This is a genomic window from Schlesneria sphaerica, assembly GCF_044336245.1.
GTDB lineage: Bacteria > Planctomycetota > Planctomycetia > Planctomycetales > Planctomycetaceae > Schlesneria > Schlesneria sphaerica.
The window spans coordinates 4,290,610-4,348,280 of the sequence record NZ_CP172346.1 but is presented as its reverse complement, the minus strand read 5'-3'; the positions used below and the strand labels follow the sequence as shown (position 1 = coordinate 4,348,280).

Annotated in this window: 42 protein-coding genes (2 of these 42 only partly in view); 23 read left to right on the top strand and 19 right to left on the bottom strand. The window is 57.6% G+C overall.

Annotation, left to right across the window (positions count from 1 at the left end; all coding sequences use genetic code 11):
• The 3 genes from ACGY09_RS15810 to ACGY09_RS15800 form a co-directional block, all read left to right on the top strand.
• A protein-coding gene (locus tag ACGY09_RS15810; protein WP_373649270.1) for a diadenylate cyclase crosses the window boundary here: on the top strand, positions 1-866 show its 3' portion. It extends 496 nt beyond the left edge of the window; the window shows 866 of its 1,362 coding nt (coding positions 497-1,362); its start codon lies beyond the left edge, outside the window; its stop codon occupies positions 864-866.
• A gap of 60 nt (positions 867-926) precedes the next feature.
• Positions 927-1,550 (top strand): Holliday junction branch migration protein RuvA, encoded by a 624-nt coding sequence (gene ruvA / locus ACGY09_RS15805; protein ID WP_373649271.1) that lies wholly within the window; start codon positions 927-929, stop codon positions 1,548-1,550.
• 820 nt (positions 1,551-2,370) lie between these two features.
• Positions 2,371-2,901: a DUF6789 family protein gene (locus tag ACGY09_RS15800; protein WP_397568488.1), complete on the top strand. Its 531-nt coding sequence runs from the start codon at positions 2,371-2,373 to the stop codon at positions 2,899-2,901.
• A gap of 23 nt (positions 2,902-2,924) precedes the next feature.
• Here the strand turns inward: ACGY09_RS15800 and ACGY09_RS15795 are convergent, their stop codons facing one another.
• From ACGY09_RS15795 to ACGY09_RS15765, 7 genes are all read right to left on the bottom strand, one after another.
• The gene (locus ACGY09_RS15795; RefSeq protein WP_397568487.1) at positions 2,925-3,767 is read right to left on the bottom strand and encodes a JmjC domain-containing protein; all 843 of its coding nucleotides are present in this window, start codon (positions 3,765-3,767) and stop codon (positions 2,925-2,927) included.
• Positions 3,768-3,945: 178 nt separating this feature from the next.
• On the bottom strand, positions 3,946-4,650 hold the full coding sequence (locus tag ACGY09_RS15790) for a zinc metallopeptidase (protein WP_397568486.1): 705 nt from the start codon (positions 4,648-4,650) through the stop codon (positions 3,946-3,948).
• 233 nt (positions 4,651-4,883) lie between these two features.
• Positions 4,884-6,602 carry a DNA polymerase/3'-5' exonuclease PolX gene (gene polX / locus ACGY09_RS15785; RefSeq protein WP_397568485.1) on the bottom strand — a complete coding sequence of 573 codons (1,719 nt, stop codon included), beginning with the start codon at positions 6,600-6,602 and terminating at the stop codon, positions 4,884-4,886.
• Between the two features lie 135 nt (positions 6,603-6,737).
• Positions 6,738-10,127: a YCF48-related protein gene (locus ACGY09_RS15780; protein WP_397568484.1), complete on the bottom strand. Its 3,390-nt coding sequence runs from the start codon at positions 10,125-10,127 to the stop codon at positions 6,738-6,740.
• Between the two features lie 216 nt (positions 10,128-10,343).
• Complete coding sequence (locus tag ACGY09_RS15775; protein WP_397568483.1) at positions 10,344-12,503, bottom strand: sulfatase-like hydrolase/transferase; 2,160 nt, start codon at positions 12,501-12,503, stop codon at positions 10,344-10,346.
• A 159-nt stretch (positions 12,504-12,662) separates the two neighbouring features.
• Complete coding sequence (locus ACGY09_RS15770) at positions 12,663-14,063, bottom strand: methyltransferase (RefSeq protein WP_397568482.1); 1,401 nt, start codon at positions 14,061-14,063, stop codon at positions 12,663-12,665.
• Between the two features lie 8 nt (positions 14,064-14,071).
• Positions 14,072-14,263, bottom strand: a complete 192-nt coding sequence (locus ACGY09_RS15765) for a hypothetical protein (RefSeq protein ID WP_373649279.1) — start codon at positions 14,261-14,263, stop codon at positions 14,072-14,074.
• 600 nt (positions 14,264-14,863) lie between these two features.
• Between ACGY09_RS15765 and ACGY09_RS15760 the strand changes: the two genes are divergently transcribed.
• The 4 genes from ACGY09_RS15760 (at position 14,864) to sthA (ending at position 20,038) form a co-directional block, all read left to right on the top strand.
• Entirely contained in the window at positions 14,864-16,132 is a 1,269-nt protein-coding gene (locus tag ACGY09_RS15760) for a hypothetical protein (RefSeq protein WP_397568481.1), read from the top strand.
• Positions 16,133-16,342: 210 nt separating this feature from the next.
• Positions 16,343-16,789, top strand: a complete 447-nt coding sequence (locus ACGY09_RS15755) for a DUF1294 domain-containing protein (RefSeq protein WP_397568480.1) — start codon at positions 16,343-16,345, stop codon at positions 16,787-16,789.
• 289 nt (positions 16,790-17,078) lie between these two features.
• Entirely contained in the window at positions 17,079-18,551 is a 1,473-nt protein-coding gene (locus ACGY09_RS15750) for a serine/threonine-protein kinase (protein WP_397568479.1), read from the top strand.
• 68 nt (positions 18,552-18,619) lie between these two features.
• Positions 18,620-20,038: a Si-specific NAD(P)(+) transhydrogenase gene (gene sthA / locus ACGY09_RS15745; protein ID WP_397568478.1), complete on the top strand. Its 1,419-nt coding sequence runs from the start codon at positions 18,620-18,622 to the stop codon at positions 20,036-20,038.
• Positions 20,039-20,167: 129 nt separating this feature from the next.
• On the opposite strand, the gene ACGY09_RS15740 is transcribed toward sthA, so the two are convergent.
• A complete protein-coding gene (locus ACGY09_RS15740) occupies positions 20,168-21,133 on the bottom strand; it encodes a DUF6384 family protein (RefSeq protein WP_397568477.1) in 966 nt (321 codons plus the stop codon).
• A 229-nt stretch (positions 21,134-21,362) separates the two neighbouring features.
• Between ACGY09_RS15740 and ACGY09_RS15735 the strand changes: the two genes are divergently transcribed.
• The gene (locus ACGY09_RS15735; protein ID WP_373649285.1) at positions 21,363-22,094 is read left to right on the top strand and encodes an SDR family oxidoreductase; all 732 of its coding nucleotides are present in this window, start codon (positions 21,363-21,365) and stop codon (positions 22,092-22,094) included.
• Positions 22,095-22,239: 145 nt separating this feature from the next.
• Here the strand turns inward: ACGY09_RS15735 and ACGY09_RS15730 are convergent, their stop codons facing one another.
• Positions 22,240-23,031: a hypothetical protein gene (locus ACGY09_RS15730; RefSeq protein WP_397568476.1), complete on the bottom strand. Its 792-nt coding sequence runs from the start codon at positions 23,029-23,031 to the stop codon at positions 22,240-22,242.
• On the bottom strand, positions 23,021-23,581 hold the full coding sequence (locus tag ACGY09_RS15725; protein WP_373649287.1) for a thioredoxin family protein: 561 nt from the start codon (positions 23,579-23,581) through the stop codon (positions 23,021-23,023). Before ACGY09_RS15725 ends, ACGY09_RS15730 begins: the two co-directional genes overlap by 11 nt.
• A 227-nt stretch (positions 23,582-23,808) precedes the next feature.
• Here ACGY09_RS15725 and ACGY09_RS15720 point away from each other — a divergent pair, with 227 nt between their 5' ends.
• Together ACGY09_RS15720 and eutB are read left to right on the top strand one after the other, a co-directional pair.
• Entirely contained in the window at positions 23,809-25,809 is a 2,001-nt protein-coding gene (locus ACGY09_RS15720) for an HlyD family efflux transporter periplasmic adaptor subunit (protein WP_397568475.1), read from the top strand.
• A gap of 108 nt (positions 25,810-25,917) precedes the next feature.
• Positions 25,918-28,200 (top strand): ethanolamine ammonia-lyase subunit EutB, encoded by a 2,283-nt coding sequence (gene eutB / locus ACGY09_RS15715; protein WP_397568474.1) that lies wholly within the window; start codon positions 25,918-25,920, stop codon positions 28,198-28,200.
• 45 nt (positions 28,201-28,245) lie between these two features.
• Here the strand turns inward: eutB and ACGY09_RS15710 are convergent, their stop codons facing one another.
• Together ACGY09_RS15710 and ACGY09_RS15705 are read right to left on the bottom strand one after the other, a co-directional pair.
• Positions 28,246-29,511 (bottom strand): YkgJ family cysteine cluster protein, encoded by a 1,266-nt coding sequence (locus tag ACGY09_RS15710; RefSeq protein ID WP_397568473.1) that lies wholly within the window; start codon positions 29,509-29,511, stop codon positions 28,246-28,248.
• Positions 29,512-29,529: 18 nt separating this feature from the next.
• Complete coding sequence (locus ACGY09_RS15705) at positions 29,530-30,627, bottom strand: glycosyltransferase family 9 protein (RefSeq protein ID WP_397568472.1); 1,098 nt, start codon at positions 30,625-30,627, stop codon at positions 29,530-29,532.
• 533 nt (positions 30,628-31,160) lie between these two features.
• On the opposite strand from ACGY09_RS15705, the gene ACGY09_RS15700 reads away from it, so the two are divergent.
• The gene (locus ACGY09_RS15700; protein ID WP_397568471.1) at positions 31,161-32,489 is read left to right on the top strand and encodes a LysR family transcriptional regulator; all 1,329 of its coding nucleotides are present in this window, start codon (positions 31,161-31,163) and stop codon (positions 32,487-32,489) included.
• 163 nt (positions 32,490-32,652) lie between these two features.
• A complete protein-coding gene (locus tag ACGY09_RS15695) occupies positions 32,653-34,482 on the top strand; it encodes a POT family MFS transporter (RefSeq protein WP_373649292.1) in 1,830 nt (609 codons plus the stop codon).
• Between the two features lie 88 nt (positions 34,483-34,570).
• Here the strand turns inward: ACGY09_RS15695 and ACGY09_RS15690 are convergent, their stop codons facing one another.
• On the bottom strand, positions 34,571-35,398 hold the full coding sequence (locus tag ACGY09_RS15690) for a 3'-5' exonuclease (protein WP_397568470.1): 828 nt from the start codon (positions 35,396-35,398) through the stop codon (positions 34,571-34,573).
• Positions 35,399-35,553: 155 nt separating this feature from the next.
• On the opposite strand from ACGY09_RS15690, the gene ACGY09_RS15685 reads away from it, so the two are divergent.
• From ACGY09_RS15685 to ACGY09_RS15675, 3 genes are all read left to right on the top strand, one after another.
• The gene (locus ACGY09_RS15685) at positions 35,554-35,754 is read left to right on the top strand and encodes an RNA-binding S4 domain-containing protein (protein WP_373649294.1); all 201 of its coding nucleotides are present in this window, start codon (positions 35,554-35,556) and stop codon (positions 35,752-35,754) included.
• 460 nt (positions 35,755-36,214) lie between these two features.
• Positions 36,215-36,688 carry a LuxR C-terminal-related transcriptional regulator gene (locus ACGY09_RS15680; protein WP_397568469.1) on the top strand — a complete coding sequence of 158 codons (474 nt, stop codon included), beginning with the start codon at positions 36,215-36,217 and terminating at the stop codon, positions 36,686-36,688.
• Between the two features lie 73 nt (positions 36,689-36,761).
• Positions 36,762-38,372: a hypothetical protein gene (locus tag ACGY09_RS15675; RefSeq protein WP_397568468.1), complete on the top strand. Its 1,611-nt coding sequence runs from the start codon at positions 36,762-36,764 to the stop codon at positions 38,370-38,372.
• A gap of 92 nt (positions 38,373-38,464) precedes the next feature.
• On the opposite strand, the gene ACGY09_RS15670 is transcribed toward ACGY09_RS15675, so the two are convergent.
• The 4 genes from ACGY09_RS15670 to ACGY09_RS15655 all read right to left on the bottom strand — a co-directional run bounded on the left by ACGY09_RS15670 (position 38,465) and on the right by ACGY09_RS15655 (position 42,965).
• The gene (locus ACGY09_RS15670; protein ID WP_373649297.1) at positions 38,465-39,250 is read right to left on the bottom strand and encodes a metal ABC transporter ATP-binding protein; all 786 of its coding nucleotides are present in this window, start codon (positions 39,248-39,250) and stop codon (positions 38,465-38,467) included.
• Positions 39,251-39,276: 26 nt separating this feature from the next.
• Positions 39,277-40,446, bottom strand: coding sequence for a metal ABC transporter solute-binding protein, Zn/Mn family (locus tag ACGY09_RS15665; RefSeq protein WP_397568467.1), 1,170 nt, complete (start codon positions 40,444-40,446; stop codon positions 39,277-39,279).
• Between the two features lie 364 nt (positions 40,447-40,810).
• Positions 40,811-41,881 carry an RluA family pseudouridine synthase gene (locus ACGY09_RS15660; protein WP_397568466.1) on the bottom strand — a complete coding sequence of 357 codons (1,071 nt, stop codon included), beginning with the start codon at positions 41,879-41,881 and terminating at the stop codon, positions 40,811-40,813.
• Between the two features lie 121 nt (positions 41,882-42,002).
• Positions 42,003-42,965: a tol-pal system YbgF family protein gene (locus tag ACGY09_RS15655; RefSeq protein ID WP_397568465.1), complete on the bottom strand. Its 963-nt coding sequence runs from the start codon at positions 42,963-42,965 to the stop codon at positions 42,003-42,005.
• Between the two features lie 506 nt (positions 42,966-43,471).
• Here ACGY09_RS15655 and ACGY09_RS15650 point away from each other — a divergent pair.
• Both ACGY09_RS15650 and ACGY09_RS15645 read left to right on the top strand, forming a co-directional pair.
• Complete coding sequence (locus tag ACGY09_RS15650) at positions 43,472-44,545, top strand: dipeptidase (RefSeq protein ID WP_397568464.1); 1,074 nt, start codon at positions 43,472-43,474, stop codon at positions 44,543-44,545.
• A gap of 394 nt (positions 44,546-44,939) precedes the next feature.
• Positions 44,940-46,277, top strand: a complete 1,338-nt coding sequence (locus tag ACGY09_RS15645; RefSeq protein WP_397568463.1) for an MFS transporter — start codon at positions 44,940-44,942, stop codon at positions 46,275-46,277.
• A 395-nt stretch (positions 46,278-46,672) separates the two neighbouring features.
• Here the strand turns inward: ACGY09_RS15645 and ACGY09_RS15640 are convergent, their stop codons facing one another.
• Positions 46,673-47,428, bottom strand: a complete 756-nt coding sequence (locus tag ACGY09_RS15640) for a Bax inhibitor-1/YccA family protein (protein WP_373649303.1) — start codon at positions 47,426-47,428, stop codon at positions 46,673-46,675.
• Positions 47,429-47,853: 425 nt separating this feature from the next.
• Here ACGY09_RS15640 and ACGY09_RS15635 point away from each other — a divergent pair, with 425 nt between their 5' ends.
• The 4 genes from ACGY09_RS15635 to ACGY09_RS15620 all read left to right on the top strand — a co-directional run bounded on the left by ACGY09_RS15635 (position 47,854) and on the right by ACGY09_RS15620 (position 51,930).
• Positions 47,854-49,047 carry a class I SAM-dependent RNA methyltransferase gene (locus ACGY09_RS15635; RefSeq protein ID WP_373649304.1) on the top strand — a complete coding sequence of 398 codons (1,194 nt, stop codon included), beginning with the start codon at positions 47,854-47,856 and terminating at the stop codon, positions 49,045-49,047.
• A 235-nt stretch (positions 49,048-49,282) separates the two neighbouring features.
• A complete protein-coding gene (locus ACGY09_RS15630; protein WP_397568462.1) occupies positions 49,283-49,591 on the top strand; it encodes a hypothetical protein in 309 nt (102 codons plus the stop codon).
• Positions 49,592-49,813: 222 nt separating this feature from the next.
• A complete protein-coding gene (locus ACGY09_RS15625; RefSeq protein WP_397568461.1) occupies positions 49,814-50,710 on the top strand; it encodes a carbonic anhydrase in 897 nt (298 codons plus the stop codon).
• A gap of 92 nt (positions 50,711-50,802) precedes the next feature.
• Entirely contained in the window at positions 50,803-51,930 is a 1,128-nt protein-coding gene (locus ACGY09_RS15620; RefSeq protein WP_397568460.1) for an alpha/beta hydrolase, read from the top strand.
• A gap of 75 nt (positions 51,931-52,005) precedes the next feature.
• On the opposite strand, the gene mutS is transcribed toward ACGY09_RS15620, so the two are convergent.
• Complete coding sequence (gene mutS / locus ACGY09_RS15615) at positions 52,006-54,723, bottom strand: DNA mismatch repair protein MutS (protein ID WP_397568459.1); 2,718 nt, start codon at positions 54,721-54,723, stop codon at positions 52,006-52,008.
• A gap of 249 nt (positions 54,724-54,972) precedes the next feature.
• Between mutS and ACGY09_RS15610 the strand changes: the two genes are divergently transcribed.
• Positions 54,973-55,863 (top strand): hypothetical protein, encoded by an 891-nt coding sequence (locus ACGY09_RS15610; RefSeq protein WP_397568458.1) that lies wholly within the window; start codon positions 54,973-54,975, stop codon positions 55,861-55,863.
• A gap of 222 nt (positions 55,864-56,085) precedes the next feature.
• Positions 56,086-57,671, top strand: partial view of a DUF1549 domain-containing protein gene (locus tag ACGY09_RS15605; RefSeq protein ID WP_397568457.1) — the 5' portion only. Its footprint extends 1,501 nt past the window's final position; 1,586 of the gene's 3,087 nt are visible here — the first part of the coding sequence; it begins with the start codon at positions 56,086-56,088; its stop codon lies beyond the right edge, outside the window.

Genomic DNA, 57,671 nt, shown 5'->3' with positions numbered 1-57,671 from the left:
TGACGCAACTCATCATCAAGCAGGCCATGCAACTGGTCGAATCACTCGGTGCTCAGGCACTTCTGATCGCGATCGACCGCGTGGAAAGCGTCCCCTGGGACACCCTGTCCCAATGGAAGGGTCGGCTGCTGATCGTCACCACGGAACACAGCGAAGATTTCCACATTGAGCGAGAAGACACGCATGTCTTCGAAGGCCTGCATGCCTCGCTGTCACGGATGGACCGGGCGAATCTGGGTCAGCTGCTGGCCTCGTCCCAAAACCTGCTGCACGAAAAGACCAGCGTCATCTGTGTGACCGGCCCCGACGGTCGACGCCTCGACAGCATCACGGTCACCAAACCCGAAGCCCACTTCCGGGCCATGCTGTCAGAAAAGAATCGCCGCGGCGTCGACGTCGTCCGCCCCGCCGTCATGCTCCGCATCCTCTCGCTTGCGGTTGAGATTGCCGCAGAAGGGCGTGAAGCACACCCGGTCGGTGCCATGTTCGTCGTCGGTGACGCCCGGAACGTGTTGAGGAATGCCCAACAACTGGTGCTCAACCCGTTCCACGGTTACTCGAAACAGCTCCGCAATGTCTTGGACCCCAGTCTTTCGGAGACGATGAAAGAGTACGCGCTGATCGACGGCGCCTTCATCATTCAGGGAGACGGAACCGTCCTGAGTGCCGGTACCTACCTGATGCCCAAGTCATCTCCGCCTGGCCTGCCGCAGGGACTCGGCGCACGGCACCAGACCGCTGCCGCGATCTCTGCCCATACCCTTGCCATGGCCATTACGGTCAGTCAGTCCACCGGGACGGTCACACTCTTCCGAAACGGAACCGCCGTCTTCACACTGGAACGCGCAGCCACCACCAAGTGGTGATGCCCGCCTGACGGATCCAGCACGCGGCCCCATCAAAGCCATCTCAAGGAGGGATTTCGGTTGATTACTCGCATTACAGGTAAACTCGTCCGCTTGGGCGAAGCCGAAGCCCGGATTGATGTCGGCCCCTTCGAATACGAAGTCTTCGTGCCCGAATTTGTTCGCCGCCAGCTCCAGTCGCTGCTGGGCGATACCGTCAGCCTGAAGACCATCGAATACCTGGAAGGAAATCCGCAGCAGGGGCGACTGACTCCCCGGCTGGTCGGCTTCCTCAGCGAAGCGGAACTCGAATTCTTCGAGCTGGTCTGCTCAGTCGACGGCATGGGAGTAAAAAAGACGCTCCGCTCGATGGTCCGGCCTGTCCGGGAAGTCGCCGAAGCCATTGAAGAACAGAATGTCAAAGAACTGAGCCTGCTTCCGGGGATTGGCCCGGCGATGAGCGAGCGGATCGTGGCGAAACTCCGTCGGCGAATGGCCAAGTTCGCCTTGATGGTCGCCAAGGAATTTCCCGAAGCCAAGACAGCCGAAAAAGGTGTCCTGGGTGAGGCGATGGAAGCCCTGATCAGCCTCGGCTTCAATTCCGTCGAAGCCCGCGAAAAAATCGACGCGGTCGCCGGCGGCAAAACGAAATTCAAAACGGTCGAAGACGTCATCCTGGCGATTTACCAGCAGGAAAAATCCTGACGGGCGTTTTAGAAGATCCGCCCTCGCAAACCCTGTCGCCAACCCAGCGCCTGATTTCGTCCCCGCACCTCCATCGTCCCGCGTCCCGGGATCCGGGACCGCTCCACACCCGGGGTGTTGGCCCGCCGCGGCGTCACTTTTCCGATCCACTGACCTCGCAGAAAAAAATGTGTTGAGCAAGTTGAACAAGTTGAGCAACTTCGACACAAACCCCTATTTTTCAGGCACCTGCCGCCGTTATTGAAGTTGCTCAATTTGAGCAACATGAGCAACTTCCAAATATCGGAAACGAGCCGGAATCAACCCGGATCCGTCGCTCCTGTCGCCGTGAATCGTTCTCCTCAGACACAGGTCCCATTGCTCCAAAACGAAACGGGTGACCATCGTTCGTATTCGCGGCTGGTGATCATACGAGACACGCAACAACACGTCAAGATTTTTTGTCGCAGAAACGCGTTTCCGGCTCTTCGGCGAGACCGGAGCCCCTGGCCTCACCAGTCTCCCCGTGAGACCTGGAACACTCGAGTCCCGGGCGAGGACAGCTTTGCCACAGGTTTCGTATCGCGTCCGTCGATCGACCCAGGTCGGTACGTCATTTGCCAACATATCCATCCTGACTGGGTCTCCGCGTGTCAGGCCGTGGCTGACGGTCTTTCATCGGAAATTTGGCTCAGCGACTGGGGCAGGCCCACTCGCTTGTAACGCTTTTTCAGGGAAACCCGGTCTGACGCGGGCGTAAGCGCGCTGGCGTAAGCGGAGTTTCCGCTCTTTGATCAGGTTTCCACAGGTACCAAATTCCGCCGAAGGAGGAGAGATCAAAATGAAAGCCGACTCGTGCCTCACAACGTCGTTACTCGAAGGAGCGGTTTCTGGACTGATTGCGACGGCCCCGATGACCGGGGTGATGGTTGCTTGCAAGCAAATCCTCCCGCCGCAGGACCAGTACCCATTGCCGCCTCAGGAGATCGTTGAAGACGTCGCTCAAGGGGCGCAGGTCCGGGAGGTTCTCGAAACGGACTTGAAGCAACCGACGGTCTGGACAGCGCACTACGGCTACGGTTCGTTGATGGGGCTGCTCTATGGAGCGGTCACTCACGGAGATCGCACGCGATCAATCCCCCGGGGAATGGCATACGGGATGGCGGTTTGGGCGGCCAATTACCTTGCAGCGCTCCCGGCCGCCAACAGTAAGGCCAGCGCACCGCAGGAATCGCTCGCCCGAAACGCGATGATGATTGTCAGCCACCTCGCCTGGGGGGCTGCCCTGGATTACTGCTATTCCTACTCCTCGACCCAGCAGGATCAGACCGGGACTCGTCAGCACGGCGAAAATGAAGCAGTTCTCGTCTGAAGAGCGGTTGAGACGCAGCTGGCTTAATGGCCCAACGGATGTTTCATGATCGTCTGGATGAACTGCTCATTGTGAAGCAATTCATGGAGATCCTGCGACAAATCATCGACAATTGCCCCGTACTGTCGCCGCAGTTCCTCGGGATCCCCTGCCGAACCGGGTAACGGAAGACGCTGACGCCACAAGAGGGATCGGGAGAGAAGAGGCCGCAGAAGTTCATAGACATCCATCGCCGTGGCAGCCCGGATTCCGACGGACAGGGAACAGGAATCGGTTTCAGCGCTCGTCCGATGCCAGTATCCACTCGGGATGTAAAGCCAGTCACCCTCATGAAGCTCGTACTTGACTGCCCCCATCACTTCCCGTTCGAATCGCTGATCCTGGGGAATCGCGTCCATTAAAGGCCACGGATTCACTGTGTTCTTTTTGAGCCACCAGGTTTTCGCACCACCCGTCTGCAGCACGAAGACTTCTTCCGCGTCATAATGCCAATCAAATCCCCTGTTTCCGGCCGGGGTCGCATAAAAATGAATGTCGACGGGCCCCTTGAGAAGTTCTTCAAAACCCCTCGCCAGATTGGCCAGACCTTGATCATGCTGCTGGGCGTGGCGGACGCCCACCGTATAACCGTCTGCCCGCAGAGCTTCGTAATCTGTGGAATGGGAGATGTGCCCCTGTCGGGTGGTAATGACGTCCGCCCCTGCGGTGGCCAGCAATCGTGCGAGAACGGTTGTACTCCCCAGAGGACCAAGCGAGAGACATCCATCCCGTTTCAAAAAGGGAAGCCGCAGATAAAAGTCTTGAAGAAAGGAAAGATCCAGTCCCAATGGGAGTGCACACGCCACGACCGGTGAGTTCTCAAGCATGGCGGTCCCTTGGAATGAAACAGGGCACTTCCGGGTGATGACGCCATGCGTCAGTCAGAGAGACTCTTTCTCAAGCAGTTTGACGGAAAAAGGCCCGGTCCGGGTCTTCGATCTCGTTTCCCGCAGGAACGATAGAAAGAGCGGGATCGACAGTCGCCGATCCCGCTCTGTGTTAAGACTATCGATCGTCGCGAGACCCGCCCAACAGGCCTGAGCGGAAAAGATAGTAGAGGATCACAGACAGCGTACTCACGGCAGCAGCAACATAGGTGAGCGCAGCGGCATCCAGAACCTTATCCATCCCTTCGCGCTCTTGCGGCAGGATGATGCCGGCATCGACGACCAGTTGTTTCGCTCGAGCAGACGCATCAAACTCCACTGGCAGCGTCACGATCTGAAACAGCAGCGTCATGGAAAAGATGGCGACTCCGATCAGAAAAACCCACGGATGCACGAACAGGCCGATTGCCATGACCATGTAACCCAGGCTCGACCCGATGCCGGCGACCGGGACCAGCATCGACCGGAGTCCGAGCGGCCCGTAATTGGTCGCGTGCTGAATGGCATGTCCCGCTTCGTGCGTCGCCACACCGATCGACGCAACTGACCGGCCATGGTAGACCTCGTGTGACAGCGCCAGACGCCGCAGTTGGGGGTCATAGTGATCCGAAAGCTGACCTTCTGTCTCCACAATCCCGACGGAGTTCAGACCGGCATCGTTCAGCAGTTGCCGCGCAGCCTCAGCCCCCGACAGCCCCCGTGCTGTACCGACCTGCGAATAGTGTCCAAAGGCAGTACGGACCCGGTAACTGGCCCACAAGGATAGGAGAAACCCCGGGGCGATGAACAGGAAGTACATTGGATCAAACATCGGCATATGCATTGGCTTCAAATCCCCTTACGCAAACATCTTCAGCAAGCTGGCCAATATCGGTGAACGAATGAAGGCGGGAACTGGATCACAGAATTGCGTTCTGAAGCTGACAAAGTGACTGTCAAAACACTCACAAAGCAATTTCCGTTCCAAACCCTTGGCGAGAAGTGCGGCCTGAGTGTCAGGGCAGTCCTGGCAGCGATCGAGAACAGGCAATGCCCGAACTGCTGGCTCGGTTCTCGTCAGGCGTTTCGGAGAAGGCCTTTGAAGTCGTTGATCGACCGGGTATTCGCGACATCATCCCTGGTCAACCCCGCCCGCCGGGCTTGATCCACGCCATATCGCAAAGTCGCAAATCCGCTGGGGCTATGCGAGTCCGTGTTGATGATGATCTTGATTCCGTGCGTCTTGGCGGCGGCTGCTTGAACATCGTCCAGATCAAGGCGGTAGGGGCTGGCATTGATCTCTAACAGGACACCGTGATCGGCAGCGGCCTGAAAGAAGGTCGTATAATCGATATCCGCCCCGACCCGATTCACCACCATTCGCCCCGAGGGATGTCCGATCGCATCCACATGGGGATTGCGAATTGCGGCCAGCAGGCGCTTCATGATCATTTCACGGGGTTGCTTCAGACCATAGTGCAGGACGGCAATGACCCAGTCGGCCTCCGACAGAACCTCGTCATCCAGATCGAGCGTTGCGTCTTCCAGAATATCACATTCGATCCCGCACAGGATTTCGATTCCCTCCACTTCCTCGCGAACCTTGCGAATCTCGGCCCAGTGTTCGCGCAGCCGAGTCGCATCCAGTCCGTTGGCCATACTGACGCGCTTCGAGTGGTCGGTGATGGCGATATATTTCAGGCCACGGGCTTTGGCCGCCTCGGCCATCTCGCGAATGGTTGCCGTACCGTCAGACGCCGTCGTGTGCATGTGCAGATCGCCCTGAATATCTTCCAGTTCGATCAGTCGAGGCAACTGCCCCGCCTCGGCCAGTTCGATCTCGCCCCGATTTTCTCGCAGCTCTGGAGGAATCAACGGCAAGTCGAGCGCCGCGTAGACCTCTTCTTCTGTTCGCCCGGCGACGTAGGTGTCATCCCGGAACAGGCCGTATTCGTTCAACTTGAATCCACGTTCAATCGCCCGTCGGCGAATGACGATGTTGTGCTCTTTCGACCCGGTAAAGTACTGCATCGCGGCACCGTACGATTCGTCCGGCACGACACGCAGATCCAGCTCTATTCCCGAGCGAAGACGAACACGTTGCTTGGTCTCCCCGCGCGCCAAAACCTTCTCGACCAGCGGATGTACAGCCAGTCGATCCATCGCAGCGACAGAATCATCGGATGTCGCCAGAATGTCCAGATCGCCGCAGGTTTCCTTCCGACGGCGACACGACCCCGCCACGGAAACCTGCCGGATTGAGGGGAGCTGCTTCAAATCGGCAACGATCTCTTCGGCGGATTCTCTCGCAACGCTGATCAGGAACCGCTTGCCGGCCTCCAGAGCCAGCGGAATCCCTTCAAGAATGGCCTGTTCGGTTTTCTTGCCGAATCCTTTTCGTTCGGAAATCTTTCCCGCCTCGCACGCTTCCTTGAGCTGTTCGAGAGAGATAATGCCGAGTTCGCTGAACAGGACCGCCACCTTCTTGGGGCCCAGCCCCGGAATGCGCAGCATATCGACGACGCCGCGCGGAACCTGCTGTCTCAATTCCTCGAGTTGGGGAAGCGCGCCCGTGTCGATGACGACTTTAATCTTGGCAGCCAGATCCTTCCCGATTCCGTCCAGTCGCTCAAGACCTCCCCCCGGCAGATGCACCAGATCAGCGACCGACTCAGACAGATTCTCCAGCGTTCGAGCTCCATTTCGGTAAGCACGGACGCGAAACGAGTTTGCCCCCTGAAGCTCAAGCAGGTCCGCAAGCTCGGTGAACATCTCGGCGATCTGTTGATTCTGCATGCAGGGTCGCGGACCTCGGATCCGCCCTCGTGAGTACCGTGTGAATACAGTTGTACGTGACAAACGACTATGCCACGGTCATCGGATCACGGGCCGGGGCACCACAGTCCATTCAGCCGGACGAAACGTCGAGCCTCACTCAAACTTCAGCAGCCCGAACGAAGAGGGCTGAATCCGTGCCGTGGCGGGCTGCGTCCAGCTTTGCAGGCCGACCGAGGGGGTCGTCCGCAACACGGACAACCCATAGATCGTACTGCGCTGCGGGGGCGTCGGGGAGAGATCCTTCCAGGGGATCGCGGCTTCGATTCTCCAGTCAGTCTCGTCCATCTCAGCAGCGACATACCAGGTCGGATTCCAATTGCGGTCTTCCCAGCAGCTTTCCGCCGTCCAGCCCCGCTGGTCGATCTGGAACTCGTACCACGTGGAATAGTCGCGGTCGATATCCAGTCGCACGCTCACCCGGTCATGTCGTGAAAGATCTGCGTCATGATAGCGTCCGTTGGTCTGGGGGCGATCCTGAGGAGCGGCCGCTTCACGCGGTACACGCAAAGCGATAAAGAGGAACTGGGTATCATAAGCCAGCATCATCATCGACCGTCTTCGAGCACCCGTTTCCTCGACATCGTCACCCGCTGTCGGCGATTCAGTGAGGAAGATTTCCTGTGCCTCGACCCAGCAGGGATCTGACAGCAACCCGTCAAGCACAGGTCGTTCGAGGACTCGCTCACAATGAGCCAGCCACGTCGGAGTTTCGGGAGTGGCAAACGAGGCCCACAGATCCCGTTCTGCCAGTTGCCTGATCTCGGGATTGATCGCGTTCGTAACGAAGTTCCGCATGATGGCATCACCCGCACGCACGGTTCCTTCGCTGCGTCGCAGGGCCGCCAGTGGAAACTGAATCTCGGGCGATCCATAGAGCGTCGGGGAAGCCGTTTGCAGTTTTTTAGCCAGCGCTCCTGCACGGGAACGCCATTCCGCCACGGCGCCCGTCCTCCAGTCAACGTCAGGATCGATCTTCAGTCGCCCTGGCTGCGTGCTCTTGTTATCTCGCGAGTGCGTCGCATCGAGATCGAGTTTCGTATTCAGACGAATCGGACTACCGATATTGGACTGGGTCACGGCATCCAGACTTCCATCGACCAGATTAGCATTTCGCGTTCTCTGGGTTCCGTCGTCGACTTGTGCGCCGACCTGCTGGATGACGCTCCCTCGAAGTGGATTCGACTGCGCCACTGAACTGCCCGATTTCATGGCCTGTGTCCGCTGCCACGCGGTTTCACTGCTTGACCAGAACTGCAACAGCCACCGCATGGCGTCGAGCGAGCCAGGCTCGTTGGGGTATCGACGAATCAACTCGACATAAGTCGATTCGACCAGTTCAAACTGCGACCGCTTGCGATACTCGTTAGCCAGATCCCTCAGCAGCCCCACCCCCTGCTCCGGCGCCATTCCGTCCACGATGCCGTTGAGCTGGCCAATCAACTGATTTGCCACTCGCGGGTCATCGAGCGATCTTTGAAAGAGACCGGTATAGTTTCGTTGCTTCTGAACGAGTTTCTGGTTTCGTTCCAGATTCTCTTCATCCAGCGGACTTGAATCACGCCGCCCCGCCGATCCGGGTGTGAGGGACAACCCCACGAAGAAATCGCGCGACGTCACTCCGCGAACGCTCGTCCCGTCTGCTGGCTTGCCATCCAATCCGATCCAGCGGTACGCGATTCGGGGAGCTTCGACCGTATCGATGGAAGGAGCTCTTTCCCCCTGCAGCAGTGATATCGCGGGCCCCGCTGCCGTGCGCGTCGACGACTTCAAATGAGGCAGAAACTCGTCCAGTTCCACATGGGCATCGCCTGAGGCACCGGGCGCCAGTCGCATGTAAACCCGGTCCACCCGCCAGGACTCAAGGCCCGTCACTTCCGTCTGCTCCTGATACCGATTGGTATCTGCGGCGAGTTTCACCGCTTTCAGGGTCGCATTGAATAGCAGTTGTCCGACGGCATCGTCAGCGGGGGGCTGGTCGACCACCAGAATGTTGGGACGCCATGTCCGAATCTGTCGCACAATCGTGCCCATGAGCGTCTGCGGCAACCGACCTTCTGTCTGCTTCTGCCATTCTGCGAGAAGTTGCTGGGCCGAGAATTCGATCCCCGGCAGCGTGAGGGGCAGTTGCCAATGAACATCAGCCGCGTTGCCACCGCACAACTGAACGGCCGACCGGAGCACGGATTCGCTTTCGGTCATCAAGGCCATCGGGCCGAGATCATCCCGTTGCGCAATCCAGACGGCACTGCGATAGCCCTGTTCACCCGACAGCTTTGTCAGCAGCGCAGGACTCGTTCCCCCCGGTCGGGCATGAACCGAGAGCACGGCCGCTCGACGACCACCCCCGCGTACCGACTGCCACGACTGGCCCCCGTCTTCCGTTCGCAGGATGACCCCGAAAGCGCCGACGGCCACGCCGAGCTGGTCCTTCGTGAAGCGAATTGCCGACAGCGGAGCGGTATGTCCGGTCAACTGCTTCTTCCACTCGCGGCCACCATCAGAACTATGCCACACGGCCGATCCCGGAGAGCCAGCCAGCCAGACGTTCTGTCCCCGAACCTCGACCGCCCGAAAGTCCATGACGTCGCGCATTTCCTCCGGCAGTGAACCTTCGGGAACTTCCCAGGCAACCCCTTCGGTCGTTGTTTTCAGCACCAGACCGCCATCTCCCGCGAGCCAGCCCACGTTATCGGCAGCGAGTGTGATGGCGCGGACCGATCGAAATCCCTGGGGCTGCAATTTGGACGGAAAAAGCTGCTCTCCCCCCATAATGTTGACGCGGCCTTCGGCCCCCCCAACGAGACCCATTTCCGGCTCCAGAAAACACATGGCTTTCCAGCTATGCGGCGCCTCACCCTGCACGCCTCGCCACGTCTTGCCGCCGTCGCTGGTTTTATAGATACCGGTGGGGGACTGCTGAGTGGGCCGACCGACGACAATACCGTCATCCATCCCGAAGAAGCGGACGTAATTGAGCCCCGGAAGCTGCTCACAATCAAGAGGTTGCCAGGTGGCCCCGCCGTCCTGTGTGGACAGCACCACACCTTTCTCTGTCCCGGAATAGGCTGACTGCTGATGGCCGGCAATCCACCCGGTTTGATCATCGAAGAAGCAAAGACTTCGCAGCGAAACGTTTTGTCCCAGGTGCGCAGCAGTCCAGGTGCGCCCCCCGTCAGACGATTTCCAGATGGCGCCATGTTCCCCGACAGCCATCGCGAACTGAGTTCCCACGATTCTCACGTCGTGTAACTGCGCATCGTCGACCCACGGTGGTGGGATCTCGGCGGCGTCACACAGCCCGCAGATCGCCAGCAGCGGAACGAGCCACAGTCGCAGCACCCAACCAGCCGAGTGCTCGATCGAGCGTTCGCCCTCACCGGTGCCGGAGCAGGGTAAGCAGCCTTCCGCGTGTGCGGATCGCCATCGTCGGGTACCGCTTGCACACAGTGATTTCGCTTTGAATCGCGGTAAGCTTCCTTGCATCCCCGCCTCCTTATCCATCGGTCGCACTCAAGGCCTGACCGCGAATTCTAGGACTTTTCCCAATTCACAGAAGGCCGAGTTGGCGTTGTCACAGTTAAGTTCGCAAAGAGGGGGCTCCTGGAACGACGGCGGAGGAAACAAAATGGGGAACGAAGGGGAAGTCGAATCTCTGCATCTCTTGACCGAACCACCAGTTCCGCAGCATCGCCGATGTGGTCAGTCCTTTTCTTCAAGGCGAATCAATCGCGTTCCGGTTTCGGACTCTTCGACAAGATAAAGTTCGATATACATTTCATTCGGATCCTCAGCATCCGACGCCCTGGATCCGGGACTGAAAAGTTGAAACTCATGCTGATCAAATTCGCGCCAGGATGTCCGGCCGGAATCGACGATCACGCCATTGATGGCCAGAACCACGTCGGTCTGCACCGCGGGCAAGTCACCTGACCTGACCAGGCCACTCACTAACCTAGACACCAGAAGTTGCGAATCGGCCGTCCGCAACGTCGGATTGGGATCACTCAGATCACGTAGCGTGACAGCAATCGTCTCGTCATCAACCGGGAACTGCTCAACCCTCAAACCGTGCCACTCGGGATGGGTGGTCGCGGACAGCGGCAGGTGGTCAAGTCCCGACGGGTCCGTGTCGGACCTGGCCTTTGTTGGCCATTTCCTCACCAGCAGGTCTGGCTCACACACGGTCATGTCCGACTTGTAAAAGAAAGATTTTCGCGGTTGCCGACGCGATTCTGAGAGCGGTATCCCCTCCACTGACTCAGGAATGGTGATGCCCACCGTCTGCAGAATCGTCGGCATGAGATCGACAGACTCAACATTCTGGTCGTTGATCGCCCCCTGCAACTGGCCCGGCAATTTGACGAACAGCGGTACGGACAGGATGTCGGGCAATGTTTCCGCATCCGGAAGTCGTCGCGAGTGCCCCGGACGAAACGAAACGCCGTGATCGGCGGTCACAATCAAGAGACAGGATTCCAGCAAATGGTTCTCTTCCAGTCGGTCGAGCACCTGACCAATGAAGCGATCGACATAGCCCACCTGCAGTCGGTAGCGATATTCGTTCCGCGCCACGGTGATCGGATCATCGTCCCAGAACTCACCCAGTTCCCCACGGGCGCCGAACGGTTGGTCGAACGATTGAAGCTCGGACTCGTACTGGTCCCCAGAGGGAAGAAACGTCCACGGAAAATGGGGCAAAACGACGTGCAGAAAGCGGAAGCCAGGTAACGCCGAAGGGGTCAGACATCGCAGGAAGTGCTCCAGTTGCCGTCCACGGTATTCGCCTCCGCCGTAATGGAACTGCCCCGTCGTGGCATCCCTGGACATCCCCTCCTGGCCAACGGGAATGGCAGGCAGACCAAACCAGGGACGGGGAATCAGCGGAAACACGACGGGAGTATCCGTCGTAAAGATCAACCGGGGGTAGACCGCCCCGAGAGTCACCAGCAGATGGGTGCACTTCTCATTGGGCGTCAGAGAGACAGGGCGATCCCGACGAATCGAGGGGGGACTCAAGCGTGAAATGGGCTCGAAGACCGTCATCTCAAACGACTTTGAACCCGCGATCAATTCAAACAGATTGCCGGGGTATTCGTCGGCAAGGGGAGACCGATCGACCACCGGATACTGACCTGAAAGGATTGCGGGGACAGCAATGTCGGTGCGAGGACTGACGGTCGAAGCGTTACGATACCAGGTCGAGATGTCCGCCAGTCGTGCAAACTGCGGAAAACAGTGCCGATCCACTTGCATGTCACCGTTCAGCAGCGTTCTGCCACTAAACTCGTCAAACACAATTAAGACGACAGGCAATGGAGATTCCGCGGTCACCCCCTTCGACGCAGTGGTTCTCGTGACCGAATAGGGTTCGAAGTTCCAGGCAAAAGAGAGTGGAAAAACCACGATCCCCACAGACATCCACGAGATCCAGGATCGTAGCAACGGTCGCTTTTCATATTGTGCGATGAAATACCACGCCGCAGTCATGGCGAGGGGCGGCATGAACAACCCCACGGGAAGCATCAGAAAGTGCTGGGCGTAAACCAGATAAGGCCTCAGCAGTGACAGTACGACGACTGTCAGCAAGACGATCGGAATCAGGTTCTGCCCGTAACACCCTATCTGTGTCGATAGGCCCCGAACGACGACATCGAGCAGCACAAAGCCCAACGGCAGCACGATGACAAGCAACAGCAGCAGGACTGCGACTTCACGCCATTCGACCTGCTGATCGTGTAAATAGATGGTTTGCTTTGCCAGTGCCGTCAACACCGGTTGTGTGATCCCGAACGCGCAGAGCGTGCAGAGATCGACAGCACGTTTCATCGTCACGACCGACTTGATTTCGATTCGAGCCATGAATGCAGACCTCGACCTTGGATGTCACAGCCGCAGTGTCGTCCTCGGGTAGTGGCGCAGATTGATCGGGGAATCCTTGTCACGAACCACTTCCGGCCAGCAGATTTCTTCCACGACGACCCTGCTCTGGTGAAACGATCCCCTTTGTCACACCCTGTGTCACCCACTTGAAACATCGAGGCCTTTCAAGGGAATGGCGTGGTAGAGCGTCCTCTCACCGGATGGCAGCTTTACACGCTGCTCTAACTGGAAGTGTCGACAGAGTTCAGCCTCCAGGCACTCAACAGAATAGTCGGTGTACTGATCTCGCTTGTTACGCAGGAGCGCACGGACCATGGCGTCCTGTTTGGAAGGAAACTCCAGTACAAGTTCGGCCTGGAAGCTGGCCAGCCAGTCGACCACATCCGGTAGCGGAACATTGGCGGCAATCACCAGATGATGGATGAGTCCCAGGCACAACAAAAGATCCGGACGGCCTCGATCTTCCAGCCGTGTTCTCTCACGCCCCCGCCAGCCTTGTGAAGGTGACGGATTGGCCAGATCGACCCGCAGTGGCAGGACGGTCGTCTGCCGCGCATCGAGAGACCTGAAAAGATTCTCAACACAGGCGTGATCGTGGTCCATGGCCACGACGGTCGAAGCGAACTCGGCGGCGATTTTTGAGTAACGCCCGTCGTTGCAGCCGAGGTCCCAGACCAGCGTCCGCTGCTGCTGCTGACAGATGGCGTGGACAAACTCCGATTTTGAACGCAGATCCTCAGCCACGTGCGGCAAGGAGGAATCGTATAGGGTCCACTGCGTCCGTTGTGGCACCCAGCGGAGACCGCTCACCAGTTTCTGCAGCTTCTGTAGCAGCTTCGTGATGAGTTTCGAATCAAATCCGCTCGACTGCAGATCACGCACCGTGCTCGTCGAGGTCGCCTGCGCGTTTCTTTCTAATAAGGCATGGAGCCACCCGTGCGAGAAAACTCCCGGTCGAAACAGATCCCGACCACGCATCCACTGTAGAAACTGGGCAGCAGAGATCCCTTCCAGTTGAGAACGCAACAACGGCTGAAAATCGACGCCACGATAAGACTGCAGCAGCAGCGGAAACAGTATCAATTCACAGAATTGCCGATAGGCCAGCCAGGGTTCACCGGGATGCAGCCTTGTGAATGAACCGATGTCAATCAACATGGCCTGTGAACCGTGGAACTGAATGTTATACGGAGATGCATCCTTGAGAGTCAGTCCACTATTTACGGCCTCGAACATCAGCTCCAGATGCAGCAATGCCGCCTGTTGCAGCATCACGAATGGCCACTCATAAGCATAGCTGATAAAGGGGACTCGCTGATGCTGGAGTATTGCCGCGGCAAGTTCCGGACGAGAAAACGACAACGCTTCTGTCGGAAGAATTTCGCGGGTGGGAACAATCTGTCCCTGTTGCATCCGCCGCTGGAAGAACGGAACCTCCGAAACAAGTTTCCAGTCTTTATATGCGTCTGCTGTCAGTGCCCGAAAGACATCATCACCCGAATAGAAGACGCGTGCAGAACGATCCCTGAAAGAACTCACCTCGTAATTCACTGTGCTTCGACCTGGGCCGAACTCGACAACTCCTGTGAATCGGTGAACAGCAGTTGCTCTTCGTGTCTTCCGCGAACCTGCATCCACAGGTATCGACCCACGACAGCGATCCCGCCAAACCCACCAACGAGGGCCTGCAACAACAGACTTCCCGCGCTGGGATCGAAATAGGCAATTAGATAACTCATCGACGATCTACTCGAGAAAAAGGATTAGTAACCAGACTTCACTAGTTGATCACATACAGAACACACACATCCGCATGTACACGAACATTCACTCCATGCGCCCCTTCTCATCCTCCGCTAGACTCCTCACTCGGAGTGAGCACGCCGGTCCGAGCATGGTAGTTCAGGAACATTAAGAGAACCTTGAAGTGTCTCGTATTTCACCCCGATTTCAGCAAGCCGCCTGCACGGCCGCGTAGACGTTCGCAACTCTCATACCCCCGCATCACATTCAACTCCATTCGATGAAAAAGAGGCCCAATTGGACTCACATTGGTCAGATGCTCGTGGATGCCACATCAGAAACGTGGAGTCGATCTACACTAACATTCCCCTCGCCTATTGCTGTCGCCAGTGCGTGAAGTGGTTTCCACGAGCGCTCATCTCGTGCAGGGAAAGTGCGTTGGCGAGTCCGCGCTCGACACGAGGCGATGTCTCTTGCGAATCCGCTTGAGGGCCAGGGGCGCCGCTGAGTCAGTCCTCTTTCGGGGGGCCAGTGCGCGAATTCTGTCCTTCCCTGGCTATAATTTGGAAAACATTTTTTCCAATCGAGATTTCGTGATGCGGCGCATATGTTCTTTACTGGCCCTGGTCGGCCTGGCGGCGGCCATCGTTCCGGCTGATGGTCTGGCTCAATCCGCGAAAGGTTCTGCGAAGAAGATCAAACCGAAGACCAGCGTGGCTGCCACCGCGACCTATGCCGGGGTGAGTGAGTACACCTCGGACAACTTTCTGTTGCGAACTGACATGCCCGCCGAGGAAGCGGGTGAGTTGCTGGATCGACTCGAAAAAATGCTCCTGCTGGTGGCCCGATACTATGGTCGCCCGAACGCCAGAACCATTGAGATGAATGTCGTACGCGACAGGGATCGGTGGCCTGCGGGATCCATTCCCGCAACGGCTCTTCCGAGCATTGAAAGCAGTGGCGGGATCACGCTCAATGTCACCAGTTCTCTGCAAAACGAACTGGGAGAACGGCAGATCACGGCTGCGAAATCCGTGGTCTGGGCCGTTCCCCAGCGAGGGATTCCCCAGCACGAGGCCGTCCATGCATACTGTCATCAGACGTTCGGCACGACCGGTCCCACCTGGTACGCGGAAGGGATGGCAGAACTCGGTGCACATTGGCGAGAAAACGATGACAGCTTGCGAATTTCTGACGAGATGATGGCCTATCTCAAACAGAGTGAACCCAAAAGTCTGACAGAAATTACGGCCCCCGGACAGAAAACCGGAGACAGTTGGCAGAACTACACCTGGCGCTGGGCTCTGTGCCATCTTCTCTCAACCAACCCCAACTATGCACCCCGGTTCAAACCACTCGGAATGGCCCTGATGAGTCAGCGACGGACGAGTTTCGAGGATGTCTATGGTTCAATGTCGAGAGAAATCGAGTTCGAATATCTGTTGTTCCTGAAGCACATGGACCAGGGTTACCGGAATGATCTTTGTGCCTGGGATTGGAAGACAAAATTTCAGCGAAGCCGGGGCCCTGCGGGGGTTCAGGTCAAAGTGGCGGCGAATCGCGGCTGGCAGGCATCGCGCCTTCAGGTCAAAAAGGGAGACACCGTTTCCTATGTGGCGACCGGCCAGTGGCAGCTTGGTAAAAGTGAGTCCGCAGTCAGTGCCGATGGAGGACCTGACGGGCTGGGACGACTGACAGCGGTGATTTTTGCCGATTATGAACTTTCGGAAGAGGTGGAACTGGGGGCCGAAGGAGGGTTTGAAGCAAAAATCGACGGAAATTTATTCGTTCGATGTCGTGATGCCTGGTGTGAAATTGCCGATAATTCTGGTGTTGTCTCCGCGAAATTCAAAATCGCACCTTGAAGTTCAGAGCAATCGAAGGGGAGAAAGGCCACGGACCACCGTGCGTCACCTCCTGCAGGTTGCCTGAAAGGAGCGTCATCCCGATCCCGGAGGACGTTTCCGGCTTGAGGCGCGTGCCATTGAATGGCGCATCGCATTGATCCCCTGACCGCATTCGTCCCCGGCCCGTGAACCGTTACGAGGGTGCCGAAAGTAACAAGGAACTCACTTTTGGCACGATCGTGGCTAGCTCGACTGAACCCTTTCGCCTGGATCCAACGCTGGTTCACGACCGCCGTGATCTTGTGGCTGGCAGGGACGTCGATTCTGCTGGTATTGGCCCTGGCTCGCGAAGGAGCAAAGGTCACCCCGTTCGTGGCCATCTACCTCTTGCTGACAGTCGCCTGCAGCGTGGCCGCGTTCGTGCTGTATGGAATTGATAAGCGAAGGTCTATCAAAAACCTGCCACGCGTTTCGGAAAACACTCTGCACCTGCTCAGCATCCTCGGTGGTTGGCCCGGCGCCCATCTGGCTCAACAATTATTCCGTCATAAGACGCTGAAAGTCAGTTTCCGCGTGATCTTCTGGCTGACCGTTTTCGTTCATCTCACCGTCATTGGCCTGGGAATCTGGGCCGGATGGCCCTTCACGGCGGTCCGCAATCTGATCGGGATCTAAGTTCCGCAAGGCGGTGTGTTCACGGCATTCTTCCAGAGAGTCAAGGAAGACGCCTGTGGACGGCTCTGATACACTTGAGAAGGGCGGAACGTCCTCTACAGGTGTCGCTACGCCGCTGTTCGTATGGTGCAATTCCGAAAGATTGGCCACAATCCAAGGGAGGTCCCGCCGACGGAAAATCTCTCATGCCCTGTTTGGACCGGAGACAAGGGCAACAGGGGCGTTGGCTCCCCGGCGGCCCAACGGGCGTCGCCACCTCGGGTGCTTCACTCAACGGAAGTCATTGACCATGGCCGAACCTGAACATGATGAGGTTTCACACCCTGCTGACGCGAACGAGAATGCGCCATCATCGGATTCGTCGAGCGTTCTTCCCCGCCAACTGGGTGAATTCAAACTGCTCAGAAAGCTTGGCAAAGGGGGAATGGCAGAGGTCTATCTGGCAGAACAGACGTCCCTTCGTCGGCAGGTGGCCGTCAAGATATTGCTCCCCGAGTTTGTCACGGACGAGCGATACGTTCAGCGATTTCGGCACGAAGCGGCGGCAGCAGGAACGCTCAACCACCCCAACATCGTCCAGGTTTACATGGTGGGTGAGGATCAAGGAGTCAACTTCATCGCGCAGGAGTACGTTCAGGGTCGCACACTGAAAGACTATATCAATCGCAAGGGGGCCATGGAGACGAAGGTCGCTCTGCACATTCTGCGGCAAGTCGCATCCGCCCTGCTCGTGGCCAGCGAAAATGGAATCGTTCATCGCGACATCAAGCCGGAAAATATCCTGCTGACGAGCAAGCTTGAGGCAAAAGTCGCGGACTTCGGCCTGGCACAACTCACTCTACAAGGCGAACGTCTTTCGCTCACCCAACCGGGAATGACGCTGGGAACACCGCTTTACATGAGTCCCGAACAGGTCAATGGCCAACCGTTGGATTCACGCAGCGACATCTATTCTTTTGGCATCATGGCCTGGCACATGCTGGTCGGAAAGCCCCCCTTCCGTGGCGAAACAGCGATCTCAGTGGCAATGAAGCACTTGAATGACAAGGCTCCTTCACTTTCAGCCACCCGTGCAGACTTGCCTTTTCAACTGCAGGAACTGATCGAAAAGCTGATCAGCAAAAAGAAAGAAGACCGGCCCCCCTCGTTCCGGCTGGTGGTGAATGAGCTGAAGCAAATTATCCGCCAGCTCTCGGGGCGAGAAGAACCGACCGTCGCCCTGAAATCTCCGTCCAAACCCCCGTTGATCTTTGACAGACCGATTCGAAAGCAACTCGGCTGGCTGACATTCTTGTGCCTGATTGCCATGGCGATCTCCAGTGGCGTGGGATGGAGCATGCGCACCCCGGATCTGCTGCTGGTCGAATCAACGGGTGACGTCAGGAATCAGGCCATGCAAACTGCCGATGCGCAGCTCTACTGGGCCATGTCGAATCCACACGACGAGCGTGCCTGGGTGACACTGAAAACCTTTCCGGGTGTCTCCGACGAGATGATCGCACGCGCGAACGCCGCACTGGGATTGATCTATCTCAAATCCAACCGCATGGCACTGGCTCAGACAACTTTTAATGACTTGGCGTCACAATCCGGCTATAAGGCAAATGGACTGGTGGGACAGGCGCTTTACGCCAAGTTAACGGGAGACACCCAGCTCGCCAGAACACTCGTCACACAGATCGACGAGGATCAACCAAAACTGTTTCCCGAAATCAGCGGGGCATTGAACGACCTTCGTAAGCGACTCGACGCAGCGAAGTGATGGCGTGAACCAGGTCGCCCATCGGCCTGATTCCGAGAATAGAGAGAATTGAAAAGAAGAGGATCTCAATGACCGAGTCGATTCAGGAATATGATGTCGTTGTGATCGGAACCGGGCCGGGCGGCGAAGGGGCTGCCATGCAAGCGATCAAGAATGGACGAAGCGTGGTCGTCGTCGAGCGAGAAATCTCAGTCGGCGGCAACTGTACGCATCGAGGCACCATCCCAAGCAAGGCCCTGCGATTCGCCATCTTTCAGATGACTGAAGTCAACAACAACATCCTGTTCCGTGAACATGGTGTCACCGCCAACTTCATGCTGCCCGCATTACGGCGTCGTGCGAAGACCGTGATCGAAGCTCAGGTCAAGATGCGGACCGCATTCTATGACCGCAACGACATTCCCATCGTGCGCGGCCAGGCCCGGTTTCTCGACCCGCATACCATTGAAGCGGTGGAAGAGGATGGATCGCGGGCCACTGTTCGGGGCAAGTACATCGTCATTGCGACCGGTGCCCGTCCTTACCGACCTGCAGACGTCGACTTCGATCACCCTCGTATTTTTGACAGCGACACGATCCTGAAGGCCGATCTTCACTTCAAGTCGATCACCATTTTTGGAGCGGGTGTCATCGGGTGTGAATACGCTTCGATGTTTCGGAACCTTGAAATCAAAGTCAATCTGATCAACAACCGTGATCGACTGCTGGATTTCCTGGACGAAGAAATCGTCGATGCACTCAGTTATCACCTGCGAGAACGCGGGGTCATCGTCCGACACAGGGAAATTTGTGACCGGGTCGAGGCCTGCGACGATGGTGTGATCCTGCATTTGAAATCTGGAAAGCAGCTCAAGACAGACGTGCTGCTCTGGGCGGCGGGACGGACCGGCAATTCCGATCACCTTGGCCTCGAAGAAGTCGGCATAATCCCTGATCAGCGAGGGAACATCCCGGTCAACGGAAATCTGCAAACCATCGTCCCGCATATTTACGCAGTGGGTGATGTCATCGGCCCCCCTGCCCTCGCCAGTGCCGCCTACAATCAGGGACGCTTTGCCGCCAGCCACCTGCTTTGTGAGTCCGGCAGCAAAGAGTCTTGTGGCCCCGCTCCGTCACTGGACATCCCCGCCGGGATCTACACCAGCCCGGAAATCAGTGCCATAGGGAAGACGGAGCGAGAGCTAACGGAGGCGTCGGTCCCCTATGAAGTCGGGCATGCTCATTTCAAGAGTATCGCCCGTGCACAAATCACGGGGCAGACCACCGGGATGCTCAAGATCCTGTTCCACCGCGAATCGCTGGAAGTTCTGGGGGTCCATTGCTTCGGCGCGAACGCCGCGGAAATCATTCACATCGGCCAGGCGATCATGTCTCAGCCCAAGCCGAACAATAGCCTGATGTACTTCATCAACACTACGTTCAACTACCCCACCATGGCAGAAGCCTACCGGGTCGCAGCTCTGAACGGATACAACAGGTTGTTCTGAACGCGAAATCTCGAACCGCCTCTCGTCGCACCGGCCTCTGGCGAAGGATGAGAAGCCGAATTTCGCCGGGGTCTCCCAATCGATTTCCGCGTCTGGTCCGGGACGCGGAAATCACAGGGCTCCCGCCGGTCACCAATCGGTAATCTGGGCCTTCCGCTCGATCGGCTGACCACCGGCCCCCCGTAGCTGCACATCTTCTTTGCGATAGCCTCGTTTCTTTACCGAGAACAAGGTTTCGCTGAGCACGCCGTCTGCCTTTTTGTCCTCTTTAAGCCGTTCATAGACGTCCTTGGGAACCTGTTCAGCCCACCGCTCGACGACGGAAGTTTGCCGGGTTTCTGCGTTCTCGATTTTCCGCCGGATGCTTTGCCCCTGTTCATTTTGTGCGTAGACGATCACGTAATACGCGGTTGGCCGATTGTCAGCCTCTTCAAAGTAGCGGTCAAATCCACTCTTCGCCTTGGGATCCGCGAGTATCCGTACCTCGTATGCTTCATTCAATTCGCTGATCAATTCCGAGAGCTTCTTGCCCAAGGTGTCGAGCGTCTGCACATCCTGCTGGTCTCGCGCCACAGCCAATTCCTGCTGCCATTGTTTGAGCTCTTCCTGAACCTCGGGTTCACGAGCCAATGCCTGGGCTCGAACCAGGTTCGCGGAGACGGAGGTATTGAGCCGACTGACCTGACGCGTCAGTCGCGCTGCTGGCGAGAATCGATCGGAGGCGATCCGCATGGCCAACCACCCCGTCACGAGTAGAACGACGGCCAGCAACCCAACGATCATCACATGTCCACGGCGGACGTAGAACCGGGCCAGCGTCACAGCGAGGCCACTCGACGGTTCCTGGAACGTATAGAGCGTGCGGAAGTAGGACTCGATTGCCGCATCAACTTCGGCTTCGGTCACACGTTCACCTGTGATCGCCGTCGTCTGAAGCAGTTTCTCGCGCAGGATTCGTTTCGTGTCGTCGATCGCGAACTCTTTCTCGACGGTCTCACGCCGCGAACGCATTTCGGTTGCGACATCCATAATGCGCAGCATTTCCGCCAGGCTGAGCGATTCGGTTTGTGCGCGAGCAGGAGGCGTTTCCGACATAGTGCCGATCCAGCAAGTTTTTGTGAAACGACCGAGCCAAGCAAGAATCACATCGGGGCATCCCGTCCCATGCACCGAGCTGGCAGTGTACTTGACGCCGAGCGACATTTCCTGATGCAATCCCACCCATCAGTCGATTTTCATCAGAGACGGGACCGGTAATCGATCGGTCAGTCCCTCTGGCCGTGTGCTGCCCTCCCATTTGTGACGCCTCTTGCTGGAATGATCCATGAAACTGCTGGAAAATCAGGTCGCGGTTATCACCGGGGCCAACCGGGGAATCGGAAAGGCGATTGCATCCGCCTTCGCGGCTCAGGGCGCATCCGTGGCACTGTGCGCCCGCAATGGTGATTCGCTGCAACAGACCGCCACCGAATTGCAGGCGACGGGAGCTGACGTACTCGCACGCGTCTGCGACGTCTCTCAGGAAAGTCAGGTCGAACAACTTTTCGCCGCCGTGACTGAGCGATTCGGGCGGGTCGATATCCTCGTCAATAACGCAGGGGCATTCGACGGCGGCCCGCTGGACGAGTTGTCGCTCGAAGCATGGAACAATGTCATCGATTCCTGCCTGACCGGAACATTTCTCTGCAGCCGGGCCGCGTTTCGCCTGATGAAGCCACGCCGGTCAGGACGGATCCTGAATATTGGTTCCATCAGCGCGCAGAGGCCCCGCGAGGGAAGTTGTCCCTATGCGGCAGCCAAGTTCGGCGTGTGGGGTTTAACACAGGCCACCGCACTGGACGGCCGCCCCTATGGCATCACCTGTTCGTGCCTGCACCCCGGAAACGTCCTGGTGGAACGCCGGATCGAGTCGGGATTGAAATCCGATGACGAACCGATGATGCAGCCCGAGTCCATCGCACGCGCAGCATTGGCGATGGTGACACTTCCCGCCGACGTCAATTTTCTGGAGGCAATCGTGCTGCCTCGTGATCAGGCCTATCTGGGACGGGGCTAAGTATTCGATCGTCTGCACCGGCCCCCGCTTCAATGGACATTCGGTCGAATACTGGCCGCACCCGGTTATCACGACGGACACGTCGTGCAGTATGAACGGTCAGTGGGGCGGTGGCTGAGCTGCGCACCGACACTGCTGTGGCAAGTTACTGAGAGGTGACTTCTGCATCCCAGGGTGTGGAGAGTTTTGGAACCACTTTCGAAATGCCAAAGCGATTGAGATCGGCAATGAGGGGAGGCTGAATCAGGTTTGCCAGAGCGATGAACTCTGCTTGCGGATGTCGCGTTCTCAGTTCCGTAAGAGCTGCGGTACGGACTGCCCCCCATGGATCGACATCGAATAAAACCATTGACGGTTGATCCGTGTCGACAATCTGGTTGCCATCTCGGAGTCGTTCAATCAGGTACTGCACGTACCACGGATCGGGTGAATCGATCAGAATCCTTTGCGGTTCGGACGCGTTCAGGAATGGAGGATGGTCTGCGGCAAAGATTTCTTCTCGCGAAGCCGACCAGGGAAGCGGATCGACTTCCCCCGAGGACTCAATCAGTTGCCATTCTCGGCGGATTCGTGAAACCGCCCCCCAAAGGGGAATACGGACGGAAAGAGGCCAGATCGAATGATTCCGACCATCCGATTCGCACCACGCTCCGCAACACACCACAATGCGTGCCAAGGGTGCGAATGCGAAGAGGTCATGCACATCCGCGCGCGAAAATTCTTCCGGCCAGCTTTGCAGCACGACGATCAGATCGGGAAACTGATCGTGGTCAAAAACGGTTCTCGCTGCAGCTACATCCGTCTGGATCATGAACCGACAAGTCCTGCCGATCGACTCGGTGAGCCAGCGCAGCAGCGGCTGGAACTCGTGTCGGTCGGACTGCCCCAGAACGAGAACCGTTTTGGGTGTGAGCGATACCGGGTGATCAATCACCATGTTTCTGACGAAGCCGAGGTGAAAGTCGGAGCATCAACTGCACACGTTCAAATTGCTCGAGCCATTCCTGAATCACGGCGGCCTGAAGATTCGATTCCACAGCAACCAGGCCGGTTGGGCACGCCGCGCCTGTCAGGGATGAAGCGGCATCACGGTACTTGGCCAGGGTCCGATCGCCATAGCGACCGCACGGTGCTCCATCTTCGGACATGAACAGGACCGAAGGAACCCGACGACCGCCACAAATGGACAGCTCGTCGGCGAGATCGCTGTGGTCATCACGATCGAAATAGCGAATCTTCAATCGTCCTGTCTGCTGAGCGAAGGCCTCGAAAATGGGGCACTGCTGGACGCAATCACCACACCAGGCCCCTGACACGACAGCGACACACATGTCCCGCTGGAACCCTTGCAGCAGGCTCACCTGCGCAGGCGTCAGCTTGATCTCCTGAAAGGTCGCATTCCAGCGCCGTAGTTGGTCCGGCGAGGCATATTTTTTCAGGAACTCGTCGTAGCTCAGCCCCGCGTTCCATTTTGTTGTGAAGTCCATGCCGTTCCGTTTTCCGTTGAGATGTGCTTGTAAGACATCGTCTGATGTCGTGAGAGGACTTTCTTGTGATGACACCTCGGTAGAAGCTTCGTCCCGGCGGTTTTCAAAAGAGTTGCTCACTCAAGTAAGTTAAAGCATGCCGCCGCGATGAGCAATTCTCTCGTCTCTCTTCACTGCTCGGCACGGTTTACTATGGGAATCAGCCTGAAAATGGGTATACAGATCGCATGTCCAAGCATGCCCCCCCTTCCTCAACTGGCCCCGCCTCCGTTGAAACACGACGACGGATGGAAGAGTGCATCGATCATCTGGCCGAACTGGCACGGGGAGAAATCGATGGGGGCCAGTTCATCGCCGAAGTCCTGACGAGACTCACCGAGGTGACGCACTCCTTGCGTACTCGATGCTGGAGGAAGTCATCACAGAATCAATGGGAAGTCGCTGGGGAACGCCCCCAACCGACGACTGTGACGAAGCCTTCCAGCGATGACGAAGCACAACTCAATCAAACTGCGGAGTCGCGTCAGCTTTCGACACACGCATCGGCGGTCAGCGGTGAGACGACGACGCAGACCGCGGTGCGGACTTGCTGCCCTGTCGTTTATGGGGGACAGACCGTCGCGGTGCTGGACGTGCTTCACGCAGCGGAAACCGAGGACGGTCGTACAACCGATCTGGCACCGTTTCTCCATGCGATTGCCGAAATCACCGCAGACTTTCTTTCTCAGCTTGAACTGAGGCAATTGAGACGGGCTCGCAGTGAGTGGCAGCAGTGGGATCAGCTCAACCTGAATCTGATGAAGTCGCACGATCTTCCTGCACTTGCCGCAACGATCGTCAACGACGGTCGGATTGTCGCCGGGTGTGACAGGCTGACGCTGATGCGCCGACGGGGCTCACGGTATATCGCCGTCGCCGTTTCTGGAGCCGACCGAATCGAACCCCGGGCCAACACGGTTCACTCACTGGAAGCCGTAGCATCCATCGCAGCCCGAAATGGCCATGCCATTTGGTTTCACCTGGCATCCGCCGACGCCAACACGCCTGACGCACTCGCTCAGCACGCGAAGCTGACAGGAGCACACTCCGTCGGGCTGATCCCGATCCCCGGCCCGAGTTCCCGCACAGAAGCCTCAGTGAACTCGCCCTCCCCCTCTTCCCGTTATCGGCCCGACGCGATTCTGGTTGTCGAACAGTTTGACAATGTGGCAGATTCTGCAACGTGGCAGTCACGCGGAGAACACTTGGCGAACCGGCTTGAACCGACGCTGCTCGCAACACTGGAGCAAGAGTCCATTCTCTTCGCGAGGACGCTGCGGACATTACAGCGGTTGCCCGAATGGCTGCGACGCCCCGGTCCCCTCATGGCACTGCTCGCACTCTTGGTAGCAGTTGGTTTCCTCACGTTCTATCCGGCCGAGTTTACGGTGACCGGCCCGGCCGAGCTGGTTCCTGTCAACCGCCGTGAAGTCTTCGCCAGCAGTTCCGGCATTGTTGAAAAGCTGCTCGTATCGCACGGGGAAGAAGTCGCTGCCGACCAGCCCTTAATTGTCTTGCACGATCCGCAGCTTGCACTGGAACTTCCACGGGTGATGGGCGAAATCGAAGTTGTACGCGAGCGTTTGAAAGGTGTCCTCGCCGCGAGGCTTTCGGGAGGGGCCACCGCCGACGCTTCCAACCGGGCCCGCCAGCTTGCCTCCGAGGAAGAAGAGCTCAAAGAACGGCAACAGTCACTGATCCGGCAAAAGGAACTGATCGAGCGACAACAGGAAGCACTCACCCTGCGAAGCCCCATCCGCGGACGGATTCTTACCTGGGATGTCGCCACAACACTCGCAGCCCGCCCTGTGGAACGTGGACAGGCACTGCTGACCGTGGGAGAGACTGACGGCCCCTGGATGATCGAGATGCGCGTCGCTGACAAGGAGTTTGGACACATTCGACGGGCACAATCACAGCTTGGCCCGAATCTGGCGGTCCATTTTCTGCTCCCCTCAGACCCCACCCAGACACGCCGTGGCGCCATTCGCGACGTCGCGGGAACGACTCAGTGGGATGAACAACATGGCAGCTACGTCCTGGTGACCATCGACGTTGAGCCAGGTCAGGTATCGCAACCCCGTTCCGGCATGACTGCAGTGCCTCGTATCCTGTGTGGAAAGTATCCGATTGGGTACGTCTGGCTACACGATCTGATTGATACCGTCCGCCTGAGGTGGATGCTGTAACCAGTCCGTTCGTGCATCCGAAACGGGCCAAAACGAGATAGCCGTCGGCGGCCCCTGTCGGATATGCTGAGGGCGTTCAAACTCGTAGACACAATCGTGGAAGAGACCATGCTGAATCGACGTCGATTTCTAGCCGCCCTCTCTGTGCCGATGCTGATGGGAACCGAGTGGAACACCCGCCGCGCCTGGGCCAACCCACAGGTCCACGGTGTCGAGGTGGAAGCTCCCGTCGGTCAGGAAGGTCTGTTTGCCTACATCCAGCGGCAAAATGGTCGCTTCGACACCGAACTCTATAAGAAACTCCTGGGTGCCGCGAACGAGTTCAAAGAAGGAGACGCCATCGTTGGTGTCGCCGCTGCCAACGAGCCCTCGCGAGCCCATGCACGGCAACTGCTGGCCAACACGCGGATCGCTGATCTTCTGGCGAACCCACCCTGGCGCGACCGTCTCCTGGTCTGGAACGACACGTTCATCAATCGGGACCGCCTGCGAGACTGGGAACAGCGAACCGTGGGTGAGCTGAAGGATCACCTGCTGTCGTCCAGTGCGGCGGACATCCATCAACTGATGCCGGGACTATCGAGCGACCTGATCGCGTGTCTGGTGCGGCTGATGTCGAACGCCGAACTGATCCGAATCGGCCAGACGGTGTTTAACCCTCTGGCGGGATCTCATCTGGGTGATCAAGGGTATCTGGGAGCCCGAATCCAGCCTAACTCGCCCACGGATCACGTTGACGACATCCGTTTTCAGGTATTCGACGCATTTGCTTACGCCGTGGGGGACGTGCTGCTGGGGACCAACCCCGTCTCGAGCGACCCTCAATCCGTCGCGGCCGTCGAGCTCGCTTTACAAGACATCCTGAAAACATTCGAGCTGGATCACATCATTCCCCACTGCGTCCTGTCACATATCGACGTGCAGGCGGAAGTGGAACAGCTTTATCCCGGCTCAACGGAATTCTGGTTTCAAAGTATCGCAGGCAACGATCAGGCCAACGCCACGTTCGACATCACCGTGGAGAAGATGGCCCGCTATGCAGCAGAGCGGACCGGCCCCTTCGGGCTCTACCTGGAAACCGGCCAGGGGGCTGATTTCACGAATGGACATGGCCACGGATGTGACATGGTCCTGCATGAGTCACGCAAGTACGGGTTCGCACGCGGAATGTCGCACACGATTGCTGCGGCGAAGAACATCCCCCCCGAACAGGCATGGCTGCACCTGAACGACGTCGCCGGCTTTATTGGCCCCGAAGTCTTCCGAACGCGCGAGCAACTCGTTCGGTGCTGCCTCGAAGACATCGCCATGGGGAAACTGCATGGGCTCATGATCGGGCTCGATGTCTGTTCGACGCTGCATATGGAGGTCTCTCTGGATGATCTCGACTGGTGCTTGGAGCAAATTGCCCCCGCCAACCCCGGATACCTGATGGCGCTTCCGACCAAGATCGACCCCATGCTCGGGTATCTCACCACGGGTTATCAGGACCATGTCCGGCTGCGTGAGAAGTTCGGCTTCCGCGTCGATGATCGAATGTGGTCCTTCTTCAAGAAATTAGGCGTCATCGACGATCAGGGGAAGCCGACAGAGCACTTTGGCGACCCTCATTGGGTCTATCTGCAGTACCGGCGATGCAAACAGGACCCGCGAACCGATCAGCAGATTCTTGCCGAGTCGGCACAAATCGTGACGGAAGTTCGACAGCGCGGCGTCTTTATCGCAGAAGGCTTCGGTCGGCGTCCGTCGGAACTGGCACCTCAGCTTCGCTCCGAAATTCAGACCGTCTATGAAGATGCCAAGAAGTGCATCTGGAAAGAATGGGACCCGGATTTCATCAAACGGATTCCGAACGCGCTCCCTCTGACGACGCGTTCGTCGGACAGAAACGACTACATTTTGCACCCCACCACGGGTGAGCACCTTTCTGATGAATCGTTGATCAAAGTCCAGGACGTCCGGACCCGAGATCAGGGAAAGTCCGACACAGCGCTGGTGATCTCGGAAGGCTTGAATGCCTATGCCATGCTCGACGATGGGAACCTGCTGCCATCGCTGGACGCGCTTTATCCCCTGCTGGAAAAATCTGGCTACCACGTCGCGTCGGCACCCTTCGTCGTGAACAGCGGCAGGGTCCGGGCGGGATACCGCATCGGTGAAATCCTGTTCGGCGGGCTCACGGGTTCACGCACGATTGTCCATCTGATCGGCGAACGCCCTGGCACGGGTCACCACACGATGTCGGCCTATCTCACCACAGCAGACGGAGCGACATGGAGATCCCCGAACAAAGTGGATCACAATATCACGAAAGTCGTATCGGGAATCGGAGTGACCGCACTCACCCCCGATCGAGCAGCGCAAGCCATTATTGCCGCCCTGTCCCGTTAGTGTGAACCGCTCGGAGCGACCGGTGCCGTGAACACGGTGAGGGCCCTACCGGGAATACCAGTAACACAATCGCGTGAGGTCCCCCAGTTCGACGAGGGATCGGACACGCCGGCGAGCGGCGTACTGAGCCAGCGCGGGCGAATAACCATGATGATGATCGGCCATCGCCAGTCCCCTGGAGACATCCGCGGCGGTAATCCGGTCGCGTCCGTCACTCACGGCATGCCACCGTGCCAGCCACAGCGTCACTGGCAACATCAGTGCCAGACTGTGAAAGCCCTCGGCAAAGGGAATGTCGTAGTAGGCGGATCCAAAGAAGTGCATCCCCGTCGTTTTAACCCGGAAATAACGGGTCAGGATTTCTTCCGCCTCGGCGTCGATCGGACCGAAGGAAGGTTCCAGAGCACTGAAAGGGACCTCTTTCAGGCCCGTCTGTAACGAGGGGATATTTCCGCTTCCCTTGGTGAAACGAACGATGGCTCGTAATAACCGCCAACGTCCCCAGACGCCGGACGAAAGGTCTGCGACTGTGTCTTTCCTCGCGTATTGGGCAACGAGCGTTCGAAAGTAGAGGCGGCCAACACGACTGGGTTCTTCTGGCGATTCGGGTACGTGGGGATTCTCGAGCCGGGCTGCTTCCATCAGCAGGGCGATCAGTTCACGAATCCGTGGACCTCGAATCTTCTCGAACGAAGCCTGCCCTACCAGGGTGGTCCAGGCGATGGCACGGACAACTTTGACGACGATCGGCGTAGAGAGATCCGCCAGCGTGTGATCCAGGGCCTCGACAAAGGGTTGCAGGTCAGTCCAGTCAACCCGGTCGTTGGGTGTCAGCAAGGGGGCAGGTGAATTGATGGCGCTGGCGGGAATGACTTCCTCTGCCATTCGGCGAAGTTCATTCGATCGCTTGCTGGTCGGTGTACCGAGATTTGCCACAACGGAGGGGCAACTGTACCGCAGGCTGACGGTGAACGATTTTCCGGAGGGATGGAAGGCGAAAGGATAGATGCGGCAAGGTAGAGGCTTCGCTGCTTCACCAAACTTGGCATGGATGCGGCACAGACCTTTGTCATCCAGAAAAACGCACCCGCCGTCGGACCTATGTGTGAGCCGGTAACGCTTCTTCCACGGGGGCCCCGCATGCCAGGCGAGCACGGGTTGATCGACCCCGTCTGCTGCAGTCCAGTTTTGTCCGATGATCCGCTGTCGCTCGGCTTCAGTCACCTCAATCAGATGCTGGCGGCAACAGCCACCGCAATTGTGACAGCTCCAGTTTTGCAGTACCGGCAGTTCCAGTCGCAGGTTGGCCATTCTGTTCTTAGACCCATCTCAGGCGACACGTCGCGCGGTACCGGATTTGTGAACGAGTCGCTGGAGACCGGCCCAGACCCGTTCCACGTCCAGTTCGTTCAGACAAGCAAGATGATTCTCGCCACGGTGTGGACATATTTTATGGTAACCGGCCGCGCAGGAAACGGCGGTCGAAATCATTTCATGCTGGTCCCCGGGTGGCCCAGAGCGTAAGGCCGACGTGCAGGTGAAAATCCCCAGCGTAGGAATCCCCAGTCCGGCAGCCAGATGCATCGGCCCCGAGTCGTTACTGATGGCGAAATCCACGCGACTAAGCAAGGCGGACAGTTGTTTCAGTGTGGATTGTCCCGCCAGATTTCTGACGGTCGGGGTGTGCCCCGGTGTGGACAATTCCTGAAGTCGCTGGTGCACCCGATCAGCGTCGTGCCGTTCGGCCTTGCTCCCCAGGATCAGCAGGCTCCCCCCCCACAGATGATCGGCACGCCGCATCAGCTCGGCAAATTTCTCGACCGGCCAGCGTTTTGTTTCCCAGCGGGCCCCCGGATGAACAGCGATGATGGGGCGGGGAAGATCCTTCAGTTGAAGCTCGGACCAGTCGCAGTCCGCTGCGGAAGTCGCGATCAACGTCTCACGCGACATCTGGCCCAGTCCCAGGCATTCGGCCACGCGCCAGTAGCGCGCATGAGCGGCCATCTGACGGGACGTTTCCGGCAGCAGACAGTTCAACGTCAGATGCGATCCTTCTCTCGCAGTCTCCAGCCCCACACGGACGGGGGCCCCGGTCGCCAGCGTCATGACGCCCGTACGAAGTAACCCCTGAAGATCGATCACCAGATCAAATCGCCGTTTGCGCAGCGTCCCGAGCAAGTTGCCCCATGCGGACCAGCCCCCACGGCGTTCGAAGGAGATTGCATCCGACAAAGCGGGATGCCCTTCCACAAGATCCTTCAATTCCCGATTCACCACCCAGCTGATTTCTGCCCCCGGATAGCGATGCTTCAGTACGGGAAGCAAGGGCAACGTCTGCACGACATCGCCGAGTGCGCTCGGCTTGATGAGACAAATGCGCCGTGGCTGAAGCTGAACGAGTTCGGAAACTGGAATCCGCCGGAACATCCGTTTTCCTGCGTGAAATTGTTTGAAGGAATTCTCTTGCCTGAGTTTAGTGCGATTTCCGGAAATTCAACAAGAGGAATGGCGTTCGTCGCGGCGCAATGGGTGCATGCCAGCTTTTGTTATGCCTCTATCGTGTGCGCGAAATCGCCCGAGAACGTCAATTCCAAGATTTTGTGGTTTTTTGTTAAGCTGAGATGGGTTTGGAGGATTGGGGCTTGATGGGACTTAGCCTGGAGGCGTTGCCATGGATGGCGATCAAAGTGCGTTGCGAACGGAATTCGAATTGGCCTTTAAGCGGGTCACGGAACTGAAAGTGGCGTTAGATCAAGCGGAGGGCCGTCTTCCGAGGACGGAAATTCCTCATTACTCCGTGATCGAAAATGCCGCCCATGAAGTCGGGCAAATGTTGAGCCGTATGGTCCAGGAGAGGATGCTCAACGAACTGGTGGCCGCCCAGCCATCTGCGGGGAAGTGTCCCACCTGCGGGACGCGGTGTTCATTGAAGCCGCGTCGCCGCAAAGTGCTTTCCGGCGATGGACGAGTGGAACTTCAAGAGTTGGTCGGTTCTTGTCCTGCCTGTCGGCGGGACTTTTTCCCCCTTACGTGAGCGATTGGGATTTCATGCACGCGAGTTGACTCCGATCGTCGTGCGGAAAATCGCCGTTCTTGCAGGGGAGGCACGTTCCTACAAACGAGGGGTCATCGCCCTGAAGGAAGCGGACGTTGCTGTCTCGACCAAGACGGTGGAACGGGTTGTTCACGACATCGGTGGCGAGTTGGCCGCACGCCGAGATTCTGATCCGAAAACGGATGATGCATTGGCATTGAAGAGTGACCGCCCTCCTGAATTGGCGATCATCGAGTGCGACGGTGGTTGGATTCGCTGTCGTCATCCGGACCGAGGACCCGGCGTGCATCCCGTTGGGGAGGGCTGGCGAGAGACGAAGGTCGCTTGCCTGATTCGAGCTCAGCACCAGACGTTTGAAGAGGATCCCCAACCCGAACCACCTGAGTGCTTCTGTGATCCACATCACGTCGCAAAACTGGCGGAAACCGAGGCCTTACCGGTGGCCGCGCCCGTTCCCCAAGATCCCCCAGCGAGTCCCGACGCCACCGACAAGACACTCGAAGAGGCCCTGACGAAACAACCCATTGACTGGCGTCCGAAGCGTCTGGTCCGCACAGTTCTGGCCAGCATGGCCGAGGCCAAAGAGTTTGGCAAACAGATGCAGCGAGAGGCAAAGCGACGCCTGTTTTTCGACTCGCAGGATAAAGCCTTTTTGGGAGATGGCCTCCCCTGGAACTGGTCTCTCTGGAAAGAACGGTTCTCCGAATTCACGCCGATCCTCGACTTTATCCATGCGCTCAGTTACGTCTTCCTGGCGGCAAAAGCCGTCTTTCCTGATAGCCCCGCGAACGCTTGGAGCCAATATCTGGTTTGGATGCGTGGCTGCTGGCAGGGCGAAGTGAATCAGGTGCTGGAGGAACTTCGAACATGGCAACAGAAATTCGGACAACCGCCAGCCGATGCCGCCGATCAAGACCCACGAAAGATTCTAGCGCGGACGATCACTTATCTTGAGAACAATCATGCCAGGATGAAGTATGACGAGTACCGCCGACAAGGCCTGCCGGTGACGACAGCTTGGATGGAATCGCTCGTTAAGGAAATGAACTATCGCGTCAAAGGAACCGAGATGTGGTGGAATGATCCCGAAGGAGCTGAAGCGATTCTTCAAATCCGCGCCGCCGGACTCTCCGAAGATGAACGACTCGCTCGACACCTTGATACGCGACCCGGATCGCCGTTCATCAGGCCGCCTAAAACTCCGAGAGTCGCAGACAAAAAAATCAAAAGCTGACATGCACCCCGGCGCAATCACCTCGGAGGGGGGGGGACATGGGCGAGCAGGACGGGGCCGATCAGCAGGTGACCCTGACGGTCACTTGCTCGAACCTGCCTTGCAATTCGTTTATTCTCCTGTTCACGTGAACGATGACTTTCTCTCCGAAAGAACACGAAAAATGCCCGAACCCAAGGCAACTGAATTGAGCGAATCCTCTCCGTCCAATCGCATGCCTCCGGGAATTCCCTACATCGTCGGTAATGAGGCAGCCGAACGGTTCAGTTTCTACGGGATGAAGGCGATTCTCTTCGTCTACATGACGAAGTATCTGCTCGATGGGGCGGGACAACCCGATCCGATGTCGACGGAAGATGCCCGCGCCGCGGTTCACTGGTTCGTTGCTTCCGCTTACTTTTTCCCGATTGCAGGGGCCATTCTTTCCGACTGGTTGCTCGGGAAATACCGCACCATCTTCTGGTTGTCGCTGGTGTACTGTCTGGGACATCTGGCCCTCGCCGCGATCCCTGGCCGCTGGGGTCTCCTGTCGGGTCTCACCCTGATTGCCATCGGATCCGGAGGAATAAAACCGTGCGTTTCGGCACACGTAGGTGATCAGTTCACGGAGCAAAACCAGCACCTGTTGCCGCGTGTCTTCAGCTGGTTTTACTTTTCGATCAATTTCGGAGCCTTCATCTCGACGATCATCACTCCGATTCTCCTGCAACGATTCGGGCCGCACTGGGGGCCCCATCTTGCCTTCGGCCTGCCCGGCTTGCTGATGTTCTTCGCGACCTTTGTCTTCTGGTTGGGCCGGAAAAAGTTCGTCCACGTCAAACCGGGAGGTGCAGCGTTTATCCGTGAGATATTCAGCATCGAAGGCTTACGCGCCGTGGGGCGGCTGATTCCCCTTTACCTGTTCGTCGCAGTCTTCTGGGCACTTTACGACCAGACGGCGTCGGCCTGGGTGGAACAGGCCGAGGGAATGGACCGCAACTGGTTGGGCGTTGAGTGGCTGCCATCCCAGATTCAAGCCATCAATCCAATTCTGGTACTCGTCCTGATTCCGCTCTGCACGTACGGTCTCTACCCGCTTCTTAACAAACTGTTTCCCCTGACTTCGCTCGGCAAGATTGCGATCGGATTCTTTCTCACATCTCTGGCATTCGGGGTGAGCGGATGGATCGAGTCGCAGATCGTCGGCGGCAAAGTCGTCCGCAGCGCCAATGTGGAAACAGCCCCTGCTACGGGAATCCTGGCGGAACGAGAACTGATCATCCGCCTGCGCGAAAATCGTGCCTGGAACATCAAGTCCGTCAGTTGGCAGCAGCGCGATGCCCAGGCGAATTCCGCGTCTACCGGTGAACCGACAGTTCCTTTCACTCTGCGAGTCGACGTCGGCCCCACACCAAAAGGCCCCTGGACCGAGGCGGCATCGCAACAATTCGAAGCCGACCCGTCCCAGGCTCAAGTGGTCAACCTGAACGAACCGGTCTCGACTCCCTATATCCGTCTGGCAATCGCGATTCCTTCAACCTTCACAGGAGATGTGAAGAATCACATCGACTGGAGCAAGTCGCACGTGGAAGTGCATGCAGCAGAATCCCAGCCTCCAGCGGACGCGCATTCCCTGGCATCACCGGTGTGGCCGGATGTCGCCGCCGAAGGCTACAAGCCCCATATCGTCTGGCAGTTAGTCGCTTACCTGATCCTCACGCTCGGCGAGATTCTGGTTTCAATCACGTTCCTTGAGTTCTCATATACGCAGGCGCCCAACAAGCTGAAATCACTCGTCATGTCTTTGTACTTGCTGTCGGTTTCGCTGGGGAATGCCTTAACGGCACTGGTCAACGTCTTCATTCAAAACGCAGACGGTTCGAGCAAGCTGCCCGGGGCCAGTTATTACTGGTTCTTCACGGGACTCATGCTGGTGGCCGCTTTAGGGTTCCTCGTGGTCGTGGCCACGTTCCGCGAGAAAACCTACCTGCAGTCAGAGGCCGATGTCGAATAGTCCTGCCGGAACGTGTTGTCAGGCGGTCGATCATGCGCCCCCTCCGATGCGCGGGGTGGACAGGCGCAGGAACTCGTCGGACCAGGCTTCAATCGACAGGAGGCTGCCAGTCACCCCAGTGTGACAGATAGTGCTTGTAGACCGGAATCGATTCGCTCTTCTCTTCCAGCCAGGCCTTTGCCTCGGCGACGAGACGATGTTCGTCTTCGACAGTCAGCTTTCCGAGCAAGACACGTGTGCGAAGGAACACAAAATACGTATCCAGTACGTCGCAACGGCAATAGTCGTTGATCGCCGCGACTTCACCGGCCTCATACATTCCCTGGACCTGAGAGCCATCAACGCCGGATTTCCCCGGCTTGCCGATCATATTGGCCAGCAGGTTCAGCCCGCCGCTGATCCGGAACGCTCCGAAATTTGAAAGCAGGTCGAGCAGATCCAGATGCGACTGCGAGTTATACCGATTGCGGGACTGTTCATAGGTGCGGGCTTCGACGTTGAACCACGCCGGGACGGTGTATCCGTAGCGATAGGCAGCCAGTTCCAGCACCGGGATATCGTAGGTGCGGCCGTTAAAGCTGACCAGTGTCGGCCGACCGTACGCGCTCCACCCCTGCCAGAAGTGGCGTGTAATGACATGCGGACGAAAATTCGGAGCGTCCAGCACGGCGACATCCAGCAACCGATAGTCCGCATCCACCTTCGCCACCGCCACAGAAATCGGCAGCACGAACGTCACCGGCAGGACATCTCTTCCCGTTTCTTCCATCAATTGTGCGCGGTACCGGGTAAGTGCCTCGGCCGGACTGAGATTTTCCTTTGGGTAGCGAATCTTGGAAACGAGATCTCCGTCAGCGATGGTTTCGATGTCAAAAATGAAATAGCTTACGTGCTGCTTGCTCTCACTTGTTGACATTCAGAAATTTCCTTCACGAAGTGCGACGGCTTGTTGTCTCGTGATGTCGTCCTCAAGAAGGCATCACGGTTGTGCAACTTGGGCGAAATCGAATGCCACACGATATCCCACCGACTCAAATCCCGAAATCCAATCCTCACCTTTTGAGAACTGACGTGTCCGAACAGAATCCTTCCCCCATCACACTCGATCAATTTCTCAAGCAGTCCGGCATCGTTGTGACCGGGGGTCAGGCAAAAATTCTGATTCAGACGGGTGAAGTCCGTCTGAATGGAGTCGTTGAAACGCGAAGAGGGAAAAAGCTATCGCCCGGAGACATCGTCGAGATCGGGGATGAGCGACTGATCGTTTCGTGATCGATCCCAAATCCAACGCGACGATTCCCACCTCAGCCGATTCCGAAATGGCTGAACAGACCAGCACATCCTTTGCGGGACAGCACAGACCGCGCAGAGAATTGCTGTAACGGACTCCCACGTCGGCAACTCCCCCCATTTCAGGCTTGTTCCGAGGGCCGCTGACACCAGGGCTCCTCGCCTACTTCTCGCGCCAGAACCCTCCTCCTCTCTCTTCCCTTCAGTAGCCTCAACAGCAAACTCAGAGGGACGTGCATCACCCGGGACGTGACCCCAACGAACATTTCGATGCGTCGGGATCGCATGATTTCATCGGTAGCAAGAGTGCAAATTTTCTTAGCAGCAAGAACGTCAGGGCCATTGAACCTCCCGTCCTGCGACAGGAATTTCCGCTGTTTCTTTGCTGCTTTTCAGCAACATTGGCGTTCATTAGGCGAGAAACAGTCGATTGGAACGCCGGTTGCTTAATGCTGTTTTTATTATGATCGCACTCAACGACTACACTACCGATGTTGCTCCTTTGTCTTCGCGACACCCTTCACTGCATGTGATTGGTGGAGATGCGACGACCAGGGGCTATGTTCTTAATCAACTGTCACGCGTGGGCCTGGTCGCCCAGGAAGCCGCCACGCCTGCAGCATTGCTGGTGCACGAATCAGAGCAAGAGCTGCATCGTCGGCGGGTTTACTGGGCCGCCGTTGAGCAACGGGTTGCAAAGCTCACGACGAAAGACCGCGAGGTTCTCGATCTGTTGATGGAGTGCCTGCCGAACAAGGTTCTGGCAATGCGTCTCGGCATTACCGAACGGGCTGTCGAAATGCGGCGAGCTTCGCTGATGAAGAAGCTGGAAGTCCGCTCGCTGACAGAACTTGTTCGCCTGGTCACTCGATTCGCCATCGTACAGCAGTACGGGATTTTGCTCTCGATCTATTAATTCCTGCGGCATGGGGTCGGATCACTTCAGAAATGGGGTGACGTTCGGTTAATGTCGAGGGATGAGAGACCACTTGAACCCTCAGCGATTTCGGGTGCCGCGTGAGAACAACTCACTGCTGAGTATCCCCGATTTAGACGAAGCCGATCGCCTCGTCGACGAGAATCGCCGCCTCTTCAGTGAGACGCGAACGACACTGAACGGCCGCCCGTTAACTGAACTACGGGCGGCTGCCCGACGTGAAGCCGTCGCACAGGGACTCGACTACACCCAGTCCCTGCTGCAGCGAGAAATTCCTGCCCCGCCATCCGAGTCCTGCGTGGTCAGTGGCCACCAGCCCGAGCTATTCCACGTGGGAGTGTGGGCCAAGAACTTTGCACTGGCCGGGATTGCGCGACGCAACCAGGCAACCGCAATCAATCTGGTCATCGACAATGACACCCTCAACTCCACGACGTTGAGAATCCCCACTGGAGATCGCGCGAAACTCTCCATCGACCGTTTGCCGTTCGATACTCCACGGCCCACTCTTCCCTGGGAAGAGGCAACGGTCCTGGACGCCGACCTGTATCGCGAGTTCGGTCCGCTTATCGACAAGCAACTGCGCGCCAACTGGGGCTTTCGGCCGTTGATCGGGTCTGCGTGGGACGCCGCTGTCCAGTCGCTATCAGTCTCTCAGCGACTTTGCGACGGATTGACCGCGTTGCGAGCCCATGTGGAGCGGGACTGGGGACTGCAGAATCTTGAACTCCCCATGTCGCGACTTTGCCAGACAGATTCGTTCCTGTGGTTCTTCGCGCACCTGCTGACCCGACTGCCGGAACTGCACCAGGCTTACAACGAAGTCGTGGGAGACTATCGTCGCGCCCATCGACTGCGGAATCTCATGCAGCCGATCCCCGATCTCGAATCGACTGATGGCTGGCTCGAAGCCCCGTTCTGGATCTGGCGTGCAGGGGAAACGCAACGGGGCCGGTTGTTCGCTCGTCGCATCGGCGCTGAATGTGAGCTGAGACACCAGAACGAAGTCGTGGCCCGATTCCCTGTTTCCGATAACGAATCGCTTCAGGAAGCGGTGGAACTGCTGAAGACGCTCCCCGCGCGCGGAATTCGCATCCGGACGCGGGCCCTGACGACGACCTTATTCTCGCGAATGTGCCTGGCCGATTTGTTCGTTCACGGAATCGGCGGTGCCAAGTACGATGCCATGACAGACCAACTTTGCGCCCGACTGTTTGGCATGGTCGCCCCGGAGTTCCTGACGGTATCTGCCACGCTCTACCTGCCTCTCGGTGAGCCATTTCCAGCAACCCAGTCTGACTTGATCGACATCAATCACCGCCTGAGGGACTTGAACTACAATCCCGACCGGCATCTCGAACACTCTACCCAGGTCGACCCTTTGATTGCCGAGAAAACGGCAATCCTGGAGGAAGCCCGGCGTCTGCGCGAGCAGAACCAGCTACGGGGGCATCTCACACCCGCGCAGCACCAGCGATTAGCAGAAATCCGATCGCAGCTGCTGCTGCAGGCAGAGCAAGCCCGGGCTGCATACGACGAGACACGGGCGAAACTTCGCTCACAACTCGCCACGAACGCACTCGTCCGAAATCGCGAATATGCCTTCGTTCTGTCACCCGAAGATCAGCTCCGTCAGTTCCTGATTCCCCTGGCGACCCGATAAGCAGAAATCCGCCCCCTTGGGGAGGGCTGGGGAAGGGAATCAGGGCGCCTTGTGAGACGAACTGCCGGACCAATGAGCCGTATCAAAAACCGTTACGGCAGCGTCACATTGGAATGGCGCATGCGATGACCGACCTGATCGAGCAGGGCCAGTTTTCCACCGTAGGTTCGCCGAAGGTTTTCTGTCGTAAAGGCCTGTTCCACGGGGCCGCTCGCCACCAGCCGCATGTTCAGCAGCAACACTTCATCAAAGTACTCTGCAACGGTTTGAAGGTCGTGGTGCACCACGAGAGCCGTCTTCCCCGCCGATCGCAGTTCTCGCAACAGTTCCACGATGGCCCGTTCGGTCGCCGCATCGACCCCCGCAAACGGTTCGTCCATCAGGTACAGATCGGCATTCTGGACGAGGGCCCGCGCCAGAAACACACGCTGCTGCTGACCGCCGGACAGTTCGCTGATCTGTCGCCCCGCGAACTCAGCCAGCCCGACTCGCTCTAACGCAGCGAGTGCCTGCTGCCGAAACGCCTTGCTCACGGGACGAAACCACCCGATCTGACGATACAGTCCCATCACGACCACATCGAGGGCATTCACCGGGAAGTCCCAGTCGACGCTTGTCCGTTGCGGCACATACCCGATGCGCCCACGCTGTTGCTGGTAGGTCTTTCCGAAGAAGCGCACTTCCCCGTCCGTTCGCGGAATCAGTTCGAGAACCGCCTTAATCAAGGTGCTTTTGCCGGCACCATTGGGTCCTACAATGGCCACCAGCTTCCCGGGAGGAGCGTCGTAGTCAATATCCCATAAGACCGGCCGCCCCTGATAGGCAACGGTCATATCATGGATCGAGAGTGGCGATGTCGTCGGATGAATGGCAGACATGGGAACTTCAAATGGAGGGAATACTTTTACTCTAGCGGACAGATACCCCGACGTGGGAACAGGGAAAAACAAGAGACAAAAGAGACCGACAGACGTCCAGATCCCCTGCGGCAGGCAACGAGCAGAGAAATCAGCAGGACAGCCAGCAGGCCCGGTGTAATTGCTCCGGGAAGGACCAGCCACATCCCGCCCCCTCGTTTCGCGTCGTCGGACTCAGGGGCCAGCCGCCCATTCAGCCCTGTCTCGGGAGCCGTCCCACCCAGGGCTCGCGCGATCCGGGTCGCATTATGGTCGATCATCCCAATGTACGTTCCCTCATACGTCCCTTCTGCCCCCATCGCGTCAGAGAAGAGCTCCGCCCCGATCCGGACAGCGACGTTTCGGGACTGCGTCCCTTCGATGACGGCTCGAATGTTTTTCTCGTTGACGCTGCTTTCCACGAAGATCGCCGGAATCTTTCGTTCCGCCAGGAAATCGACGAGCCGATTCACATCATGCACTCCCGCCTCGGATTCCGTCGTGACTCCTTGCACTGAACGGACTTCAATTCCGTAAGCACGCCCGAAATAGCCGAATGCGTCATGAGCCGTTACCAGCACTCGCTGTGATTCCGGGATCGAAGCCACCACCTCCCGAACGTAGCGATCGAGCTTTTCCAACTCGGCCTGATAGCTTCTGGCGTTCTGTTGAAACTCGTCTGCGTGAGCAGGATCGCGTTTCGACAGGGTCTCGACAATCACATCGATGCACTGGCTCCACGCGGTCACATCCATCCAGACATGGGGATCAAAATGCCCTTCGAATTCGGGGGGTGATCGCAAGTAACTTTTGTCGAGCGACGAAGTAATCGCCACCACAGGCCGGTTTGCCCGATCCACCTGCTGCAAGGCGTCCTGCATCCGCCCTTCGAGCAACAGGCCTGAGTAAAAGACGACGTCCGCTTCCTGTAACTGCTTGACGTCACGACGAGTGGCCCGAAACAGATGAGGATCGACCCCGGAACCGATCAGCTTCACTACGTCGGCGTGCGAACCCGCAACTTGTTGAGCCAGATCAGCGACCATTCCTGTAGTGGCCACAATCTTGATACGCTGGCCCTGCGGAGTCGTCTCCGTCGAAGTTCCAAGACACCCCGAGCAAATCAGAAGTCCAAGGCAAGCAAGCGTCTTCAATGGCAAACGAACAAACAGAGACAAAGTGAATCTTCTCCCCCGATGGCTGTTTACCCGGATGCGTGTGCGAATCCCGTAATCCTGAATTCCCAACAGGATCAGAGGTCACTTCGCGATTTCGGCGAGCAATCTCTTTCCGCGCGCCCGTGAGCTGCCATCCGTTCCAACTTCAAAGCAGAAGGATCTTACTCTGAGGAAGCTGGAAAGTAAAGTTTTGACACCTCAAAACACGGCCGCAAATCGACGCCGTAATACGGATCCCGTCGCTTAAACCGGCTGCAATCGTGTCTTGCGTCACACGCCACCGCACACCAGTCGCACAGAACCATTGCGGCAGTAGGATCGACAACCGCCTGACGGTCAGAACCGACGACGTCCGCGGGCGGCATCAGTGATGTTTGGAGACACGGCGGGGGGGCTTGGTTCGGTACTGCCGAATGGCTTCCAGCGCCTTCGTGAAATCGTCCGGCAGCGGTGCTTCAAACTCCATCCGCTTCCCTGTGACCGGATGATCGAACCCCAGCTTCAGCGCGTGCAGCGCCTGACGGCTGATCAGCACTTCATCCTCGGCTTCCGGCAATTCTTCCACCAGATCAGAACGCTTCAGCGAGGCGTGACCTTCATAAAGTCGATCGGCGACGATCGGGTTCCCCAGATGGTGCATATGCACGCGCAACTGGTGAGTTCGCCCCGTCTGCGGACAAAGGCGAACGAACGTAAAACCCTGGAACCGCTCCAGCACTTCGTAGAACGTCGCGGCATGACGCGAATTGCCTCCCTCAGGGCAAACCATCATTCGTTCACGGTTGCGATTGCTGACGCGTACGTGCGTTTCGATGTAGTCACGATCAAACGCGATCTCACCCCAGGTGATCGCGCGATACTCTTTCTCAACGGTCCGTTCTTCGAACTGCCGACTGAGATGGTGATGGACCGTATTGTCCTTAGCGACCACCAGCACACCGCTCGTGTCACGATCGAGACGATGCACGATCCCGGCTCGCAGTTTACCCGCCACATCGCTCAGCTTGTCAAAATGAAACTGCAGCGCTCCGGCCAGCGTACCGAGATAGTGCCCTCGACCGGGGTGAACGATCATATTGGCTGATTTATTGATCACGATCAGCGAATCGTCGTCATACAGGATATCGAGAGGAATATCTTCGGCAGGAAGAGTTCGATCAGGAATCTGCGGCAGGTGGAACTCGACGCAGTCGTTGACGCGCAGTCGGCGGGCCCCCTTCACAGGCAGTCCGTTGATCAGGACACCGTTGTCCTCGAGCACGCGTTGAAACGCTGCGCGGCTGAAATTCGAGTAGACTCGTGCCAGATAATGATCGACGCGCCAGCCATGAGCCCGCGCTTCGACAATCAACTTGATCGGGGCCCCGGGAATCTCGACAGGAACGTCTTCGTTGTGATCCAGTTCCTGCTCGGCTTCGAACTCGTTGTCGCTCATGATGCAAATCAGGGTCAGGGCTCTCTACAATTCTGCCTGGCAAGACCGGTCCGGAGATCCGATTGGCTCCATGCCGATCGCGAAATTCAAACGCCTGACCCAGACTGTTGCAGACCCGAACTCACTCTTTCTCGGTTGGCTTCTCTTCTTCAGAAGAAGGTGCGGGATCGGTCGGCGTTTCGTCAGTCTTTTCCGGCGCGGCAGGTGCTTCGGGAACCGCTGGCGTTTCGGGCGCGGCGGGCGTCTCAGCAGACTTTTCCTCGGTCGTGGCTTCGGTCTTTTCACTCGCGGCTTCCGGAGTGATTACGGGATCTGCGGCCGCGTCTTTGAACAGGTCTTTATCTTTGCTGAGACCTTTGAAAATCGCCCCCGAATCGTCCGACCCACGGATCAGGAAGTCGTCAGGCTCTGCAGTTGACGATTCACTGCCCGACTTTTCATTCTTGAAATCGCGAGGACGTGCGTCGGGTGGTTTGGGATTTTCACGACTGAACCACGTGTAGAATTCCTTGGCGGTGTCACGCTTCAGTGATGCAGCACGATCTTCTGCAACAGCCTTGAAAATCGATTCGGGGAACTCCTGAACCAGCTTTTCGTAGGCTTCGACCGCCTTGGAGGTATTGCCGTCGGAAGCAGCTTCCAGACAAATGGCATAACCCCACAATGCCCGTTCACGAATCGTCGGAGCGACGCCGTTCTGCTGCAGAAGTGACTCGAAGCCTTCTCGGGCCGACTTTAGGTCAACGAGAGCGATTTCACGGTTCGTAAACATCAAAGGGAGAGCGGTCTTCAGGTTTGTCTCAGCGACAAACAGCTCTGCCCACTGGCCCGGCGGCTTTCCCTTGAACTTATCAACAACGTCGCCAAATTCTTCCAGGTTCTGAGCCGAGTCGAGCAAGGTCCAGCCGGTCGCAGCCTCGGAATCATTGGTCCGCGTCCACCAGAAGATTCCACCCGCCAGCAGCGCCAGCAGAGCGACGCCACCAATCAGCGTTCCGATATGACGCTCAAGAACTCCGACGGTTCGCGTGGTCACAACGCCGAGATCGTTCGTCAGAAGTTGATGTCGTTCTTCGCTTTTCATGCTGGAATTTCATTCAATTTGGCGGGCAATCTTGATCGCAAGGAATCGAGTGTAGGTCGACCTCGAAAGAGCGTCAAGGAAGGTATCCGATCAGCAAGTGCAGACGACGACGCCACAAACGCCGTTTTTGCCCGGAAAGGAAACGACCGGTCCGTCATGCGTTGCGATGGGCCAACACATCCTGTGCGCCTGGATAGGATGAACGAAACTCGCTCTTCTGCCAAGTTCAAACAGCCGTCAAAATGGCAAATCATCGAGCACGCACAGAGACGGATCACGCTTCCCGCGAGGTTTTGAGCCCCTCACCGGGACAGGTCCAACGAACTCACTTCGCCCGGCCGAAATTTCCCGCGGCTGCGGCAGTCGACCCAGGGACAAGACCCGGGACAAGAAGTCGCTTCGGATTCATCTCTACCTTTTTAAGTGTATTCAGATCATAAATGTGGGAAGTCGGTCCGCACGATTAACCCACCTTTTGAGACCCACCTGTTCGAAAGCAAACCTGAATGCTCATCTTTGACGCTCACCTGGACATGGCCTGGAATGCACTGGAGTGGAACCGTGATCTGATGCTTCCCGTGGCGAAGATCCGCGAGTTTGAGCAGCACTTCGACAAGATCATCCCGGGCCCCTGTACCGTTTCCTGGGACGAGCTTCGCCGGGGTCGTGTCGGGCTGATGATCGCCACCCTGCTTCCTCGATTTCACCGAAAAGACAAGCCACTCACCTTCCCCCAGTCGCGAGAAGCCGCCTACGGAATGTCGATGGGCCAGCTTGCTTACTACCGGGCCATGGTGGAACGGGGCGTTCTGCGGGAAATCTCTGATAAAGCAGCTCTCGACGCGCACGTCGCAGAATGGAATTCACTTCCCGCCGGCACCCCTGAAGTGGGACAGCCGCCCCTCGGATTCATCCTCAGCATGGAGGGCAGCCCCCCCATCCTGTATCCAGAACAGATTGAACACTGGTACAAGGCAGGACTTCGCCTTTTGGGCCCCGCGCACTATGGACCCAGCCCCTACTGTTTTGGAACTGGCAGCCAGGGGGGCTTTAACGAAGACGGCAAGAAGCTGCTGCGTGAAATGGACCGCGTGGGCATGCTGCTCGACGTGACTCACCTCGCCGACGAGTCCTTCTGGGATGCCATGGAGGTCTATCAGGGGCCCTGCATCGCCAGCCACCATAACTGCCGGTCGCTGGTTCCCGCCGATCGCCAACTGACGGATGAGCAGATCCAGGAACTGATTCGCAGAGGTTCTGTGATCGGTGCCGCGTTTGATAACTGGATGCTCAAACCGGGTTGGGTCATTGGGGTTTCAGACCCGGCAACCGTGAAGCTGGATGACGTCATCAACCATATCGACCACATCTGTCAATTGGCCGGCAACGCCAACCATTGCGGCATGGGCACCGACCTGGACGGCGGCTTCGGTAAAGAGCAGTCCCCGTCTGACCTCGACACGATCGCCGACCTGGGACGCGTCGGAGAACTGCTGTCCAAGCGCGGCTATTCTTCCGATGACGTTGAACGGATTATGTGGCGGAACTTCGTGGAATTCTTCCAGCGGGCATGGGCTTGATCCACTCCCCGGCTTGAACCTGAAGAGGGGGGAACCTGCCAGGGCTCCCCTCTTCTCTCTGTTCACGGAAACCATTCGTTTCCCACGGGAACCCGGAACGCTTCGATCCGCCCCTTCACCGCGAATCGACATTTTCGTGGATTGGTGTATAACCCTTCCCTGGCGAGTTGGCCGAACCGGGAACCCCTTGCAACCGTAACCTTGCGGGCAAACGGGTTTTCCGTTCCGCAGAGCGCTGACGGGGTATGAGGATCGATCTCTCAGGCTTCGGGTTCCCCGCGGAAAACGAGCCTTTACTTGCTCCGTCAGGCCGCCCACGCCATCATCAGCCCTTCGCAGCCTCTGGAAACGACGTCTTTTGTTACTCATACCTGGATGATTTAAGGATTCCCATATGCAGCGTTCTGTCTTCTTGAAACTCAGCGTGATGATGTTTCTCCAGTTTTTCATCTGGGGAGCATGGTTACCGTCGAGCTTCGGATTCTTCGGTGACGGGGCGCTTGGCTTCGACGCGTGGCAGCAATTCGGCCTCAATATCGCCTTCCCGATTTCGGCGATCATCGGCATGTTCTTCGGAAATCAGTTCGTCGACCGAAACTTCGCTGCGGAAAAGTTTCTCGCCGTCAGCCATTTCATCGGTGGAACGGCCATGCTGGTCTTCGGTTACATGGCGTGGAAACACTTCCAGGGAGAGCCCGCGGCAGCACCGAACTACTGGATCTACTTTGCCTGTATGGCCATCCACTGCTTCTTCTATGTCCCGACGATCTCGGTGACCAACGCGATTGCGTTCTCGAACATCACCGATCCGCAGAAAGATTTCGGCCCCGTTCGCTTGTGGGGGACGATTGGCTGGATCGCGGCAAGCTGGCCATTCATTTTCATCCTGGCAGACTGGTCCAAGATTCCTGCTTTAAGTGAAGTCGGATTCGTAACCTGGCTTGGGAAGGCGCTGGGAACGCCACTCACAGGACAGCCACTGAACCAGGGCAAAAGCTGGGCATTCATTACCGCCGGAATTGCCTCGCTAATACTTGCCGCATTCAGCCTGACACTGCCTCACACCCCACCCAAGCCCTCAACCGACGAGAAAAAATCCCTGGCCTGGCTGGAAGCGATGCGGTTGCTCAAGCACCCATTCCTGCTGGTGCTGTTCGTCGTCACCTTCATCGATGCCACCGTGCACGACGGCTTCTTCTTCTTCGCATTTACGTACCTCGAAAAAGTGGGCGTCCCTTCCAACTGGATTCAGCCCGCCATGAGCGTTGGTCAAATTGCGGAAATCGGGACGATGGCCGTCCTTGGCTATGTCCTGAAGAGCCTCGGCTGGCGTTGGACCATGATTATTGGTGTTCTCGGCCATACCGTGCGATTCGGTGTCTGGGCTCTGGCACCGGACCCCTACTTTGCCGTTGCGGTCAACGTCCTGCACGGCGTCTGCTACGCCTTCTTCTTTGCCACGCTCTACATTCTGGTCGACGAAGTCTTTCCGAAAGACGCCCGAACCAGTGCACAGGGGTTGTTCAACTTCCTGATTCTGGGACTCGGCCCCATCACAGCACGTTATCTCTGGCCGGAACTCCAAAAGGCCTACACCGTCGACAATGGGGTTCAATACCGCCAGTTGCTGCTGTATCCAGCCGGTGCTGGCTTGCTCGCTGCAATCCTGCTGCTGCTGTTCTTCCACCCGCCGAAGACCGGCACTGAAAAAGCAGAGCCCGCCAGCGCCTGATCGGCCTGACAATTAAAACCGAGCGACCACGGACATCCTTGCCCGTGGTCGTTTTTGTTTCCGACGTACTTGTTTCGGACGTTCGTAGACCAGACCCCGCCAACAGGAGACCGACGCTCCGCAACGACACATCACCGCCCGTAGCGGCGAGACTTCTCGGCTTTCACAGACCTGATCAGCTTGACTCATGCCGGGAGAAATTCTGGTGGAACCACCAGCTCTTTGAATTGCTCTGCAGTTCGGACCGAGACTGCTTCGAGATGACAGACGGAAGAGATCGCGATTCTTGTTGCCAGTCCAAAGGGCTCGCCTGCAGGATAACTTGCGACATCCTGAGGCGAGCCGATCGTGGGATGGGACTGGCCGATTCGACGTTACACAGGTGTTACAGACTTTCAGTCGTTGCGGCTTGACGCTGCCAGCATCGCCAGGAGTCGCAGGATTTCGATGTAAAGCCAGACGATCGTGACCATCAGGCCGAAAGCCGAATACCATTCGTAGTACTTGGGGGCCCCCTGCTCGGCGGCCTGCTGGATGGCTGCGAAATCGATAATCAGGTTCAGTGCGGCGACGATCACGATGACGGCGCTGATTCCAATCCCGAGCATGGTGGGCTGGTAGAGGAAGGACATCCGGATGCCGAACATCGACAGCACCATTGCTGCGAGGTACATCAGTGCGATCCCGCCGGTCGCCGCTCCGACCCCCATTACAAACCCGCGCGTGGCCTTGATGAGTCCCGTTTTGTAGGCGAACAGCATGGCGGCCATTGTTCCCAGCGTCGCCAGAGCGGCCTGAGGCACAATCCCGTTAAACATCCGTTCGTAACCACCCGAAATTGCCCCCAGCAGCAATCCTTCCGCCAACGCATAAAGGGGAGCTGTCACGGGTGCCCAGTTTGGCTTGAAGCTGGTGGCGATCGAGAACACCAGTGCACCGACGAACCCCCCGATCATCCACGGCATGGCCGCAGCGGAATTCCCGCCGTGGGTCATCGCGAATGTCATTGACGCGGTTCCAAAGCACAGCCCCAGCAGGATGAGTGCCTTCGTGGCAGCACCTTGAATCGTCATGCTCTGACTGGCGGAGAAAAACTCGCCCTGGAACGAATCCATTGACGCGGCGCTCAGTACAGGATTGCTACTTCTCATATTGTCTATCCTTTGGAATCTCTCAAAAGCGGACTAGCGGCTCCGGCTTAAACGTCCCGGTATGGCGGAGGTGATCCGCAACAAGCATACGCGAAAACGTGCGATACGGATCAAAATCCGAACGACCAGAGATGTCGTTTTTCGTCAGAGGTTTCCAGAAAAGTATATGCAGAATACGGGTTCAGGGCGAGACGTCCTCCGGAATGTGCTTTTCAACCGCTTTCGGATCGATTCACAAAACGCTACGATTCTGAAGGTGTTGCTGAAGGATTTGTTTGGTCTGTCGTCATTCTGCCAATGCGTCTGGCTCGGTTTGTGACGGTATCGAGGTCTCCCTTCTTGTTGCCATCGCATTGGCACGAAGACATAGTGGCACACTACGCTTTCTTAAGAGCAGACGCACTCATGTTTTACGAATCGCGGAAATGACTCGACGGCTGGAATTGATTGCGACGGCGGCGTTTGGGCTCGAGGCAGTTGTTGCGCGCGAACTGCACGACCTGGGATACACTGAGCAGCAGATTGAAGACGGACGTGTCACGTTCATTGGAGATGAACTGGCCATCTGCCGCTGCAACATGTGGCTGCGATCTGCCGATCGAGTGCTCGTCAAAATCGGCCAGTTTCCAGCTTATGATTTCGGTCAATTCTTTGATCAGATCGAGGCGCTTCCCTGGCACGAGTGGCTGCCTGTCGATGCCAAGTTCCCCGTCTCCGGTAAATCGGTTCGTTCGCAACTCCACAACGAACCAACGATTCAAGCCGTCACCAAGAAAGCCATCGTCGAGAGCTTGAAGCGGAGCTATGACCGCCACTGGTTCCAGGAAACCGGAACGGAATACCAGGTCGAAGTTTCGATCCTGAAAGATCAGGTCCTGCTCGCCCTCGACACATCCGGGCCGGGGCTGCACAAGCGCGGATATCGCGCGAATTCGGGGGTTGCCCCGTTGCGTGAGACGACTGCGGCTGCGCTGGTGCTGCTGAGCTACTGGAACCGCGACCGGCCATTCCTCGATCCGTTCTGCGGATCCGGAACGATCGCCATCGAAGCAGCCATGATCGGACGCAACCGCGCTCCTGGCCTCAGTCGAAACTTCCTGTGCGAACAGTGGCCCCAACTGACACGCCAGCACTGGAAGCAGGCCCGCGAAGAAGCACGCGACAAAGTCAGTGTCAAACCAAAGTTCTCACTGCAGGCCAGCGATATCGACGATCGTGTACTGCGAGTTGCTCAGAACAATGCCATCCAGTCCGGAGTCGGTGGTGACATCGAGTTCAAACAAATGGACGTTCTGGAACTGAAGACATCCCTCGAATATGGCGTCATCATCACGAACCCCCCGTACGGAGAGCGAATCGGGGACAGCGAATCGGCCGCCGATATCTATGACGACATGGCAGACGCGTTCGAGCCGCTGAACACCTGGTCGATCTACGTCCTGACATCACACCCGGGCTTTGAACGCCTCTTCCGACGCCGGGCGACACGTCGCCGAAAGCTCTATAACGGTCGGATTGAGTGTCACTACTATCAGTATCTCGGCCCACGTCCGCCGTGGGAAATTCCGGCCGGCCCGGCAGATTCTGACCAGGACCAACAGTCCAGCCCAGATCACTAAGTCGCCCATCCAGAGAGAGGCAGCCCACTCTTTCTACGCTTAGCGACAGGGCCGGCCCATCCGCAGGCCGAACCTGCTGAAGTGAGATTGACTGGCTTGCCATTCTGACCCGAGCCCAGAAGAATTCCTCACGCCAATTCTCAATCATGCCCGTATACCCCCTCATGGGACGCATTGGAGGGGATGGAGTTCGATACCGCACCAGACGCATCTCGGATGCCAGCGGGGCCTTCCCATGCGCCAGCGGGTCTACCAGATCAGCACTCTTCTCAGCCTGACCGCCGTCAGTTTTGTCGTCATCGGGTGGATCACGGCACTCGTGCGGCACACGGAGTTTTCACGATTCGGCACCGTGACTGGACTCGCGCTCGCCTGGCTCTTCGCCTTGTGCCACTGCTTGACGAGGCCCATTACTGAAACAATTCATCCGCCCCGGACAAAGATAAAGCCCATTCTCCATCGCGTGAGCTTCGTGCTGGGGCTCGTCTGCATCACGATGATTCCCGTTGGCTTGATTATCCGAGGAACCGAACGTGGTGATTGACCCGAACACTTCTACAGCGCCTACGGTGGCTGGGCAGTTCACTTTTTCTTGATCCACTACTTCACGCAGCCTGCATTAGACAATAAAAAACGCAGACCCGACGGCAACCGTCATTAGCGTCAAAGATTGCCAGTCACGTATTGCAGTTGGCTGCTTCGACGAACACAATGCCCTTCCATTTCTCGCCGCGCTGACTGAATTGCACACAAATGAAAGTTTAAGATGGACGTCATTTACCGATACGATCCGTTTGCGCCGATTGTGGCTCGACAGATCCCCGATGCGGATGCCGCGATCAGCGAACTGGTGCAAGGTAATGATCGCTTCAAAAGTATCGTCGATCGAATGCAGCAGCATACGCTGGGAGAATCGACGGGCGAGCCTATGATTCTTCCGATGAGTCCCATGACCTGGGGCCTCCCGCTGTTCCCCGGTGCCGTCCCGACGCAGGCCCCCTTCGCCGCCGTCCTTGGCTGCTCTGACGCGCGTGTGCCGACCGAAGCGGTATTTGATCAAACCTTTAACAATCTCTTCGTCCTGCGTATCGCCGGTAATGTCCTCGGGTCCGAATGTCTTGGCTCGCTGCACTACGCACTCAGGAACCTGAAGGAAAGCTTGAAGCTGGTTGTCGTGCTGGGTCATGCCAAGTGCGGTGCCGTGACAGCCGCAGTCGACACGAATCTGTCACCGGACGCCTATGCCAACATCGCCTGCACCTTCCCTCTGCGTTCACTCGTGGATCAGATCCAGATCGCCGTCAGAGGCGCCACGCACGCCCTGGAAACATACCTGGGTTCGCCGATCACGGACAAAGCCGCATTCCGATCGACTCTGGTTGCAGTCACCTCCTACGTCAACGCCGCCGTCTCGGCACTGGAACTCCAGCGTGAACTGGACCTTTATGACAAAGAGGGACCTCGCGTCGTCTTCGGCGTCTACGAATTCGAATCCCTGCGCGTCCAAAGCAGCCCCGAGTTCCGCCCCGAAGAGCCACGACTGCGTTCCGCCCCCCGGAACGCCAAAGAGCTGGCCGACTATGCCTTCGAAGTCGTAACAGAAGTGATGTCGCTGGATAACCGGGACCTTGAGTCCGGATCTCTGATGGCCTCACAAAGTTAGTTCAATCACCCTGGCAACGGGCACCCCCAATCGATGCTCGTCGAGGGCTTCCGCACTGGGTCAACTCTGCTGATTGGGAAAGGCACATGCGCATGGCCGAACGACTGGTCATTCTGGCGATCCAGGTCTATCTGACATGCCTGATTCCACTGGTATTTTTTCAGCGATCACTGATTTACCACCCCTCACGTTCAGCCAGCCTTCCTGCTGCACAGGCAATTTCGCGGACATCGGTGATCGACATCCGGGTGAAGTCTCACGACGGTTTGACTCTGAATGGCTGGTTACTGATCGCGGGGAATCGGACCGGAAAGAATGAGAGCGAGGCCCTGAACCTGCTGGAGAAGGAAGGGAACCCGGTCATCCTCTATTTTCCGGGAAATGCCGGACAACGTTCCCGGCGGCTTGTGCCGATGGAGGTGCTGACATCCCTGAATGCGCATGTGTTGCTCGTTGACTACCGCGGTTACGGGGACAATCCGGGCACTCCCTCCGAAGCCAACTTTGCGAACGACGCCCGATTGATCTGGAATTATCTGACCGAAGAGCTGAACGTCTCACCCCGCCGGATTGTGATCTACGGTGAATCGCTGGGGGGTGGGGTCGCGACGCGATTAGCGAGCGAACTCTGCAAATCGGGGATTGAGCCTGGAGGTCTGATTGTGCAATCCACCTTCAACTCGCTGGTCTCGGTCGCTCAAAAGCACTTCCCGGTGCTTCCCGTCTCCCTGCTGCTCGTGGACCGTTACCCATCGGATCGCAGGATTAACTCGGTGACGTGTCCGATTCTTCAGATTCACGGCCAGCAAGACCAGATCGTTCCGCTCGAGAACGGGCAGAGATTGTTCGATGCCGCTCCCGCCGCATCAACGTCGGGGATCGCCAAGCAGCAGATCGTCATGCCTACCACCGATCATAACGATGTGTACGACTCGCAGAGAGATTCGGCACTGCTGCAGGAAGGGTTACGGGACTTCCTCGAACAGGTCCAATCACATCTTTCTACCCGGCCTCCTGCCCCCCCGGCTGAGGCCGAACCAGATTCTCCTCTCTCTAATGTCACGTCCCCTGCTCGAGCGGGCCAGAGCGTAAATCTTCTTGACCGACGAGTTGTCATGGCGGGTCTGTTACTCGCCTTTGTGGCTGCCCTCGAATTACTGAAGCGGCAACGCAGCCCACGTACACCGACTGGCGGCGATCATGGGCCCCCGACAAAGTAATCCCTCACGACCCTTCTTGTGTGCGGTAGGCCCGTCCCCTGACCGCAACTACGCGAGCCGTGATAGGCAGCCTCGTTATTGCTTCAATTGGGAGTGCAGACGATGAAGCTCCTGCAGAGCGGCCATCGGAGTCATCTCGTCGACATTTAACTGGCGCAGTTTATCGATGATGGGATGTTCTTCTTCTTCAAACAGCGCGAGCTGACGTTCCATCTTCCGTTTTGTTCGACGTTCCGGAACCCGGGTTCGCCCCGATTCGTCGACGTGGTCACTTTCCAGTGTCTTGAGAATCACTCGCGCCCGATCCAGAACCAGGCGGGGAACGCCGGCCAACTGAGCGACGTGGATTCCGTAGCTTTTATCTGCGGAACCCGGAACGATCTTATGCAGGAAGATGACATCATCGGCGTCTTCGCGGACAGCGACGTTCCAGTTGACGCATTCCTTCATTGACTGGGCCAGTTGAGTCAATTCGTGGTAGTGCGTCGCAAACATGGTGCGACACCCCGTGACGTCATGCAGGTATTCCGTGATCGCCCATGCGAGCGAGATGCCATCGTAGGTGCTGGTTCCACGGCCAATCTCGTCGAGGATCACCAGGCTCTGCTTCGTTGCGGCGTTGAGAATTCTTGCCGTTTCCGTCATCTCGACCATGAAGGTACTTTGCCCCTTGCCCAGTTCATCACTGGCGCCAACACGGGCAAAGACACGATCTGCGATCCCGATCCGGGCGGAACTCGCGGGAACGAAACTGCCCATTTGAGCCAGAATCGTGATCAGGGCCGCCTGTCGAATATAAGTACTCTTTCCCGCCATGTTCGGACCGGTAATGAGCTGGACAAGTCCCTCAGGAAGTGGGTCGGCCGGTGCATCGGGTGGTGCGGACTGCGTTTCGGACGCCTCTGCTTCCCCGCTGGAATCGGAGGCCGGAATCGACCGGGTCAAACTTCCTTTTTTGCCCATGCGGACATCATTCGGCACGAATTCGCCACTTGGCTTCAATCGATCAAGGACAGGATGTCGCCCTTCCCGGATATCCAGTACGGGGTCCAGCGTGATCTCTGGCCGGCAATAGCGGGCACTGATCGCGAGCGTGGCAAGTCCCGCCAGAGTGTCGATCTCTGCCAGAATTTCGGCAATCTCTTTCAGCCGGGCGGATTGCTGAGCGACACGTTCCCGCAGTGCGTTAAACAGTTCCTGCTCGAGCTGGATCGCCTGGCCTTCTGCCCGCAGAACCTTGTCTTCGTACTCTTTGAGCTGCGGGGTAATAAACCGCTCATAGTTTTTGAGCGTCTGTTTACGGATGTAATCCGCAGGGACCTTATCCGACTGAGCCGCCGTACATTCGAGGTAGTACCCGAAGACGCGATTGAAACCGACTTTCAGATTCGGGATTCCTGTCCGCTCAATTTCTTCGGCCTGGTAGCGCGTGATCCAGTCTTTGCCGCCACGGGCCAGGTCCCGCCATTCGTCCAGTTGCGCGTTGTAGCCCTCCCGTATCATCCCCCCATCACTCGTCAGCATCGGGGGTTCGTCGACCAGAGAGGCCTCGATATCCGCCCGCAGTTCCGGACAAAGGTCCAGACGGCCTTCGAGTTCCATCAGCCGACGAGACTTTCGACCCGACAGCTTGGCTTTCAGCCGGGGCAACAGTGCGAGTGTTCTCGCCAGGCAAGACAAATCACGCGGAGAACAGCGGCCCGTTGCCACGCGGGCAGTCAAACGCTGGAGGTCATACGCTTCCTGAAGCTGCTCACGCAGTTCACGGCAGAAAACCGGTTCTGCCATCAGTTCTTCAATCGCATCCAGACGCAGATTGATGCGGGCAACATCGGTGAGGGGATTCGACAACCATTCCCCCAGCAAACGGGCTCCCATCGGCGTCACCGTCTCATCGATGACCGCCAGCAGACTTCCTTCGCGCTGTCCTTCCCGCAATGTCCGCGTCAGTTCCAGGCTGCGTCTTGTCGCTTCATCGATCAGCAGACAGGTCCCTCGCCGGTAAGGCTCCAGGCGCGTGATATGCCCCAGTCCGCTTTTCTGGGTTTCTCTGACATATTCGAGCAGTGCACCGGCCGCCGTGACGCCGGGCGTATCCTCGTCGATATCGAACCCGGACAATGTGCGCGTCTGGAAATGTTCCAGCAAAGTTCGCTTGCACTGATCAGCGGCGAACGACCAGGGGGCCCGATCACTGAGCAGCATTCCATTCATCTGGTTCAGCATCTGGACCAGGGGAAGCGATTCAGACTTTTCGGGGATGAGGCATTCTGCAGGCCGGATTCGAGCGATCTCGTCGACGACGTGTTCCGGCGCCAGATCCGCCATCACGAACCGCCCGGTCGAGACCTCAAGCCATGCCAGCCCGCACAGATCTTTCGCGGGGAAGACACAGGCCAGGAAATTGCTTTCCCGGGGGTCGAGCATGGAATCTTCAGTCAGGGTCCCGGGAGTGACAACGCGGGTCACATCTCGTTTGACCGGCCCCTTGGCCTGCTTGGGATCTTCCATCTGTTCGCAGATCGCCGCCCGGAAACCTCCGCGTACGAGTTTCTGCAGATAGCCGTCAAGTTGATGGTAAGGGAATCCCGCCATCGGAATGGGGTTGGTTGAACCTTTATCGCGACTGGTCAGCGTCAGCCCGATCACTTTCGAAGCAACCACAGCGTCTTCGTAGAACAGCTCGTAAAAATCCCCCATGCGAAAAAGCAGAATGGCATTGGGATGCTGCGCCTTCACCTCAAGATACCGTTGCATGGCAGGGGTGGGGGCACGTTCGGGAGTTGTCGTCATGGATGGATCAGGTTGAATCGATAGAGGAAAGCCGGTAATTCCCCTGCACTCTAACGAGCGGCGGGGGCCTCGCCCACCTCAGCACCCCTTCCGCGACCGGATGGTCAGCTTCGTCGAACGGATTTGCGGTCAGAAGCGATCGTGCCACCAACTGTGCGACGTCCTCAAGTCGGGGATTGCCTGTTGAACTTTCGCACAGGTACAATCGGAGTCCCTTCTTCGCTCGTGGTTTCTCTCAAGGAAACTCCCATGGTTCGCCAATCTGTCTGCTCGCTTGTTGCCATTCTTGTGACTGCCGCTTCACTGGGACTCGTGATCGCTTCTCCGCCCGAGGTCGTCGGCGCGGAGAAGAATAAAACAACGTTCCGGAAGCCGATCAAGAACCCTCCCTTCGATCCTGACGCTACGCAGGTGAACCTCTTCGAGGCGGTCGATTCCGGCAAAGTCACCGTCCGCCTGATCCCGAAGAATGCCCGGGGTGGCAAAGTGCTGATCGAGAACAAACTGGACCAACCCCTGACCGTCAAAATCCCCGAGGCGGTCGCCGCCGTATCGATTCACTCGCAATTCGCAAACGCGCAAATGGACAACAACGCACAGGCGGCTTTCGGGTTTGGCAAAGCTGCCGCCGGCGACAACGCCGGTCCGCAGAACCTCGGGGGCGGCATCATGCCGCTCCTGCAAAATAAGCAGGCTGCCGGAAATGAACCGGGGAAGCCCAATGTCGACGAGCTGGGACAAGGCCTGTTCTCGATTCCTGCCGAATCCGTCATCTCGCTTCCGTTCAGCTCGGTCTGCCTGGAACATGGCAAGCCCGAACCGACCACGGGCAGTAAATATACCCTCGTTCCCATCAACAGAATCAGCCGCGATCCGGTGCTGCATCAACTGATCGCCACCGTGGGTCGAGGGGGTGTCGACCAACAAGCTGCCCAGGCGGCGGCATGGCACGTCGCAAACGGAAAAAGCTTTCAGGAATTGAGCGAAATGATCACAACTCCGATCGATCTGCTCACCCAGACACCTCACTTCAGCGTGGACCAGATCATCAAAGCCGAACAACTTGTGGCGCGCGCTCGTGAACGATCGGAAGAGTTATCCGTTATCGAGGCAACTGCGAAGGTGACATCCAACAAGTAGTGACAGCGAGCCCGATGTGTTGATGTCGTCCCCGGCCCGTTTTCACACGACGCGTCAGTCCACTCTCTCAGTCCCGGTTTGCGGAAGTGAGCTTCTGCTGCCGTTCATCGTCTCGCTGTGCTGCAGAAGAGGGCTCGACGAATACTCGTTGCAGACTTTTCGGGGGGGATGTAGGGTATCTTTCTCCAGAGGGTAAGTCCGTAACGTCCGAGGAATGACCAGATGCGAATGGCCAGGGATTGTGTGCGCTGGGTCGACAGCATTCTGGCATTCACCTGGCTATTGCTGACCTTGGGATCGAGTGTTGCTGCCGAGACGCAGCCAACCGAGTCGATTCGGTCGCTCCTCATTCAGAAATGTATCGCCTGCCATAGCGGCGACGAACCCCAGGGAGGGCTCGATCTCACCACGCGGGAACACCTGCTGATGGGTGGTGAATCCGGTTCTGCATTCGACGAATCGCAGCCACTTTCCAGCCTGATCTGGCAACGGGTCGAGCAAGGGGATATGCCCCCCAAACACCCGCTGACAGACGAGGAAAAACAAACCGTCAGACTCTGGCTCGAAGGGGGAGCGACGTGGTCCGGCGGGGCACTCGATCCGCTGGCAGTCACTACCCCACATCGCGCAGGCTTCGACTGGTGGTCGCTGCGACCCCTGAGACAAGTCACGATTCCCTCAAACAGCATGACGGAAATCTGCACGCAGCCGATTGACGATTTCGTACTGGACGAATTAGCCAGGCATCAGCTTTCGATGTCCGCTGCGGCAGACGCCTCGACACTGATTCGGCGAATCTCCTATGACCTGCTCGGGTTGCCCCCCCTGCCCCAGGAGGTGGCCGAGTTCGCTGCGGACTCGCGTCCCGATGCCATCGAACGACTGATTGACCGGTTGCTCGCATCCCCCCATTACGGAGAGCGATGGGCACGACACTGGCTGGATGTCGTCCGATTTGGCGAGAGCAATGGATTCGAGCGAGATCTGCCACGACCGAACGCCTGGCATTACCGGGACTGGGTCATCAGTGCACTCAATCGAGACATGGCGTACGACGATTTCGTCCGCTGGCAACTCGCCGGAGATGTGCTGGGCCAAGACGAGGCGGAATCAATCAAGGCGATGGGATTTCTGGTCGCCGGGGCGCATGATACGGTCATTCCCGTCGTCGACACCATGCGGGCAACCATGCGCCAGGATGAACTCGAGGATCTGGTCGGAACAGTCACACAGACGTTCCTGGGTCTGACCGTGAACTGCGCCCGATGCCACGACCACAAATTCGATCCCATCACCGCGCGAGAGTACTATCAGATCGCATCTTCGCTGGCCGGGATCAATCACGGCGATCGCGAGTACATCCCACCCGAGGTTGTCCGCCAGCTCGCGGCGTGGCAGACGGAAATCGAACAACTCACCCGGCAACTGAAAGAGGAAGAGACTCCCCTTCGCGAGCTCATCCTGTCGGCACGGAGTGCCCCGGAAAAGCGATCCTCAGTCACTCACCGGGAACCAAAGCCATTCGCAGCCTGGGACTTTACCCGGGATCTGCGGGATCAGGCAGGCAACCTGCAACTGACGTTAGTGGGGTCGGCAGAGCGAACTCCGAACGGTCTCATCCTTGATGGAAAGTCGTTCGCCCGATCGTCCCCCCTGCCCATCGCCTTGGCGGAAAAGACGCTGGAAGTGCGGGTTCAACTGAAAACACTGCACCAGTCAGGAGGGGGCGCGATCAGCCTCCAGACACTCGATGGCCAGACATTTGATGCGATTGTCTACGCGGAAAACGAAGCCGCACGGTGGATGGC

Bases quoted from the DNA above. Each gene is read 5' to 3' on its own strand.
- ACGY09_RS15800 (WP_397568488.1), top strand. From the start codon at position 2,371: ATGAAAGCCGACTCGTGCCTCACAACGTCGTTACTCGAAGGAGCGGTT.
- ACGY09_RS15795 (WP_397568487.1), bottom strand. From the start codon at position 3,767: ATGCTTGAGAACTCACCGGTCGTGGCGTGTGCACTCCCATTGGGACTG.
- ACGY09_RS15790 (WP_397568486.1), bottom strand. From the start codon at position 4,650: ATGCATATGCCGATGTTTGATCCAATGTACTTCCTGTTCATCGCCCCG.
- polX (WP_397568485.1), bottom strand. From the start codon at position 6,602: ATGCAGAATCAACAGATCGCCGAGATGTTCACCGAGCTTGCGGACCTG.
- ACGY09_RS15780 (WP_397568484.1), bottom strand. From the start codon at position 10,127: ATGCAAGGAAGCTTACCGCGATTCAAAGCGAAATCACTGTGTGCAAGC.
- ACGY09_RS15775 (WP_397568483.1), bottom strand. From the start codon at position 12,503: ATGGCTCGAATCGAAATCAAGTCGGTCGTGACGATGAAACGTGCTGTC.
- ACGY09_RS15765 (WP_373649279.1), bottom strand. From the start codon at position 14,263: ATGAGTTATCTAATTGCCTATTTCGATCCCAGCGCGGGAAGTCTGTTG.
- ACGY09_RS15760 (WP_397568481.1), top strand. From the start codon at position 14,864: ATGCGGCGCATATGTTCTTTACTGGCCCTGGTCGGCCTGGCGGCGGCC.
- ACGY09_RS15750 (WP_397568479.1), top strand. From the start codon at position 17,079: ATGGCCGAACCTGAACATGATGAGGTTTCACACCCTGCTGACGCGAAC.
- sthA (WP_397568478.1), top strand. From the start codon at position 18,620: ATGACCGAGTCGATTCAGGAATATGATGTCGTTGTGATCGGAACCGGG.
- ACGY09_RS15740 (WP_397568477.1), bottom strand. From the start codon at position 21,133: ATGTCGGAAACGCCTCCTGCTCGCGCACAAACCGAATCGCTCAGCCTG.
- ACGY09_RS15735 (WP_373649285.1), top strand. From the start codon at position 21,363: ATGAAACTGCTGGAAAATCAGGTCGCGGTTATCACCGGGGCCAACCGG.
- ACGY09_RS15730 (WP_397568476.1), bottom strand. From the start codon at position 23,031: ATGGTGATTGATCACCCGGTATCGCTCACACCCAAAACGGTTCTCGTT.
- ACGY09_RS15725 (WP_373649287.1), bottom strand. From the start codon at position 23,581: ATGGACTTCACAACAAAATGGAACGCGGGGCTGAGCTACGACGAGTTC.
- ACGY09_RS15720 (WP_397568475.1), top strand. From the start codon at position 23,809: ATGTCCAAGCATGCCCCCCCTTCCTCAACTGGCCCCGCCTCCGTTGAA.
- eutB (WP_397568474.1), top strand. From the start codon at position 25,918: ATGCTGAATCGACGTCGATTTCTAGCCGCCCTCTCTGTGCCGATGCTG.
- ACGY09_RS15710 (WP_397568473.1), bottom strand. From the start codon at position 29,511: ATGGCCAACCTGCGACTGGAACTGCCGGTACTGCAAAACTGGAGCTGT.
- ACGY09_RS15705 (WP_397568472.1), bottom strand. From the start codon at position 30,627: ATGTTCCGGCGGATTCCAGTTTCCGAACTCGTTCAGCTTCAGCCACGG.
- ACGY09_RS15700 (WP_397568471.1), top strand. From the start codon at position 31,161: ATGGACGAGTGGAACTTCAAGAGTTGGTCGGTTCTTGTCCTGCCTGTC.
- ACGY09_RS15695 (WP_373649292.1), top strand. From the start codon at position 32,653: ATGCCCGAACCCAAGGCAACTGAATTGAGCGAATCCTCTCCGTCCAAT.
- ACGY09_RS15690 (WP_397568470.1), bottom strand. From the start codon at position 35,398: ATGTCAACAAGTGAGAGCAAGCAGCACGTAAGCTATTTCATTTTTGAC.
- ACGY09_RS15670 (WP_373649297.1), bottom strand. From the start codon at position 39,250: ATGTCTGCCATTCATCCGACGACATCGCCACTCTCGATCCATGATATG.
- ACGY09_RS15660 (WP_397568466.1), bottom strand. From the start codon at position 41,881: ATGAGCGACAACGAGTTCGAAGCCGAGCAGGAACTGGATCACAACGAA.
- ACGY09_RS15655 (WP_397568465.1), bottom strand. From the start codon at position 42,965: ATGAAAAGCGAAGAACGACATCAACTTCTGACGAACGATCTCGGCGTT.
- ACGY09_RS15650 (WP_397568464.1), top strand. From the start codon at position 43,472: ATGCTCATCTTTGACGCTCACCTGGACATGGCCTGGAATGCACTGGAG.
- ACGY09_RS15645 (WP_397568463.1), top strand. From the start codon at position 44,940: ATGCAGCGTTCTGTCTTCTTGAAACTCAGCGTGATGATGTTTCTCCAG.
- ACGY09_RS15640 (WP_373649303.1), bottom strand. From the start codon at position 47,428: ATGAGAAGTAGCAATCCTGTACTGAGCGCCGCGTCAATGGATTCGTTC.
- ACGY09_RS15635 (WP_373649304.1), top strand. From the start codon at position 47,854: ATGACTCGACGGCTGGAATTGATTGCGACGGCGGCGTTTGGGCTCGAG.
- ACGY09_RS15630 (WP_397568462.1), top strand. From the start codon at position 49,283: ATGCGCCAGCGGGTCTACCAGATCAGCACTCTTCTCAGCCTGACCGCC.
- ACGY09_RS15625 (WP_397568461.1), top strand. From the start codon at position 49,814: ATGGACGTCATTTACCGATACGATCCGTTTGCGCCGATTGTGGCTCGA.
- ACGY09_RS15620 (WP_397568460.1), top strand. From the start codon at position 50,803: ATGGCCGAACGACTGGTCATTCTGGCGATCCAGGTCTATCTGACATGC.
- mutS (WP_397568459.1), bottom strand. From the start codon at position 54,723: ATGACGACAACTCCCGAACGTGCCCCCACCCCTGCCATGCAACGGTAT.
- ACGY09_RS15610 (WP_397568458.1), top strand. From the start codon at position 54,973: ATGGTTCGCCAATCTGTCTGCTCGCTTGTTGCCATTCTTGTGACTGCC.